Raw genomic sequence first — 55,999 nt, 5'->3', positions numbered from 1 at the left:
GGACGTCCGGAGTGGACATCACGTCGGAAGACCCGTTCGACATCTCCCGGCCGGTCGGCCGGATCCGGTGCACGGGCGTGCGGCCCGAAGCGGTTTTCGAGTCGCTGCCCGTGGACGCCTACGCGGCCACGCTCGGCGCCGCCGAGGCCGCCGGGATCACTCGATGGTGTCTCCGGACCGCCGTCGAATACGCGAAAGTGCGGGAGCAGTTCGGTCGTCCCATCGGGTCGTTCCAGGCCATCAAGCATCTCTGCGCGGAAATGCTCTGCCGGGCCGAAGCCACCGACGCGCTCGCCTGGGACGCGGCGAGGGCCGTCGACGACCCGGCGCAGCATCCTCTCGCGGCCGCGACGGCGGCGGCCTACGCGCTCGACGCGGCCGTGGCCAACGCGAAGGACTGCATCCAGGTCCTCGGCGGCATCGGCTTCACCTGGGAGCATGACGCGCATTTCTACCTGCGCCGCGCGGTCGCGCTGCGGCAGTGGCTCGGCGGCTCCGCGCGCTGGCGCCGTCGCGCGGCCGGTCTCGCTGTGCGCGGCGACCGCCGGACGCTGGACGTCGACGTCGGGGAGGACACCGGACTCCGTGACCTGGTCGGGGAAATCGCCGCCCTGCCCGAGCCCGCCCGGCGGATCGCGCTGGCCGACAACGGATTGCTGGCGCCGCATTGGCCTTCGCCGTACGGGCGGGGCGCGACGGCCGCCGAGCAACTGCGGATCGACGCCGCCCTCGACGGCGCGGGTGTCCGCCGCCCAGATCTCGTCATCGGCGCCTGGGCCGTGCCGACCTTGCTGGAGCACGGCTCCCCGGCGCAGCGGGAACGGTTCGCCGCGCCCACGTTGCGCGGCGAGATCACCTGGTGCCAGTTGTTCAGCGAGCCCGAGGCGGGCTCGGATCTCGCGTCGCTCCGCACGACGGCCAGGCGCGTGGACGGCGGCTGGCTGCTGAACGGCCAGAAGGTGTGGACCTCGCTCGCGCGCGAAGCCGATTGGGCGATCTGCCTGGCACGCACCGATCCGGACGCGCCGAAACACCAGGGCATCACGTACTTCCTCGTCGACATGACCGCCGGCGGGATCAGCACGCGCCCGCTGCGCGAGATCACCGGTGACGCCGTCTTCAACGAGGTGTTCCTCGACGACGTCTTCGTCCCGGACGACCAGGTGGTCGGCGAGGTCGGCGGCGGCTGGCGGCTCGCGCGGACGACGCTGGCGAACGAACGGGTCGCCCTCGGCAGCGGGTCCGCGGTGGGGGAGGGCGTGGAGAAACTGCTCGCCACCGCCGGTGAGGAGGCCGACCAGGAAAGACTCGGTGCGCTGATCGCCGAAGGCAGCGCTTGTTCGGTGCTGGACCTGCGGGCGACGCTGCGGCGGCTCGACGGCCAGGACCCGGGTGCCGAGTCGAGTGTGCGCAAACTGCTGGGTGTCCGGCACCGGCAGGCGGTGGCGGAGTTCGCGCTGGAATCGCTCGGTGCGGACGCCCTCGTGGCCGGGGATCCGGCGCAGCATGAGTTCCTGCTGACCCGGTGCCTCAGTATCGCGGGCGGCACGACACAGGTGCTGCTCTCGCTGACGGCCGAACGGCTGCTGGGGCTCCCGCGGTCCTGAAAGTCCCGGTCACGGCCTCGCGGCACGCCATGAAAGGTCCTTTCCTGGCAAAATTTGCCAGGAAAGGACCTTTCATGGCACCGCTGTCCGCCGCCTGTCGGTCCCGTGCTCTAGCGTGCGGGTCGTGGAGTTCGGCACAGCGACCCAGGCCACCTTCGTCCCGTCGGATCCCCCGCGGGACGGACTTCTGGCGCTCTGGGGAGACGACGTGGCGGGTGACACCGCGATCGAACTCGTGCTTCCGGCGGGCAAGGAGAACAAGGTCTTCCGGCGCACGAAGGTCGACGCGGCACTCGTCCCGCTGTCACGCGCGATTCCCCGGCTGCTGACAGCGGAAGGCGAGCTGAGCCCGGCCATCGCCGCGTGGTCGGCCGTCGCCGAGGCGGGGGTGAACCTCATCGCCCGGGGCAGGCTGCTGCCCGCGGCCTCACCCGGAGGGGTGGATTCGTGGCGGGTCGGCCCGCTCGACGTCGCCGACGAGGAGCTGCTGCGCGGGCTCGCCGCCGCGCTGCCGCCGGAGGCGCACGCGTTGCCGTTGTCCGGGGTGAAACGGATCCGGCTGCACTCGCCGGAGTCGTTGATCCGCGCGCTCTGGGACGCGACGGCGGACGTGCTGGTGCGCACGCCCGCCGCGCGGGTCACGGCGGGCGGCCCGGCCTTCGCGGCGGCCGAGCCGACACTGGTGGGGCCCGACGGCGCCGCCTGGCTCGCGGAACTGAGCGCCCGGCAGGCCCAGGGCGCGCATCTTGTCCTGCGCATGGAGGTGCACGAGCCCGAGAACCCCGAAGAAGAGCCCACGTTCGCCGCCGTCCTCGCCGTGCGGAGCGCGGCCGACCCGAGTCTGATCGTCGAGGCGGCGACGCTGTGGGACGCGCCCGAAGCGGTACTGGAACGGATGGGCGAACAGGTCGAGACGCAGTTGCTGCTGGGGCTCCGGCGCGGCGCCCGGGCGTGGGCGCCGCTGGGCCGGATGCTGCGGTCGGCCGCGCCCGCCGAACTGGCGCTTGAGTACGACGAGGTCGTCGACCTGCTGACCCACGGTGACGCGGCGCTGGGCGGCGCCGGCATCGAGGTGCAATGGCCGAAGGACCTCTTCGCGGGCGAACTGAAGGCGAAGGCGAGCGCGACTCAGGCGCCCGGCAGTGTCACCGGGCCCGAATTCACGCTCAAGAGCCTGCTGCAGTTCCGCTGGCGGCTGAGCGTCGGGGACGAGGAACTCACCGACGCGGAGGTCACCGCGCTCGCCGAGGCGAAACGGCCGCTGGTGCGGCTGCGCGGCAAGTGGATCAAGGTCGACGCGCGCCTGCTCGCGAAGGTGCGGGCTCAACGCGCGAAGAAGCTGTCCGGGGCGGAGGCCCTGGCCGCGGCGCTCACCGGCGAACTGGAGCTGGACGGTGAGAAGGTCGAGTTCACCGCCCCGTCGGCGCTGACCGGGCTGCTCCAGCGGATCCGCGACTCGGCCGCGGAACCGATCGAGCAGCCCGCGGACCTGCGCGCCACCCTGCGGTCGTACCAGAAGGCGGGCCTGGCGTGGCTGGCCACGATGACCGGACTCGGTCTCGGTGCCTGCCTCGCCGACGACATGGGGCTCGGCAAGACGATCCAGCTCATCTCCCTGCACCTGCACCGGCGGCCGCTCAAGGAGGGGCCCACCCTCGTCCTGTGCCCGACGTCGTTGCTGGGCAACTGGGAGCGGGAGTTCGCCCGGTTCGCCCCGGAGATCCCGGTGCGCCGGTTCCACGGCGGGGGACGGCATCTCGACGAGGTCGCGCCGGACGAGGTCGTGCTCGCCACGTACGGCGTCCTCCGCCGGGACCGCGAGACACTGTCCGAAGTGGACTGGGGGATGATCGCCGCCGACGAGGCACAGCACGTCAAGAACCCGCTTTCGGTGACGGCCAAGGAACTGCGGAAGATCCCGGCCGCCGCGAAGGTCGCGCTGACCGGGACGCCGATGGAGAACCGGCTCACCGAACTGTGGTCCATCATCGATTGGACGACCCCGGGGCTGCTCGGTTCGCTCGACGGGTTCCGCCGCAAGGTGGCCCGGCCGATCGAGCGAAACCGCGACACCGCCGCGACCGAACGGCTGGCCGCGACCGTCCGGCCGTTCCTGTTGCGCCGCAAGAAGACCGACCCGGACATCGCCCCCGAACTGCCGCGCAAGACCGAGACCGACCGGTTCGTCCCGCTCACCGCCGAGCAGACGACGTTGTACGAGGCGGTGGTCCGGGAGAACCTCGCGATGATCCGCGAACTGGACGGGGTGGCGCGGCGCGGCCAGGTGCTCAAGCTGCTCACCGAGCTCAAGCAGATCTGCAACCATCCGGCGCAGTACCTCAAGGAACCCGGGGTGCTGCACGGCCGCTCCGGGAAGCTCGCCGCCTTCGAGGAACTGCTCGACGTCATCTTGGACGAGGGCGACAGCGTGCTCGTGTTCAGCCAGTACGTCCAGCTGTGCCGCCTGCTGGAGAAACGTCTCGCCGAACGCGGGCTGCCCACGATGCTGCTGTCCGGATCGAGTACGCCCAAGGTCCGCGAGGAGATGGTCGCCCGGTTCCAGGCGGGCGAGGTCCCGGTGTTCCTGCTGTCGCTCAAGGCGGGTGGCGTCGGGCTCAACCTGACCAAGGCCACCCACGTGATCCACTACGACCGCTGGTGGAACCCGGCGGTCGAGGACCAGGCCACCGACCGCGCGTACCGGATCGGGCAGGACAGGCCGGTCCAGGTGCACCGGCTGATCGCCGAAGGCACGCTCGAGGAACGCATCGCCACCGTCCTGGAGACCAAACGCGGACTGGCCGACGCGGTCATCGGCGCGGGCGAGAACTGGATCACCGAATTGTCCGACGACGAACTCGCCGACCTCGTCCGGCTCGGGGAGACCTGATGACCGGCGTGACCAGGCGGAAGCGGCGGACCTTCGGCAACACGTGGTGGGGCAAGGCGTGGGTCGAAGCGCTGGAAGAGCGCGCCAAACTCGACCCGAATCGGCTGCCGCGCGGGCGCACGTACGCGCGCAAGGGCACGGTCGGCGACCTGGCCGTTGGCACGGGCGAGGTGACGGCCCGGGTGCAGGGCAGCCGCGCCTTGCCCTACCGGGTGACGATCCACATGCGGGCGTTCACCGGGGAACAGTGGGAGAAGCTGCTCGGCATGGTCGGTGCGCGGCTCGGGCATGTCGCCGCCCTCCTCGACGGCGAACTCCCCGGCGAACTGGCCGAGGACGCGCGGGCCGCCGGCGCGGATCTGCTGCCCGGCCCCGGCGATCTCCGTCCGAAGTGTTCCTGCCCCGACAGCGCGAACCCGTGCAAGCACGTGGCGGCGGTGTACTACCTGGTCGCGGACGAGGTCGACGCCGATCCGTTCGTGTTGTTCCTGCTCCGTGGCCGTCCGCGGGAGGCCGTGCTCGCGGAACTGCGGTCCCGCCGGGCGCCCGCGAGCGCGCAGGGCAAGCGGGTGCGGGCCCCCGCCCCGCCCGGCGTGGACCCGAAACGCGCCTACACCCGGCGGATCGCCGCACTGCCGCCGCGACCCGCCGTCCCGGGGACGGTCGGACCGCCCGCCGTCCTCGACCTCGATCCGCCGCATCGCACGGGCTGGAGCGGCGACACCTTCGCCGAACTCGCCGCCGACGCCGCCGCGAGGGCGTGGGAACTGCTGGTCATGGGGCCCGGAGAGGACACCGAGCTGTCGTTCGAGGAAGACCTCGCCCGCCGCGCCGCCGGGCGTCCGGACACGATCGCCGAACTCGCCGAGGCCGCTCAGGTCCCGGTGCGTGAGCTATCCGCCTGGGTGCAGGCCTGGGGTGAGGCGGGCAGGGGCGGGATGGCGGTGGTCCGGGAGGCCTGGCGTCCGGGGCAGGCGCCGCTCGTGCGGGCCAGGGCGGATCTGGCCGAATCGGGGCTGCCGGGGGAGCCGAAGACCTGGCGGAACCGGATCACCCAAGGTGACCTGCAACTGCGCTACGGCCGCGACGAACGCTGGTACCGCTTCGTGCGCGACGGCGAGGGCTGGCGGGTCGACGGCCCGTCGTCCGCCCGTCCGGCCGACGTGATCTACCCACCTTGACCCTGACCCTGGCCTCGTGAGTGGTGATGACGGTTCTAACCGTCATCACCACTCACGAGGCGGTGGACCGCCGCCAGGTGCGGTAGCTCCACTCCAGGAACCGTTCGACCCCGCGGACCACGTGGGCGCTGCGGATCGAGGGGAAGACGTCGAAGGCGTGCTGCGCGCCGGAGAGTTCCGCGTAGGCGACCTCGCGTTTGGACGTCTCCCGCAGGCGCCGGACGAATTCACGGGCCTCGCCCACCGGCACCAGCGAGTCATGGACGCCGTGGATGACGAAGAACGGCGGCGCGTCTTCGGTGATCCGGTCCAGCGGCGAGGCCGCGATGTAGTCGTCGAGGAAGTTCACCGGATCTCTGTCCGCCTCGAAGACGTGCCGGGCGATCAGTGTCTTCAGCCGGGCCTGGCTGGAGCGCCGTCCGCTGGTCGCGGCGAAGTCGTACACGCCGTAGTGCGGCACGCACGCCTGGATGCTCGTGTCGGCCTCGGTGAAGCCGGGCTGCATCGCCGGGTCGTTCGCGGTCAGCGCCAGCAGCGCCGCGAGATGCCCGCCCGCCGAACCGCCGGTCACGGCGACGAACGACGGGTCTCCGCCGTAGGACTCGGCGTTGTCCCTGATCCATGCCAGCGCGCGTTTGGCCGCGACGATATGCGCGGGCCAGCGGGCGGCGGGGGAGAGCGGGTAGTTGATCGCGACGCAGATCCAGCCGCGTTTGGCCATGTGCAGCATCAGCGGCAGGCCCTGCTGGTCCTTGTTGCCGATCACCCACGCGCCACCGTGCACCTGCAGCAGGATCGGCGCGCCGGTGACCGGCTCGCGCGGGGAGTAGACGTCGAGCAGGAACCGCTTCCCGCCCGGCGCGTACGCGATGTTCCGTTTCCGCCGCACCTCGGGGTCGCGCATGCGGAACGGCAGGGCGAGCTGGCCCCACGGTGTCGCGAGGTCGGTCGGGCTCGGCGGATGCGCCAGCTCGCCGGTGTAGGCATCGCCGATGCCTTCGGTGAGCGCGGTCTCGATCTCGCCGCGGGCACGCTGGGATTGAGCGATCAGTGTGCCGAGCCCGGCCGCCGACGCGGCCGCGAGCGCGAGACCGGCCTTGCTCGACCCGCCCCGGTGCCGCGCGACGTGCGCCGCCGCGTCGGCCGCGGTGAGCGCGAGCAGATGCGGCGCGAGCTCCCCGGTGAGCCAGCCCGCGAAGAACGCCGGGACCGCCGTCCGGGCGTTGCGCGGCGGCTTGAGCGCGTTCGCGGTGAGCGCGAGCTGGAGTGCCTGGCGGAGGACGAAACTCGGCTGCATGGGAGCCGATCCTACCGCCGGGTGACGGCCTAGAACCGGTTGCAGAGTTCGCCTAGGGTGATTCTCATGCAGAGATTGAGCGGTCTGGACGCGAGTTTCCTCTATCTGGAGACACCGGCCCAGGCCCTGCACGTGTGCGGACTGCTCATCCTGGACGGATCGACCATGCCGGGCGGCTACGATTTCGCGCGCTTCAAGGAGAAGCTGGCCGAACGGGTGGAGCTGATCCCGGCATTCCGGCGCAAGCTGCACAATCCACTCTGGAATCTGACCCATCCCGTCTGGGTCGAGGACGAGGATTTCGACCTCGAAGCCCATGTTCACCGGATCGGCGTACCCGCGCCGGGGGACCGGCGGGAACTGGCCGAACTCTGCGCCCACATCGCGGGACAACGGCTGGACCGCGCGAAGCCGCTGTGGCAGTTGCACGTCATCGAAGGCCTGGCCGACGGCGGGATCGCCGTCCTGCTCAAGATGCACCACGCCAGTGTGGACGGCGTCGGCGGCGCGAGCCTGATCACCGCGCTCGCCGGTCTCGAACCGGACGCCCCGCCGCCGGAGATCGCGCGGGAGGAACGCCGCAACGCGGACGTACCGGGCAGGCGGGCGTTGCTCGGCGCCGGGCTGAGGTCGTTCGTGAAGAGTCCACTGGAGCTGGCGAAACTCCTGCCGGATCTGCTCGGGCTCGCGCCGAGATGGATCGGGAAGGCGTTGCAGGGCAAGGGAATGCCGGTGCCGTTCACGGCGCCGCGCACCTCGCTGAACGGGACGATCACCGCGCACCGCAGCGTCGCCTACGCCTCACTCGACCTCGACGAGGTCAAGCAGGTGAAGAACGCGTTCGGGGTCACCGTCAACGACGTCGTCCTCGCCGTCGTTTCCGGTGCCCTGCGGCGGTTCCTGCGGGACCGGGACGAACTGCCGGACGACCCGCTGGTGGCGACCGTGCCGGTGTCGGTGCACGGACGGACCGGACGCGAGCACGGCAGCAACAAGGTGTCGGCGTTCTTCGCGTCGCTACCCACCCATCTGGAGGATCCCGCCGCGCGGGTGTTCATGCTCGCGGAGTCGAACCGGCTGTCGAAGGACCATCACTACGACATCGACGCCGACATGCTCGGAGACTGGGCGCAGTTCTCGGCGGCGACCATGTTCGGGCTCGCGGTGCGCGCGTACTCGGCGCTGCGGCTCGCCGAACGGCATCCGGTGGTGCACAACCTGGTGGTGTCCAATGTGCCCGGACCGCCGATGCCGCTGTACCTGCTGGGCTGCCGGATCACCGGGCTCTACCCGCTCGGGCCGGTGTTCCACGGCGCCGGGCTCAACGTGACCGTGCTGTCCAACGCGGGACGCGTCGACGTCGGCCTGCTCGGTGCCCGCGAACTCACCGGCGATCTGTGGCCGCTCGCCGACCATTTCCAGGACGCGCTTCAGGAACTGGTCAAGGCCGCACCCTAGCGCCGCACGGCCACCGCGAACCGGGCGTCAGGAGTCTTCGGCTTCGACCATGGCCACGACCTCGGCGAGGTCCGGGCCCGCTTCGGCGATGAAGCGCTCGACCAGTGCGAGGGGCAGTGGCTCATCGGTGTCGGCCCGGAACAAGGCCGTGCCGCTGGTGCCGTCCAGGTAGGCGTTCAGGACGACGCCCTTGCCCGGCGTCGGCGCGACGTCCTCCAGTTCCCAGCCGAAACCGTAGCGGGATGAGTCGCTCCATCGGTTGATCAGGTAATGGCGGCCGTCGTACTCCCAGCTCATGACGGCATCATGCCCGGCCGGGACCGCCCGCCGCGACCGTGTTTCCCGTGGGGGTTGCCGTCCGGGCGCCTTCCGGATAAGACTAGAACAGGTTTCAGTATTGTGCCCGTCCGGCCCGGTGAGGAGCCAGAGTGGACTTCCAGTTCGACGAGACGCAGACCGAGGTCACCGCGCTGACCGCGCGCGTGCTCGGCAAGGAGCGCGCCCCCGCCGAGACCTGGCGCGCGCTCGCCGACGCCGGCCTGCTCGCCTTGGCACTGCCCGCCGAACTCGGCGGTGACGGCCTCGGCGTCGCCGAAGTCGCTTTGGTCCTGACCGAACTCGGCCGCGTCGCCTCTCCGGTCCCGGCGCTGGCTTCGCTCGCCTTCGGTGTCCTGCCGGTCGGCGCGCTGGGCGGACCGGATCAGCGCGCGGCCCTGCTGCCGCCGGTCGCCGCGGGCGACTCCGTGCTCACGGCCGCGTTGCACGAACCTTCCGCGCCGTTCACCACCCGGCCCGCGACCGTGGCGGAGTCGGCCGGGGACTGGCGGCTGAGCGGGATCAAGGTCGGCGTGCCGTTCGCGGCGGAGGCGGCGCGGATCCTCACGCCCGCGTCGCTGCCGGGCGGCACCGGCGTCTTTCTGGTCGATCCCCACGCGGACGGCGTGACGCTGACCCCCACCAGGACTTCTTCGGGTACCCCGGACTACACGATGACGCTGGACTCCGTGACCCTCACGGACGCCGATCTTCTCAACGGACACGGCCCCGGCGAAGCGATCGCGACCCTGCACCGGTTCGCGCTCGCAGGAACGGTGGCGTTCGGTGACGGGCTGCTCGCCGGCGCGCTCGCGCTGACCACCAGGCATGTCGGCGAACGCGAACAGTTCGGGCGCCCGCTCGCGGCGTTCCAGGCGGTGGCACAACAGATCGCGGACGTCTACGTGGCGTCGAGAACCGTTCAGCTCGCCGCACGCTCGGCGGTGTGGCGGCTCGCCGCGGGGCTGGACGCCCAGGCGGAACTCGACATCGCGGCGTACTGGCTGGCGGAGGAGGCCCCCGAGGCGCTCGCCGTCTGCCATCACCTGCACGGCGGGATCGGGGTGGACGAAACCTATCCACTGCACCGGTTCTCGTCGGCGATCAAGGATCTCGGACGGACCCTCGGCGGCGCCTCGCATCGGCTGGCCGAGCTGGGCGAACTGGTGGCGGGGTGAACCGATGCTGATCGAACTGACCGCGGCGCAACGACAACTGCGCACCGAGCTGCGAAAGTACTTCGCCGGTTTGGTGAGCGCCGACGAACGGCGGGCGATGCTGCGCGAGCGGCATGGCCCGGTGTACCGCGAGATCGTGCGGCGGATGGGCCGCGACGGCTGGCTCGGCGTCGGCTGGCCGGAACAGTACGGTGGCCGCGGTTTCGGCGAGATCGAGCAGCACCTCTTCGTCGACGAGGCCGCCCGGGCCGACGTCCAGCTGCCGTCGGTGACGTTGCAGACCGTCGGGCCCACCCTGCAGGCGTTCGGTACCGAAGAGCAGAAGTCCTTGTTCCTGCCCAAGATCCTGGCGGGCGAGGTGCATTTCGCGATCGGGTACACCGAACCGGACGCGGGAACCGACCTCGCCGCGCTGAGGACCACGGCGGTCCGCGAGGGTGACGAGTACGTCGTCAACGGCCAGAAGATCTTCACCACCGGCGGCCACGACGCCGACTACATCTGGCTCGCCGTACGGACCGCGCCGGACGCGCCCAAGCACAAGGGGATCTCGATCCTCATCGCGAGCACGCGCGATCCCGGCTATTCGTGGACGCCGATCATCACCTGCGACGGCGCGCACCATGTCAACGCCACCTACTACTCGGACGTCCGGGTGCCGGCGAACATGCTGGTGGGCAAGGAGAACGAGGGGTGGCGGCTGATCACCACCCAGCTGAACCACGAACGCGTCATGCTGGGCCCCGCCGGGCGCATCGGCGGCGTCGGCGACCGCGTCCGCGACTGGGCGGCGTCCAGGAAGGCGCCGGACGGGACGCCGTTGACGCAGCTGCCCGACGTCCGCGGTGTACTCGCCGAAACCCTGGCGACCGCGCGGGTCAACGAACTGCTGAACTGGCAGGTCGCCGCCTCCTCGGCCACCGGGCCGGTGGCCGTCGCCGACGCCTCGGCCACCAAGATCTTCGGTTCCGAACGGATCCAGCGGCTGGCCAGGAGACTGGAGGAGATCGTGGCCCGGCACGGCGATCAGGCCGATCCCGAAACCGCGGACCTGGCGCTGTGGCTGGACGTGGTCGCCAAACGCAATCTGGTGCTGACCTTCGGCGGTGGCGTCAACGAGATCCAGCGTGAGCTGATCGCCACCGCGGGCCTCGGGCTGCCGAGGGTGCCGCGATGAGCATCCAGGAGGCGGCGGAACGTATCGCCGCGAAAGGGGAATCGGCGCCGAGGGCCGCCCGTGACGCGGTCAACCAGGCCATGGTGAACAACTGGGTCGAGGCCATCGGCGACCGTAATCCGGTGTACGTCGACGAAGAGTTCGCCGCCAAGAGTGTCCACAAGGGACTCGTCGCTCCGCCCGCGATGGCGCAGGTGTGGACGATGGGCGGGCTCCACGGGACGAGGGCCTCGGACGATCCGCTCGGCGCGATGATGGAGGTGCTCGACGAAGCGGGGTTCACCTCGGTCGTCGCGACCAACTCCGAGCAGACCTACCATCGCTATCTGCGGCACGGCGAACGCGTCTCGGCGACCGCGAAACTCGAAAGCGTCGTCGGGCCGAAACGCACCGCGCTGGGCGAAGGCTGGTTCGTGACGACGAAGACCACCTGGTATGTGGGGGACGAGGCCGTCGCGGACATGGTGTTCCGGGTGCTGAAGTTCCGCCCGCCCGGCGCCGAACCCGCCAAGGCGGCCGCTCCGGTGCTGCGGCCGGTGATCAGCAAGGACACCGAGTTCTTCTGGGCCGGGCTGCGCGAAGGGGAACTGCGGATCCAGCGGTGGGGCGAAACCCTGCGGCATCCGCCCGGTCCGATGCCACCGGACGGCGACCTCGACGCCAAACCGGACCACGTCGTCGCCTGTGGCCGGGGGACGGTCTACAGCTATGTCGTGCACCACCATCCGCCGGTTCCCGGCAAGGAGCTGCCGTTCGTGGTCGCGCTCGTCGAACTCGAAGAGGGTGTCCGGGTGATGGGCGAACTGCTCGACGCCGATCCCGAAACTGTCCACATCGGACTCCCGGTGGAGGCCGCCTTCGTGAAGGTCGACGAGGAACTGACCTTGCCCGCTTGGAGGATGGCGCGATGAAGGACTGTGTGGTCGGCACCGAGTTGCCGCCCTTGACGATCGAGGCCACCCCGACCTTCGTGGTGAGCACCGCGCTCGCGACACGGGATTTCCAGGACGTCCACCACGATCGGGACGCCGCCGTCCAGCGGGGCTCGAAGGACATCTTCCTCAACATCCTCACCGACACCGGGCTGGTGCAGCGGTTCGTGACCGACTGGGCGGGCCCGGAGGCGTTCGTGCGGTCGATCAAGATCCGGCTCGGCGTGCCCTGCTACGCCTACGACACCCTGACCTTCACCGGACGGGTCACGGACCGCGACGGCGACGACGTGGTGGTCTCGGTGTCCGGTGTGGACAGTCTCGGCGAGCATGTGACCGGGACCGTGGAACTCACGCTGGGAGGCGAGTGATGACGCTGTCCGGACGGGCCGCGATCGCCGGTATCGGCGCGACGGAGTTTTCCAAGGACTCGGGGCGTAGCGAGCTGCGGCTGGCGGCGGAAGCGGTTTCGGCCGCGTTGAAGGACGCGGGTCTCTCACCGTCCGATGTGGACGGACTGGTCTCGTTCACCATGGACGGCAACAGCGAGATCGCCGTGGCGCGGGAACTCGGGATCCCCGAGCTGAAGTTCTTCAGCCGGATCCACTACGGCGGCGGAGCGGCGGCCGCGACCGTGCAGCAGGCCGCGATGGCCGTGGCCACCGGGGTCGCGGACGTCGTCGTCGCGTACCGGGCCTTCAACGAACGGTCCGGGATGCGGTTCGGCCAGGTGTCTTCAGCCGCGGCGGGCCAGGTGAACTCCTCCGGCGTCGACAACGCGTTCCACTACCCCATGGGGATCGCGACACCCGCGGCGACCGTCGCCATGCTCGCCCGGCGCTACATGCACGAGTACGGCGCGACCAGCGAGGACTTCGGCAGGGTGGCCGTCGTCGACCGCGCCCGTGCGGCGACGAACCCGAAGGCGTGGTTCTACGGCAAGCCGATCACCCTCGAAGACCACCAGGCCTCCCGCTGGGTCGCGGAGCCGTTGCATCTGCTCGACTGCTGTCAGGAGAGCGACGGCGGCGTCGCGCTGGTGATCACCAGCGCCGAGCGGGCGCGCGACCTCAGGCATCGGCCCGCCGTGATCGCCGCCGCCGCGCAGGGCAGTGGTCCGGACCAGTACGTGATGACCAGCTACTACCGCGACGACCTCCCGGCGCTGCCCGAGATGGGTGTCGTGGGGCGGCAGCTCTGGGCGCAGTCCGGCCTGGGCCCCGGCGATATGGACCTGGCGGTGCTGTACGACCACTTCACCCCTTATGTCCTGATGCAGCTGGAAGAACTCGGCTTCTGCGGCAAGGGGGAGGCCAAGGACTTCATCGGCGGCGGCACCCTGGAACTCGACGGGAAACTGCCGCTCAACCCGCACGGCGGACAACTCGGGGAGGCCTACATCCACGGGATGAACGGCATGGCCGAAGGGGTCCGCCAAATCCGGGGAGACGCCGTCAACCAGGTCGAGGGGGCCGAACGCGTGCTCGTGACCGCGGGCACCGGCGTTCCCACGAGCGGCCTAGTCCTCACCGCGGGGTGAGATCACCTCATTGCCCGATGGTGTACTAGAGCAGCACCTGCCACGGTGAAGGGGATACCGGTCGGTGCGGAGGTGCCATGTCGGGTCCAGTCTTCGTAGCGTGGACGCTGACCGCGGTGTTCGCCGCGCTCGCCCTGCCCTGTGTGCTGAGACTCGTCCGTTTGGATTACCGCGGCCAGGGCGCGGCGGTGCGCAACGGAGATCTGGCCGAACTGCTGCTCGTCGTGGCCATGGTCGCGATGCTGTCCCCGGTGGGCGGCCCGATCCCCGCGGCGGGCTGGCAGGCGGTATTGGTGCTGACCGCGGGCTGGTTCGCCGTCGCGTGGTGGAAGGGACGGCGGTCCGGGCACGCCGCCTGCGGGCATCACGCCGTCTCCGCCGCGGCGATGCTGTTCATGGTGACGTTCATGCCGCACAGCGAGGTCTCCCACGGGCCCTGGCTGGTGATGTCCGGCGCCGGCGCCGCCCCCGCACTGTGGTTGTCCGTGGTTTTCGGTGCCGTGGCGGCGTATTTCGCGGTGGACGCGGTGCGGGCCGGGGTCCTGGCGGCGCGGGGCGAACCGGGTGCCGGTGAGGTGTCGCGCCGGGTGTGCCGGTCCGTCATGGGACTGGGGATGGGCTACATGCTCCTGGCCGCCGCCCTCTAACCCGCGTTTAGCGGGCTAACTGCGCTCAGGTGCCGACGCGCCGGACGACCCCGTCCCCGGCGTCCCCCGGATCCGGCAGGGCGGCGGCCGGGTTGTCCGAGGCCCAGGCGGCGGCGTCGGCGATGTCCTTGGTGAGCGCGACGATCAGCGCCTCCGACGAGGGGTACGCCTCCTGCTCCCGCAGGTGGTGGCCCAGCCAGACGGTCAGCGTCTCGCCGTAGAGGTCCCCGGCGAAGTCCAGCAGGTGTGCCTCGACGAGCCGGTAGCCGTCCGCGCCGTAGTACGTCGGCCTCCTGCCGACCGAGACCGCGGCCGCGATCCGGGTGCCGTCGGCGCGTTCGGCCCAGCCCGCCCACACTCCGTCGCCGATCTGGCCGTCCTGGTCGCGCAGCGCGATGTTGGCGGTCGGGAAGCCCAGTTCCCGCCCCCGCTGATCGCCCTTCTCCACCTGGCCACGGACCACGAAGAACTCCGCCGTCATACCGCTCCCGTCCCTGCCGTCACGAAAGCCATGAATACCACGAGCCGCGGCCGGGGTCGACCGCCGGTCGCGCCGTGGGAACAGTCCACTGTGTACTCGGTCACGTCGTGACGAGGCGGTACCCGAGATCCAGCTCGGTCCGGCCCAGCAGGCCGACATGCTGCCGGTGCCAGTGCCCGTCGGCGAGGTCGGCGCGCAACCGGCCGACCGCTTCGGCGACGACGTTCTGATCCAGCAGCGCGACACCGGACATCCCGGAGCGCACGCGCTCGGACAGGTACGCCTCGGGCCTGCGCCAATACGCGCCGAGGAATCCGTCGACGCAGTCCGAGGGCACCGGGAGCGGAGCCACCGACGGCGTCCCGCCCAGCGCGGTCAGTTCGTCGACGACGCGGTCGAGGCAGGCCAGCCGGGTCTCGTGCTCGGCGATCTCCGGCAGGTACTCGCGCACCAGCCAGAACCGCGCGAACACCGCCGGATCCCAGGTCACGATCACCTGACGCCGGGACACGCGCCGCAGCTCGGCCAGCCCGGCGGTCACGTCCGTCCAGTGGTGCACGGTGAGCACCGCGAGACCGGCGTCGAAGGCGTCGTCGTGAAACGGGAGGCTCTCCGCACAGGCCTGGACGGCCGGGGCCGCGGTGACCGGACGCTGCCCGATCATCCGCCGCGACGGCTCGACGGCGATCACGCCGCGATCCCCGGGCTCGTAGGAACCGGCGCCGGCGCCGACGTTGACCACCGATCGCGCGTCACCGAGCGCGGCGGTCACGGCGGCCGCGATCCGGGGATCCGGACGTCTCGATCGCGCGTAATCCCGGCCGAGTTCGGCATACGGGTCGGAGATCAAGGGGCGCACCCGGCCGAGTTTAGCCAGAACCCTTACCGGCATGGACGAGGATTCAGTCTGTCGTGGTCAATAAAGTGTCCGAAAGGACCGGTGCCTCGTCCCGGCCGGGCGCGGTGGTCGTGATCAGCAGCCCGGCGGGCTCGCGCCAGACGCGGGTCCGCAGCCGTTCGCCGGGGAAGACGACACCGGCGAACTTGGCCGAGAACGACGCGACGCGCGAGGTGTCGCCGTCGAGGAATTCGTCGGTGACGGCCTTCGCGATGACACCGTAGGTGCACAGGCCGTGCAGGATCGGCGCGTCGAACCCGGCCGCCGCGGCGAACGCGGGATCGGCGTGCAGGGGATTGCGGTCGCCGCAGAGCCGGTAAAGCAGGGCCTGTTGCGGCAGCGTCGGCGTGTCGATGACCGCGTCCGGTTCCCGCGACGGGAGTTCGACGCGATCGGACGGGCCGCGTTCACCGCCGAAACCTCCTTCGCCCCGGGCGAAGATACTCGACCGCAGCGTCCACAGTGGAGAGCCGTCGGAATCCGTGGCGACCGTCTCGTTCACGATCACCGCCGCCTTGCCCTTGTCGAACACGTCGACGATCCGGGTCCGCGCCACGGCCTTGCCGGATACCGGGATCGGCCGGTGCGCGATCACCTCCTGCTTGCCGTGCAACACCTTTCCGAGATCGACCTCGACGCCGGGGAACGAGACGGCGGGAGGTTCGAACACGCGCAGGTTCGCCGCCACGGTCGCGAACGTCGGCAGGACCTGGAGCCCGTCCTCGTAGGTGTAGCGCAGTTCCCGCGGGCTCACCGGATCCGCGCCCGCGCCGAGCGCCAGGTGGTACAGCTGGACGTCCGACGCGGTCCAGGCGAAACCCACCTCACCGAGGTCGGCACCGATCGCGACTGCGGGGTCGATGGGCAAAGCGACTCCTACTCGTAGGTGACGGTGACCTCGTCGGTCAGCGGCAGGGACTGGCACGCCAGCACGATGCCTTCGGCGATGTCGTCGCCGTCGAGGACCTCGTTGTTGAGCATCTTCACCTCGCCGGAGGTGATCCGGCAGGCGCAGGCGCTGCACTGGCCCTCGCGGCAGGAGTACGGCGCGTCAAAACCCTTTTCCAACAACAGGTCCAGCAGCTTGGTCCGGCGTGGCCAGGCCAGTTTCCTGGTCTCGCCGTCCAGCGAGACCTCGAGGCCCGCCGGGCTTTCGGCCTCTTCGACGGCGACAGGTTCGGTCACCTCGAACGGATTCCCGCCGAGGGACAGGAACCGCTCCAGGTGGATCCGCTTGCGTGGCAGGCCGAGTTCCTTGAGGACCGTGCGCGCGGCCTCCATGAACGGGGCCGGGCCACAGATGAACGCCTCGTGCGCGGTGTACGGCCGCACCAGGGCGCGCAGCTGGGCCTCGGTCGGCAGGCCCTGCAGGCTTTCCAGCCAGTGCAGCACGATCAGCCGGTCTTCGTGTTCCGCGGCGAGGTCCGCGAGTTCCCGCGCGAAGATCACCGAGCCCTCGTCGCGGTTCGCGTAGAGGAGCACCACCTTGCCGGTTCCGTGTGCCAGGGCCGATTTCAGGATCGACATCACCGGCGTGATCCCGCTGCCGCCCGCGAGCAACAGGAAGTCCTCGTCGAGCGACGCGGGACTGAACACCCCGGACGGCGGCAGGACCTGGACCTCCTGGCCCGCGCGGAGGTTGTCGCAGAGCCAGTTCGACCCGTAGCCGCCGGTGGTGCGCTTGACGGTGACCTGGACGCGGTTCTCGTGCGGCGCGCTGGAGAGCGAATAGCAGCGGGCCACCGACCCGGTCCGCTCGCTCGGCACGCGGACGGTGAGGAACTGCCCTGGGGTGTAGGCGAAAACCGCGGCGTGCTCGGCCGGGATGTCGAAGACGATCGAGCGCGCGTCGGCGGTTTCGGTGATGACCTCGGCCACGGTCACGGTGACGGGACCGCTCATTCGGGCACCTCCAGCAAGCCGTCCTTCAGCGCGGCGTCGATGCTGTCGCTGAGGTTGGCACAGGTGTCGAGCAACGCCGTCTGGGCCCCGGACGCCTTCCGCTCCGCGAACACCGGGCAGCTCGCGGCCGCGTCGGTGGTCCACTGGATACTGGTGTGCTGCACGCTGTTCTTCTTGACCAGCACACAGGTCCCGCACGTCCGGCAGGCCAGCGGGCGCAGCCCGGCGGTGAGGAATTCGACGGTCTCGGGCTTCACACCCCGGCCTCTTCCGCCTGCTGCCGCGCCAGGTTCTCGGCCACCTCCGCCGCCCAGACCTCGTTCGCGCGGCTGGTGTCCACTTCGAACTCGAACCGCCGCGTCATGTCCTCGGTGACGTCGGCGGCGTCCACGTAGAACTGGTCGTACCAGCGGCGGAGCTGGTAGACCGGCCCGTCCTCCTCGCACAGCAACGGGTTGTCGATCCGCGTCTTGTTGCGCCAGATCTCCACGTCCTGCAGGAAGCCGACGCCGATGCCCTTGGCGAACTTCCCGGCGATCTTGTCCGCGTGCTCGTCCGAGATCCCGGGGAGCTTCTTCACGATCACGCCCCATTGCAGCACGAACGAGTTCTCGGTGACCGGGTAGTGGCAGTTGATCAGCACGTTCTCGATCTCGAAACCCTGGTAGGTGTTGAGCAGGGTGTTGATCATGTACGACGGCCCGAAATAGGACGCCTCGGACCGCAGCAGGTTCTCCTCGCCGCCGTAGTTCGACGCCATTCCCTTGTCCGGACGGCCCTTCGTGTTCAGGTACTGCGTGGCGATATGCCCCTCGAACACGTTCTTGAAATAGGTCGGGAAGGCGTAGTGGATGTAGAAGAAATGCGCCATGTCGACCATGTTGTCGATGATCTCGCGGCAGTTGGAGCCCTCGATCAGGACCGAGTCCCAGGTCCAGTTGCTCCACTCGCCGTTGAACACGCCCTCGATCCGGGGGATGACGACGTCCTCGGGCGGCGGGTTGCCCTCCGGGTCGTTCCAGACGAACAGCTGCTTGTTCTCCTCCAGCACCAGCCACGACTTCGTCCGCGCCCGCAGCGGAACCCTTTTGGCGTAAGGGATCGAGGCGCATTTGCCGTTGCCGCTCCAGCGCCAGTCGTGGAACGGGCAGGCGATCTCGTCGCCCTTGACCTCGCCCTGGGTGAGGTCGCCGCCCATATGGCGGCAGTACCCGTCGAGCACGTTCAGCTTGCCGGACGAGTCGGCGAAGACCACCAGTTTCGTCCCGAACGCCGTGATGGCGTGCGGTTTCCCGTCCCGGAACGACTCGGCGAGGCCGAGACAGTGCCAGCCGCGCGCGAACCGCGAAGGGGGCGCGCCCGCGTCGATCTGCCGTACGGATTCCGTCGTCATCGGCTGCCTCCCGTTTGACCGTGATCTTGCAGCGCGAGATGCTCGGCCGCAAGGTAGCCGAACACCATCGCCGGGCCGATCGTCGCGCCGGGGCCGGCGTAGGTGCGGCCCATCACCGCCGCGCTCGTGTTCCCCGCCGCGTAAAGTCCGTCGATCACCGAACCGTCTTCGCGCAGGACCCGCGCGTGCCGGTCGATCCTCAACCCGCCCTTGGTGCCCAGGTCGCCGGGCACGATCTTCACCGCGTAGTACGGCGCGACGTCGAGCGGGCCGAGGCTCGGGTTGGGTTTGTTCCGCGGGTCGCCGTAGTAGTGGTCGTACGCGCTCCGCCCGCGATGGAAGTCCTCGTCCACGCCGCTCTTCGCGAAGCCGTTGAACCGCCGCACGGTGGCCTCCAGCGCGTCGGCCGGGACCTCCATCCGCTCGGCGAGGTTCGCGATCGTGCTCGCCTTGACCGCGATGCCCGCTTTGAACCAGCGGCCGGGCAGCGGCTGGCGCGGGCCGAGGCCGGTGAACATGTACCGGTTGCGGTTGCGCTGGTCGAACACCAGCCAGGTCGGGATGTTCTCGCCGGGTCCGTCGCCTTCGCCGTACATCGCGTGTACGGCTTCGACGTACGGCGCCGATTCGTTGACGAACCGCTCGCCGTGCGCGTTGACCATCAGGCAGCCCGGCCGCGACCGTTCGGCGAGCGCGAACCACGGGCCGCCGGTCAGCGGGATGGACGGGCCCCACCAGGCGTCGTCCATCAGGTCGGTGGCCGCGCCGAGTTTGAGCCCGGCCCCGATGGCGTCACCGGTGTTGGCTTCGGCGCCGACGGTCCACTCGGTGCCGATGGGCGCGCGCTGGTACTTGACCCGCATCTCCTCGTTGCGCTCGAACCCGCCCGCGCCGAGGACGACGCCGAGCCGGGAGCGGATCAGGGTCTCTTCACCCTGCCGGAGGACCACGACGCCGATCACGCGGTCGTCTTCGACCTGGAGGTCCACGAGCGGGGTGTTCAACCAGACGGGGACATCCGCCCGCCGCAGCCCCTCGCGCAGCCCGGCCGCAAGCGCTTGCCCCATGGAAAGGAGCCGCTGACGGCGGATCCTGCCGACCAGCCAGCGGCCGCCGAGGCCGAGGACGCGGAGGATCCCGCACGGATGCCGGGCGAGCAGGCTCAGCCACCGGTAGTCCGCCTGGGTGATCGGGACGCCCAGCGGGGGAGCGCTGTAGGGAGGCTCCAGCTTCGCCAGCTCCGGCCCGAGCAGGTTGCCGTCGAGGGCCGCCGGTTCGACCGAGCGCCCACCGGCGCGCCCACCGGGTGCTTCGGGGTGGTAGTCGGAGTAACCGCGGACCCAGCGGAAGCGCAACGGCGTCTTCTCGCAGACGAAGGACAGGACCTCGGGGCCTCGGTCGAGGAAGGCCGACCGGAGTTCGGCCGGGACGACGTCCCCGACGATCGACTGGAGGTACTCGTGCGCCCGCTCCGGGGGTTCGTCGATCCCGGCCGCGCGCAGGGCGTGGTTGCCGGGGATCCAGACGCCGCCCCCCGAGCGGGCCGTCGAGCCGCCGAAGTGGGCGGCCTTCTCCACGACCAGGACCTTGAGTCCCCGATGGGCTGCGGACAGTGCGGCGGTCATCCCGGCGGCACCACTGCCCGCCACGATCACGTCGTAGTCCATACGCCCCTCACCTGGAACACGTTGTAGGAAGCAGGGAGCAGCATTCGCGCTGCTCCAGTCACCATAGACGAGAACGTGTTCTAGTTCTAGGGTGGGGTCATGGACTCCCTCGTCGCGGATGTGGTGATCGTGGGTTTCGGTGCGGCGGGCGCCTGCGCGGCGATCGAAGCGGCCGACGCCGGTGCCCGGGTGCTCGTGCTGGACCGGTTCTCCGGCGGTGGCGCGAGCGCCGTGAGCGGCGGTGTCGTCTACGCGGGCGGCGGGACCGCGCAGCAACGGGACGCGGGTGTCGACGATTCCGTCGACGCGATGTACGACTACTTGCGGCTCGAGACCGGCGACGTCGTCTCCGAGGAGACCCTGCGGCGGTTCTGCGCGGGCAGTACGGAGATGATCACCTGGCTGGAGGGCAACGGCGTCCCCTTCGAGGGCAGTCTGTGCCCGTATAAGACGTCCTATCCGAGCGACGCGCACTATCTCTATTACTCGGGCAGCGAGGCGGCGGGCGGTTTCCGTGACGCGGCCAAGCCGGCGCCGCGCGGACATCGCGTCAAGGGGCCCGGCACCTCCGGGAAACTGCTGATGAAACGCCTGATGGAGGCTGTCCGCGGCCGGGGGATCCAGGTGCTGCCGCAGACCGCGGCGCGGAACCTGATCGTCGACGAGAACGGGACCGTGACCGGTGTCGTCGTGTCCTCCTTGCGCGACGCCCCCGCCCGGGTGCGGGCCACGCACCGGAGACTGGCCGCGTATGCCGCGAAACCGGGGATCTACGTACCGTCGCTGCGGAAATCACTGCATCAGCGGGTGGAGCGGATCGAACGCCGCTATGGCCGTGAGCTGCGGATTTCCGCCACGCGAGGGGTCGTCCTCGCGGCGGGCGGGTTCATCGCGAACCGTGAGATGGTGCGCGAGCACGCGCCCGCCTATCGCGGCGGGCTGGCGCTCGGGACGTCGGCCGACGACGGGTCCGGGATCCGGCTCGGTGTCGAGGCGGGCGGGGTTACCGCGGAACTCGGGCGGATCTCCGCCTGGCGGTTCATCACGCCGCCGTCGGCCTTTCTCGGCGGACTGCTCGTCGACGAGACCGGCGGGCGGATCATCGACGAATCCCGGTACGGCGCGGCCGTCGGCGAACGCATGATCACCGAACACGGTGGGCGCGGCTGGCTGCTGGTCGACGACGCCATCGTGCGGGAGGTCCGGCGTGACGCGCGCGGGCAAAGCCAGTGGTTCCAAGGACTTCAGGTGCGCTACCTGCTGCGGCAACGCGTGGTCGCCGATTCGCTCGACGAGGTCGCGCGTAAGGCCGGTATCGATCCCGCCGGGCTGGCGGCCAGTGTCGAAGCCGCTCGTTCCGGGGCCGATCCGACGGGTAAACCCGCGGAGTTCGCGCGGCCGCTGGACCAGTCGCCGTACTCGCTGATCGATGTCTCGATCCGGCCCAACATCGGCTATCCGTGCCCGATGCTGACGCTGGGTGGCTTGGTCGTCGACGAGGAGACCGGCGCCGTCCGGGCGGCCTCCGGCGTCCCCATTCGCGGGCTGTACGCGGCGGGCCGGACCGCGGTGGGAATCTGTTCTAGGTCCTATGTGAGCGGTCTGTCGTTGGCCGATTGCGTGTTTTCCGGCCGCCGTGCCGGAGCGCACAGTGCCCTCGACCGGGGATCGGTCGACAAAAACGAGAACGTGTTCTAGTCTTGGATCCGGTTCACGGTCGATGGCGAGAGAGGGAACGCATATGAGCGAGCACGCCGCGCAGGACGTGATCGCGGGGATCCGGGAGCTCCTGCCGGTCCTGCGAGAGCGGGCGCAGGAGGCGGAGGACGCCCGGCGCATTCCCGAGGAGTCCGTCAAATCCCTGCAGGAGACCGGGTTCTTCAAACTCCTGCAGCCGAAGACGTTCGGTGGTCTCGAAGCCGACCCGGTGAGCTTCTACACGTGCGTCAAACTCGTCGCGAGCGCCTGCGGGTCCACCGGCTGGGTCGCCTCCATCCTCGGCGTCCACCCGTGGCACCTCGGGCTGTTCGAAGCGCAGGCACAGCAGGACGTCTGGGGCGACGACCCGGACGTCCGGATCTCCTCGTCGTACGCGCCGATGGGCAAGGCGGACGTCGTCGACGGCGGCTACCGGCTCAGCGGGCGCTGGAGTTTCTCCTCCGGTTGTGATCACGCGACCTGGGTGCTGCTCGGCGGCCCGGTGTTCAAGGACGGCAAGCCGGTCGACTTCTGCACCTACCTGGTCCCGATCTCCGACTACACGATCGAGGATGTCTGGGACACCGTGGGCCTGCGCGGCACCGGGTCGAACGACATCATCGTGAACGACGTCTTCGTCCCGAAGCACCGTGCGCTCAGCTTCATCGCGACGTCGAAGTGCAAGACGCCGGGACAGGAGATCAACCCCGGGCCGCTGTACAAACTTCCCTACGGTTCGGTGCATCCGAGCACGATCACCGCGCCGATCATCGGGATGGCGCAGGGCGCCTACGACGCGCACGTCGAGTACCAGGGCAAGCGCGTCCGCGCGGCCTACGCGGGCGAGCAGTCCAAAGAGGACCCCTTTGCGAAGGTGCGTATCGCCGAAGCGGCGAGTGAGATCGACGCGGCCTGGCTTCAGCTGACGCACAACATCGACGAGCTGTACCAGCTGGCGTGCAAGGGGGAGAAGCTGCCGTTCCCCACGCGGCTGCGGGTGCGCCGCGACCAGGTCCGCGGAACGGAACGCGCGATCTTCGCGATCGACAGGCTCTTCGAGAACTCCGGTGGCCGGGCCTTGCAGGCCGGAACCCCGATCCAGCGGTTCTGGCGCGACGCCCACGCCGGCCGGGTGCACGCGGCGAACGACGCCGAGCGCGCCTACGTCATGTTCGGAACCGGCGCCTTCGGGCTGCCCGTCGAGAATGCGATGGTCTGATGGCCGAAGGAAAGTACGTCACCGTCCAAGGTGGACTGAAGCTGCACTACCACGAGGCGGGCGTGGAGCATCCGGAGACGGTGATCCTCCTGCACGGTGGTGGTCCCGGCGCGTCGGCGTGGAGCAACTTCGGGCGGAACCTGCCGGTGTTCGCCAAGAACTACCGGACACTGGCGATCGACCAGCCCGGATTCGGCCGCTCGGACAAGCCGACGGAACATCCGCAGTACTTCCGCCACAGCGCGGACGCCGTCGTCGGGCTGATGGACGAACTCGGCGTCGAACGGGCCCATTTCGTGGGGAACTCGCTCGGCGGCGGGACGGCCGTGCGGCTCGCGCTGAACTATCCGAAGCGTGCGGGACGTCTGGTGCTGATGGGACCCGGCGGGCTGAGCGTGAACGTGTTCGCACCCGATCCCACCGAGGGCATCAAGAACCTGGGCCGGTTCAGCGCCCCGCCGGGCCCGAGCCGCGAGAAACTGGAAGCCTTCCTGCGGATCATGGTGCACGACCAGTCGCTGATCACCGACGAACTCGTCGACGAGCGGTTCGCCGCCGCGAGCGCGCCCGAGTCGCTGGCCGCGATGAAGGCGATGGGGAAGTCCTTCGCCCAGCCCGACACCTACGAGGAGGGCATGCTGTGGCGTGAGGCGCATCGCCTGCGCCAGCGGGTGCTGCTCATCTGGGGCCGGGAGGACCGGGTCAACCCGCTCGACGGGGCCCTGCTCGCGCTGAAGACGATCCCGCGCGCCCAGCTGCACGTGTTCGGTGGTTGCGGGCACTGGGCGCAGCTGGAGAAGTTCGACGAATTCAACCGGCTGGCACTCGACTTCCTGGGAGCCTCCTGATGGGTATCCGTTCGCTCGCCTACCTTCGCATCGAAGCCACCGACATGGCCGCGTGGCGCGAATACGGGCTGAAGGTCCTCGGCATGGTGGAGGGTTCCGGCACGAATCCGGACGCGCTCTACCTGCGCATGGACGATTTCCCGGCCCGGCTGGTGATCTTCCCCGGCGAACGGGACAGGCTCGCGCAGGCGGGCTGGGAGGTCGCCAACGCCGGCGAACTCGACGAGATCCGCGCCTCGCTCGACGCGCATTCGGTGCCGTACAAGGAAGGAACGCCGGACCAGCTCGCCGATCGACGGGTCGACGGTCTGGTGTCCTTTGAGGACCCTTCAGGAAATACGCTCGAAGTCTTCCACGGTGTCGCGTTGCAGCATCGGCGCGTGGTGAGCCCATACGGTCACAGGTTCGTCACCGGCGAGCAAGGGCTCGGGCACGTCGTACTGTCCACAAACGACGATGAAGCGTCACTGCGGTTCTACCGGGATGTCCTCGGCTTCCGCCTGCGGGACTCCATGAAACTGCCGCCGCAGATGGTCGGCAGGCCCGCCGACGGCGCGCCCGCGTGGCTGCGGTTCTTCGGCTGCAACCCGCGTCACCACAGTCTCGCGTTCCTCCCGATGCCGACACCGAGCGGCATCGTGCACCTGATGGTCGAAGTGGAGAACACCGACGACGTCGGACTCTGCCTCGACCGGGCCATCCGCCGGAAGGTGCCGATGTCGGCCACCCTCGGGCGGCACGTCAACGATCTGATGCTCTCGTTCTACATGAAGACCCCCGGCGGATTCGACGTCGAATACGGCTGTGAGGGCAGGCAAGTGGACGACGAGAGCTGGATCGCCCGAGAGAGTACGGCGGTTTCCCTGTGGGGACACGACTTTTCAGTCGGCGCCCGTCCGCCGGGTCAGTCGTGACCCCGGTGACGGACCTCGGCGCGGACATCGATCCGGCGCGGTTCCGCACGGTGCTCGGGCATTTCTGCACGGGCGTCGCGGTGGTGACCGGGCACGACGGCACGGCTCCGGTGGGGTTCGCCTGCCAGTCGTTCGCGGCGCTTTCCCTGGACCCGCCGCTGGTACTGTTCTGTCCCGCCAAGACTTCCCGGACCTGGGCTGTGCTCGCCGAGTCCGGCCGGTTCGCCGTCAACGTGCTCGCCGAAGACCAGCAGGAGGTCAGCGCGGTGTTCGGCGCGCGGGGCGAGGACAAGTTCGCTGCGATCGACTGGACCCCCGCCCCGTCCGGATCTCCGTTGCTCACCGGAGCCCTGACCTGGATCGACTGCGCGCTCGAAGCCGTGCACGAAGCGGGTGACCACTACGTCGTCGTCGGACGGGTCACCGCGCTCGGGGACCCGTCCGACGATCGTCCGCTGCTGTTTCACCGCGGCCGGTACACGGTGACCGAACCGGTGACCGACGCGCTCGCGGCGCTCATGCCCTGGCCGCGTCCCGACGATTGGCTCTGATCGGCTCGCCCGCTTCGTGCAGGCTGCGCAACGCGAGCCGGTAGGACTCGGTGAGCCCCGTCTCGTGGTACGGCACGCCGATCTCGGCGCAGTACTCCTGGACGATCGGCCGGGCGCGGCGCAGATGCGGCGACGGCATACTCGGGAAAAGATGGTGCTCGATCTGGTAGTTGAGCCCGCCGAGCGCGACGTCGACGATCCGGCCGCCGCGGACGTTGCGTGAGGTGAGAACCTGCTTGCGGAGGAAGTCGAGTTCGGTGTCACCGGACAGGATCGGCATCCCCTTGTGGTTCGGCGCGAAGATCGATCCCATGTAGACACCCCACAGTGCTTTGTGGACAATGAAGAAGACCAGCGCCTTGCCGGGTGAGAGCACGACGAGCAGCGCGCTGAAGTAGAGCGCGAAATGCGCCAGCAGCAACGCCGCTTCGAGTCCGCGTGCCCGCAGGCCCGGCTTCGAGACCGCGCGCAGCCCGGAGAAGTGCAGGTTCAGGCCTTCGAGCGTGAGCAACGGGAAGAACAGGAACGCCTGGTAGCGGCCGATGAACCGGGGGATCCCCTTGCTGGCCCTCGCCTGGCCCTTCGACCACACCAGGATGTCCGGATCGACGTCGGGATCGAGGTCCTCGTGGTTCGGGTTGGCGTGGTGGCGGGTGTGCTTGTCCATCCACCAGCCGTAACTCATGCCGATTCCGAGGTTCCCCGCGATCCGGCCGGCGATCTCGCTCGGGCGGCGGGTCCGGAACACCTGACGGTGCGCGAGATCGTGCGACAGCAGGGCGATCTGGCCGAACATCACCGCCAGGAACACGGCGATCCCCAGCTGCCACCAGGAATCGCCGATCGCGAAGAAAGCGATCCAGCCGGAGACGAAGAGGGTGGCGACCAGGGCGATGCGGAAGACATAGTAGCCCGGTCGGCGGTCGAGGAGGCCCGCCTCGCTGATGCGGCGGGACAGGCGGGCGAAATCACTGCCCGTGCGGAGGTTTGCGGTCACCGTTGTGAGTCTGGTTCGGATCGGGGGCGGGGTGAATGCGGTGAGCAGGTGGGTGGGGGCGGGGGCTGGCCCTACCCTGGGGGCTCGGGTGTTCGGTTCCGGGGGAGGGGATCGGTTCCGAGGCGGCCGACTCGGTTGGGTTGACGAGAAGCACGAGGTGGGCGGCACGGGGTTGGGACCGGTTCCCGTCCGCCTCTCGCCGAGATCAACGCGCGGCAGGAGTTCGTGGCGTCCGAAAGCGACGGTGACGAGTTCGAACAGGCATGGGGCGGGCCCGCGGCGGGAAATGAACGTCCGGCCTCGGAGCCAGGAAAGCTTGTCGTCGCCGGTTGGCACTGGGGGCTTGAACCGGCCGAAGCGTCCACTAAAGCGTTGTTGGACAAGGTTCACTCACTAGTTGGAACCACGCGATCTTCGCGCCGCTCGAACTCATGTTCGACTATGATCTTGGTCATGACCCAAACTCTTGTTCACAGCCGGAAAGCCGCTCGCCTTCTCGATCGCGCTTACGACGAGGAAGTCGTGCTTCGACGGGCGCAGGGGCGGCAAGTGCGTTCCATAGCCGGGTTCGCCGCCGTGGGTGGTTCCCGAAGATCGGTGACCGAGGAGGTGGCACTCGCCTTCTCGGTCACCCGCAACCAGGCGCATCTGCTGGTCGAAACCTCCTGTGCCCTGGTGGCCCGGTTGCCGAACACGTTGGCGGCACTGGAGAAGGGGGACATCGACCTGTTCAAGGCGTCGAAGGTCAGCCAGCTGACCCGCGACGTCTCCGATGAGGTCGCAGCCCAGGTGGACGCGTTCATGACCAAACGTCTCGCCGAACGCGATCCCGGGGCGATCCGGAAATCGGTGGAGTACGCGGTGCAGAAGTTCGACCCCACCGGTTATGAGGAACGTGCCGCGAAGAAACGCGCGCTGCGCCATATCTCGCTGGAGCACGAAGACGAGACGATGTCGAAGCTGTCGGGTTTTCTGCCCACCGAGATGGCAAGTTCGATCTACGCGTCCCTGAGCCGCGCCGCCCGCGCCCGCCGCGCCGAAGACAAGTCCCGCACCCTCGACCAGCACCGCGCCGACATCTTCGCCGAACGTCTCCTCGCCGAAGGCGGCCAAGGCAAACCTCGCGCGCACATCCACGTCTACGTCGATCTGCTGACGCTGACAGGTGCGCGCGAGGATCCCGCAATCCTGGCGGGTTACGGGCCCATTCCGGACTGGCTCGTGCGAGAGATCGCCTCCGACCCAGAATCGACGTGGTCGCGATTGATCACCGACCCCGCCACCGGGCAGATCCTGGAAGCCGGTGCCGACCAGTACCGGTCCCCTGCGTCACTGGCCAGGTTGATCAAGGCGCGGGACCGGGAATGCACCCATCCCGGCTGCCACCGCCCCGCCGAGTTCTCCGAGATCGACCACATCACCACCTGGGCGCGGAACGGCAAGACCGATGAGCACAACTGCCACACCTCCTGCAAGATCCACAACCTCCTCAAAGAGGAACCCGGCTGGTCCGCGGTACCCAACGGCAACGGTGGCATGACCATCACCACTCCCACCGGCCGCACCTACACCGCGACACCCGAACCACTCCATGACCCGCGACCGGAACCGGAGGACGACGCTCCGGCCTCCTGATCGGCGTGGATGTGCCGCGGCTGCCCGGACGTTCGCCGGGTAGTGGTACTGGTGCGCCCTGGAGCGGGTTGGGCCCGCTCCCGCTCCAGGGATCTCTGGCGAAGACCGGCCCTCCACGTGCTTTATGCCCTAGTGGCTGCGGCCCGTGCGGCATCGAACGGGGCCTGTCGAGCACGATCCGCAAACCCCGAGACCGTCGGCCGGAATCGGAGGACGACACGTCACCGTTCCGATCGGTACGGACGTACCTCGCTGCTCGGACGCGCCCAGGCAGGTGGCACCGCCGCGCCCCTGGAGTGAGCACGGCTCGAACCACTCCCGCACCCCGGGAATCTCCGGCGACCCCGGCCCTGCGCGCCCCTACGACTCTGTCCCCACGGCCCTCTACGACCCCGGCCCCACAACGCCCGGCCCTGCAACGCCCGGCCCTACGACCCCTGCACCTACGACCCAGCGGCAGCCGCCCGCGCTGCATCGAACGGAGCCCGATCGAACACGATCCGCAACTCCACGATCTTCCCCTCCCGCACCGTCAGCAGCTCCGCCCCCGGAGCGCTGGCCACCGGAAGGGTCGCCGTGTCGTACATCAGCAACGCGGTCGCGTCGTCCCCGAACGCCGAAAGCAAAGACGACCCGGTCAGGATCCGGGTGAACGGCTCCATGAACTCGCGAAACGCCTCCGCTCCATCGAGGCGCCCGCCGGGGGAGTGGCAGACGATGTCGTCGGCGACGTAGGTCATCGCCTTCTCGAAGTCCTTGCCCGTCCACGCGCGGTGGTAGGAGAGCGCGACATCCAAGGCGGGACTGGTCATGATGGTTCCTTTCGTCGGTCTTCACCCCGTCAGACCCCACCTCCGCCCGAAACGGAACGGTGCGCCGCGAAAAACGGTACGCCGCGAAAACGGTGCGCCGCGAAAAAGGTCGTGGCAGGATCGGCCCGTGAGCACGAGGATCACGGACGAGCAGGCGTTTCGCGAGCTCACCGACACCTACCGGCACGAGCTGCACCTGCACTGTTACCGGATCCTCGGCTCTCTCACCGACGCCGAGGACGCCGTCCAGGAGACGCTCCTGGCCGCATGGCGGGGTCTCGACGGCTTCGAGGGACGCTCGTCGCTCCGAACCTGGCTGTACCGCATCGCCACCAACCGCTGCCTCAACGTCCTGAGGGACGCGGGCCGCCGTCGCCCACCTGAACCGGTGCCGCCCTTCACCCCACCGGAGCCGAGCCGCCGCGGCGAGGTGACCTGGTTGCAGCCGTACCCGGACGAACTCCTCGAGCGCGTCGCCGACAGTGAGCCCGGCCCCGAAGCGCGCTACAGCACCAGAGAGGCCGTCGAACTCGCCTTCATCACCGGCCTGCAGCTTCTCCCGCCGAGACAAGCCGCCGCGCTCGTCCTGCGCGACGTCCTGTGCTTCCCCGCCGGCGAGGTCGCGAGCATGCTCGGCACCACCGAGACGGCGGTCAAAGGCATCCTCCAGCGCGCCCGCGCCTCCCTCGACAAGCATCGCGACGGCGCCGGGCACCGGCCGTCACCCCGGGAACGCGAGCTGACCAGGCGGTTCGCCGACGCATTCACCGAGGGGGACCTCGACGGCGTCCTCCGCCTGCTCACCGACGACGCCTGGCTCGCCATGCCGCCCGCGCCGCACGAGTACCACGGTCCCGACGCGATCGCCGGTTTCCTCCGCGTCACCATGGCCGTCCCGGTCCCGGAGGGCTTCGGAATGACGCTCACCCGGGCGAACAACCAGCCCGCCTTCCAGTGTCACCATGGCGAAAGCCCGGCCGGGCTGATGGTCCTCACTTTCGACGGGGACCGGATCCGCGCCATCACCCGATTCCTGGAGGCGCAGACTCTCGTGAGTGGTAATGAGGGTTAGAACCCTCTTTGCCACTCACGAGACCGCCGGTCGTACCCGCCCGAGGTGCTCGCCAGGCGCGCCGAACAGCTGTGCCGCGCCGTGTGCCCGCTTGAAATAGCGGTGCGCCGGATGCTCCCAGGTGATCGCGATCCCGCCGTGCAGCTGGATCATCTCGCCCGCCACCGTCGCCAGCGCTTCCGAGCAATACACCTTCGCCACCGCCGCCAGCCTGCTCGACTCCGGCGCCGCGTAGGCCGCCGAACGCGCGGTCTCCACCAGGACGTGGAGGTCCGCCATCCGATGCTTCAGCGCCTGGAACCCGCCGATCGGCCTGCCGAACTGATGGCGCTGCTTGCTGTACTCCACCGTCAGCTCCAACGCCCGCGCCGCCGCTCCGGCCTGCTCGGCGGCGAGGACGGCGCACGCGACGTCCCGCAGCGCGGCGAGATCGACCGGGCCGAGCAGCCGGGCGGGGGCGTGGTCGAAGGTCACGCGGGCCAGCCGCCGGGTCTCGTCCATCGCCGGGGTCCGCACGGCACGGAAGTCCGAGACTTCGTACAGCGAATCGCCGGCCACGACCAGCAGGATCTCGGCTTCGTCGCCATTGAGCACATAATGCGCCTCACCGTCCACAGTGGATCCGGAGGCCCCGCAGGCTGGAGCACCCCACCGGCCGTCGGCGTCGGCCCAGGCCACCGCGCCGACGGCTCCTTCGGCGAGCAGGGGGAGCAGGCGTGCGCAGGTCTCGTCGTCCCCGGTGGCCAGCACCGCGTGCACGGCGAGCACGGCCGAACCAAGGAACGGGACGTCGGCGAGGACCCGGCCCACTTCCTCGGCCACCACTTGCAGCTCCGCCGTCCCGGCCCCGAGCCCGCCGAAGCGTTCGGGAACGGCCAGCGCTGCCACGCCGATCTGTTCGCACAGTTCCGGCCAGGGATCCGCTTCCCGTTCCAGCAGCTTCCGGACGCTGTCCCGCAGCGCCTCCTGCTCGGCGGTGAACGTCATGACAGCACCCGCTCCCGATGGAATCGTGGCGTGCCCCAGGCGCCGGTCAGCGCGCGGACCCGGGTCAGCCGCAGACCGAGCGCGTGCTCGGCGGTGTACCCGATCGCGCCGTGCACCTGCAGCCCGGTGCGGGCGGCGAGGTGCGCCGCGTCGCCGCAGGCCACCTTGGCGGCGGAGACGTCGCGGTGGTCCAGGGTGACGGCCGCGCCGAACAGCAGCGGCTCGGCCAGCGTGAGCGCGGTCGCCACATCGGCGAGCAGATGCTTGACCGCCTGATACCCGCCGATCTCCTGCCCGTACTGCTTGCGTTGCGCGGCATACGCGACGGACGTGTCGAGCAGCCACCGCCCCGCGCCGAGGAGGTGCGCGGCCGTGGCCAGGCAGCCCAGTTCGAACGCGCGATCCGCGTCGAGCGCCGTGCCGAGGTCGTCGCCCGCGACTGGCGGGAACAAGCGCCGCGATCCGTCTACAGAGGACAAAAGTGCGCCGGGAGTGAAGGTGCGCAGCCTGCCGTTCTCGACCGCGATACGCGCGTCGGCGACGTCGGAATCCAAGGCGTAGGGCACATGCAGCGCGAAGGCCACCGACGCCAGGGTCTCCCCGGACGCGACCGAGGTCAGCAGTTCGTCGTCCAGCAAGGACGGCAGCACGGCCACGGTATCGGTCCACGGACCGGGAACGCAGTGGTACCCCAGCCGTTCGAAGCCCACGGCCAGATCGACCGGGGTGGCGCCGAGCCCGTCGTACCGTTCCGGGACGGCCAGCGCGGTCACGCCGAGTTCCGCCAGTCGTCGCCAGATCTTGAGCCCCGGCCCCGGATCACCGGCCGCCCAGGACCGGTTGGCCGTGTCGGTGTCCAAACCGGACAGGAGATCGTGCAGGCTGCGGGAAAACTGTTCCTGCTCACCGGAGAGCGCGAATCTCATCGGGCCCCCTTCGGCAGGCCGAGCAGCCGTTCGGCGACGATGGACCGCTGGATCTGGTCGGTCCCGCCGTAGATCGGGCCTGCCAGGGAGAACAGCCAGCCCTCGCTCCACCGGCCGCGGAGTTCGGCGTCGGGGCCGAGGATGTCGAGCGCGGTTTCGTGCAGGGCGACGTCGAGATGCGACCAGAAGAGCTTGTTGACACTCGATTCCGGCCCGAGTGCGGCGCCTTCGGAGAGCCGGGTGACCGTGCCGAACGTGTACAGGTGATAGGCCCGCGCGCCGATCCAGGCGTCGGCGACCCGGTCGGCGGTGTGCGCGGGACGTCCATTCTCGTGCCACAGCGAGACCAGCCGATCGGCCGCGGCGAGGAACCGGCCGGGACTGCGCAGGGACAGGCCGCGTTCGTTGTTCGCCGTCGTCATGGCGACCCGCCAGCCCTCGCCCGGAGCGCCGATCACGTCTTCGTCGGGCACGAAGACGTCGTCGAGGAAGATCTCCGCGAACCCCGGTTCGCCGTCCAGCTGGGGGATCGGCCGGACGGTGACACCCTCGGCCCGCAGATCCACCATCAGATAGGTGAGACCCTTGTGCCGCACCGAATCGGGATCACTGCGGAACAGGCCGAAGGCCCGGTCGGCGAACGTCGCCCGTGAACTCCACGTCTTCTGCCCGCTGACTCGCCAGCCGCCGTCGCAGCGGGTCGCGGTGCTCCGGAGCGCGGCGATGTCGCTGCCCGCCTCGGGTTCCGACCACGCCTGAGCCCAGACCTCCGCCGAGCGCGCCATTTTCGGCAGGATCCGTCGTCGCTGCTCTTCCGTGCCGTGGGAGAAGAGGGTGGGCGCCAGCATGAAGATACCGTTCTGGTTGACCCGCAGCGGCGCGCCCGCCGCGTAGTACTCCTCCTCGAACAGCACCCATTCGAGGAGACTCGCGTCCCGTCCGCCGAGTTCGCGCGGCCACGAGACCACCGACCACCGGGCATCGGCCAGTTTCGCCTCCCAGTCCCGGTGCTGTGCGAATCCCTCGGCCGTGTCGAACGACTTCAGCGGCTCGGCGGGAACGTGGGCGGTGAGCCAGGCGCGGGCTTCGTCGCGGAAGGCGAGCGTGCGCTCGTCGAGATCGAGATCCATCACGAGGTCCTGTTCGCGTCCCGCATCGAGCGCGCGTCCTGCCCACCCAAGGAGTCACCCCCGGACACCTCGGCGTTGTGCGCGTGCGCGAAGTGGTGCAGCCCGAACACGGAGTCCATTCCGGACCGGAGCCCCATCAGGTCTTCGGCCTGGTTGACCGCCTTCTTGGCGAGCGCGAGCCCCATCCGCGGCATCACGGCGATCTTCTCCGCCAGCGCCATCGTCTCGGTTTCGAGATCGGCACGCGGCACGACGCGGTTCAGCATGCCCCATTCCTTGGCCTGCTGTGCCGTGAAGCGCTCACCGGTGAACAGCACCTCCTTGGCCGCACGCGGACCGAGGACCCAGGGGTGCGCGAAGTACTCGACTCCGGGAATCCCCATGCGCACCACGGGATCGGCGAAGAAGGCGTCGTCGGAGGCGACGATCATGTCGCAGACCCACGCCAGCATCAGCGCGCCCGCGATGCACGCGCCCTGCACACTCGCGATGGTCGGCTTCGGGATCTCCCGCCACCGGCGGCACATGCCGAGATAGACCTCCGACTCCCGGGCGAACCGCTGGTCACCGCCCTCGGCGCCGACGTGGTCCCACCACAGGACCGCCTTGCGGTCGAAGGAGACGTCCACGTCGCGCTCCGGCGTCCCGATGTCGTGCCCGGCGGAGAAATGCTTGCCCGCCCCGGCCAGCACGATCACCTTGACCTCGGGATCGTCGACGGCGCGGGCGAACGCCGCGTCGAGCGCGTAGGTCATCGCCGAGTTCTGCGCGTTCCGGTACTCCGGCCGGTTCATCGTGACGACGGCCACCGGCCCGCGCCGCTCGTACTCGACGGTCATCCGTTCTCCTCCCGCAACACGCGTTTCAGTACTTTCCCCGAGGGATTCCGCGGGATCTCCGCCACGAAGTCGACAAAGCGAGGACGTTTGTAGTTGGCCAATTCGCCCTCGCAGTACGAAAGGACGTCCTCTGTGGACAGTTCGGCACCGGGACGCGGCCGGACGAACGCCTTGCCGACCTCGCCGAGCCGTTCGTCGGGAACCCCGACGACGGCCACCTCGGCGGCCCCGTCCAGTCGGCTGATCACCTGCTCGACCTCGGCCGGGTAGACGTTGAAACCGCCGCAGACGTACATGTCCTTGATCCGGTCCACGATCTTCAGGTAGCCGTCTTCGTTCAGCACGCCGACGTCACCGGTGTGCAACCAGCCCTCCGGATCGACGGCCTTGGCGGTGGCCTCCGGATCGTCGAGATACCCGAGCATCACGTTCGGCCCGCGCAGCAGGACCTCGTCGTGTTCGCCGAGCTTCACCTCGAACCCCGCCGTCGCACGGCCGGAGTAGTTCGACACGATTTCCGCGTCGTCCTCGGGGCGGGACATGGTCGCGACGACGGCTTCCGTCAGCCCGTAGGCGGTGAGCACGGCGTCGAAACCCAGTTCCGCCCGCATCCGCTCGACGAGCGGGACCGGCACCGGGGCGGCGCCGGTGACGGCGAGGCGGAGACTGGACAGATCATGGTCCGCGCGTTCGGGCGCGTCCAGCAGCACCTGGTAGATCGTGGGCGCGCCGGGCAGCACGGTGACGCGTTCGGTTTCGATGAGCCGCAGGGTTTCCCGGACGTCGAAGGTGCGCTGCGGCAGGATGGCCGCGCCCCGCGAGACCGCGGCGAGGATGCCCGCCTTGTACCCGAAGCTGTGGAAGAACGGGTTGATCACGAGATACCGGTCTTCTCCGGTCAGGCCACCGCACTCGGCCCATGCCTCGGCGACGCCCATCGCCTGGCGGTGAGTGCTCATCGCGCCCTTGCTGCGGCCGGTGGTCCCGGAGGTGAAGAGGATGTCGCTGACGTCGTCCGCCTTGGCGGGACTGGTGAAAGTGTCGTCGTATCCGGCCAGCGCGTCCCATTCCGTGACGCCGTCGACCGGGTCCTCGGTGCCTTCGACCGGGATGCGCAGCACGGTGCCGGGGCGGGCGGCGCCGAGGTCCGCCAGCCGGTCCGTGCCGAGGAACGTGCCGGTGATCGCCAGCGCGGACACCCGCGCGCGTTCGAGGATGTCGACGGTCTCGCGGGCCGTGAAGCGGGTGTTGACCGGGATCAGTGTCGCACCGGCGTACAGCGCGCCGAGCCCCGCGACGACCCAGTGCCAGGTGTTGGGGGAGCAGAGCGCGATCCGTTCGTGGCCCTCGAAGAACCGCGCCGCCTGCCGCACCCGGCGCGCGAGTTCGCCATAGGTGAGCCGGACTTCGCCGTCCACCAGCGCTTCCCGCCCGGCGAAACGCTCCGCGGCCGTGTCGAGCGCCGCCGGGATGGTTCCTTCGGCCATTGAAGTCTCCCTAGCAAGTGCTTGGTAGGGTAGCCTACGCAGCAGGCCCTGGTTTGGCTAGAGGAGGCAGGCGTGGCTCAGGACGGTTTCCGTGACCGCGTGCGCACCTGGCTGGCGGAGAACCTGCCGCCGGAACTGCGTGGCCTGGGCGGTCCCGGCCGGGAGCACGAGGCCTTCGACGAACGCGTGGAATGGGAGCGGCGGCTCGCGAAGGCGGGTTGGACCTGCGTCGGCTGGCCGGTCGAGCACGGTGGGCAAGGTGCGACCCTCGAACAGCAGGTCGTCTTCCACGAGGAGTACGCGCGAGCGGACGCGCCGGCGAGAGTGAGTCATCTGGCCCAGGAACTCCTCGGCCCCACCCTGATCGCGTTCGGCACGCCGGAACAGCGGAGGCGTTTCCTGCCCCCGATCGTGGCCGTCGAGGAACTGTGGTGCCAGGGCTATTCCGAACCCGGCGCCGGCTCCGACCTCGCCGCCGTGTCGACCACGGCGACCCTCGAAGGCGGCGAGTGGGTGGTGCGCGGCCAGAAGGTGTGGACGTCGCTCGCGCATGTGGCGGACTGGTGTTTCGTCCTCGCCCGCACCGAATCCGGCTCGAAACGCCACAAAGGACTGTCCTATTTGCTCGTCCCGATGCGGCAGCCCGGGGTCGAGGTCCGTCCGATCCGGCAGCTCACCGGGACGTCGGAGTTCAACGAGGTCTTCTTCGACGGCGCCCGCACCGCCGAGGATCTCGTCGTCGGGGAACCGGGCGACGGCTGGCGCGTGGCGATGGGCACGCTCGCCTTCGAACGCGGCGTCGCGACGCTCGGGCAGCAGGTCGGCTTCCGCCGGGAACTCGAAGAACTCACCAGGATCGCCCCCGACGACCCGGTGATCGCCGAACGGATCGACCGCGCCTGGGTCGGCCTGGAGGTCATGCGGGCGCACGCGATCCGCACCCTCGGCGACTCGTCGCCCGGCGTCGCCGAAGTGTCCAAACTGGTCTGGGCGAACTGGCACCGGGATCTGGGGGAACTCGCGATGCTCGTCCGCGGTGCCCGGGGCATGCTCGCCGAAGACGGCCTCGACGCCTGGCAGCGCCTCTTCCTCTTCACCCGTGCCGACACGATCTACGGCGGCTCCAACGAAATCCAGCGCAACGTCATCGCCGAGCGCGTGCTCGGCCTGCCAAGGGAGGTGCGACCGTGATCCCGGTGCCGAAGTACCCCGAGGGGGCGAACCTCCTGCGGGACAAGGTGGTCGTGGTGACGGCGGCGGCCGGGACCGGGATCGGTTCCGCGGTGGCGAAACGCGCGCTGGAGGAAGGCGCCCGGGTCGTGATCAGCGACTGGCACGAACGGCGGCTCGCGGAAAAGGCCGCCGAACTCGGCGACGTCCACGCGATCGCGTGTGATGTCACGCAGGAGGAGCAGATCCAGGCGCTCTTCGACGGCGCCGCCGAGCGCTACGGCCGGATCGACGTCCTGATCAACAACGCCGGGCTCGGCGGCACCAAGTCCATAGTGGACATGACCGACGACGAGTGGGCCCGGGTCATCGACGTGACCCTCAACGGCACCTTCCGCGCGACGCGGGCCGCCGTGAACCGGTTCATCGCCCAGGGCGGCGGCGGGGTGATCGTCAACAACGCTTCGGTGATCGGCTGGCGCGCGCAGGCCGGGCAGGCGCACTACGCGGCGGCGAAAGCGGGCGTCATGGCCCTCACCCGGTGCGCGGCCGTCGACGTCGCCGGACACGGCATCCGCGTCAACGCCGTCGCGCCGAGCCTCGCGATGCATCCGTTCCTCGCCAAGGTGACCAGCGAGGAACTGCTCACCGAACTCACCGCGCGCGAGGTGTCGGGGAGGGCGGCGGAACCCTGGGAAGTGGCGAATGTGATGGTGTTCCTCGCCAGTGAGTACTCGTCGTACCTCACCGGCGAGGTCGTGTCCGTGAGTTCCCAGCATGCGTGAGACCTGTTGGCGGAGCAGAGGGTTAACCTGGTGAAAATGACCGTACGCGTGAACTCGCCCCGGCCGGAGGCCCCGCGATCGCGGTGGCAGGGCGCCTTTCGTCCGGACGTGACGTGACTTACCGGCCGGCGCCCTGCCGACGTCGATCGCGGCCGCGAGTTCACCACCAGACAATGAGGTAGTAATGAAAGCCAGTCCAGGGTCCCGCCGCGCCGAACTGCTCGCCCTGGCGGCGAAGCTGTTCGCCGAGCGCGGTTATGTCTCGACCACCGTGCGGGACATCGCGGACGCGGCCGGAATCCTTTCGGGCAGCCTCTACCACCATTTCGACTCGAAGGAGTCGATGGCCGACGAGATCCTCACCGGTTTCCTCGACGAACTCTTCGGCGCCTACGCCGAGATCGTCGCGGAAGGGAAAGGCCCGAGGGAAACCCTCGAGGCCGTCGTCGTGGCCTCGTTCGAATCCATTCACCGGCGGCCCGCCGAGGTGGCGATCTACCAATCCGAGGCGAAGCACCTGATGCAGTTGCCGCGGTTCGGCTACCTCAACGACCGCAACACCGAATTCCGCAAACTGTGGAACGGGATCCTCACCGACGGGATCGCGGTCGGCGTGTTCCGCGAGGACCTCGACGTCGAACTCACCTACCGGTTCATCCGCGACACCGTCTGGGTGGCGGTGCGCTGGTACAACCCCGGCGGCACGCTGAGCGCGGACGACGTCGCGCAGCAGTACCTCGGGATCCTGCTGGACGGCATCGCGACGAAGACAAGGAGACGCCGTGGCTGAGGCATATGTGCTGGACGCGGTCCGGACCCCGGTCGGCAAACGCGGGGGATCGCTCAGTGCCGTCCATCCCGCCGATCTCGGCGCCCACGTCATCCAGGCCGTCGTCGAGCGGGCGGGGGTCGAGGCCGACCTGGTCGACGACGTCATCCTCGGCTGTTGCGACACACTCGGGCCGCAGTCCGGGAACATCGCGCGGACGGCATGGCTCGCGACGGGTTTCGGGCACCACGTGCCGGGCGTGACGATCGACCGGCAGTGCGGTTCGAGCCAGCAGGCCGTGCATTTCGCCGCACAGGCGGTGCTGTCGGGGACGATGGATCTCGTCCTCGCGGGCGGCGTGCAGAACATGAGCGCCATCCCGATCAGCGCGGCGATGCTGGCCGGGCGCGAGTACGGCTTCGAAGACCCGTTCTCCGGCTCGAAGGGCTGGCAGGAGCGCTACGGCAGCGTCGAGGTCTCGCAGTTCCGCAGTGCCGACATGATCGCGGAGCACTGGGATCTGACCCGCGAGGCGATGGAGGAGTACGCCTTCCGCAGTCATCAGCGGGCGATCGCGGCCATCGACGAAGGCCGGTTCGCCGCCGAGATCACGCCGTTCGCCGGTGCCGGCCTGGACGAGGGGCCCAGGCGCGACACCAGTCCGGAGCGGATGGCCGGGCTGAAACCGCTGAGCGAGGGCTCGCGCATCACCGCGGCCGTGGCCAGCCAGATCTCGGACGGTGCCAGCGCGACGCTCATCGCGTCGGAGAAGTTCGTCGAGGAACACGGCCTCGCGCCGCGCGCGCGGATCCACCATCTTTCGGTGCGGGCGGCCGATCCGGTGTGGATGCTGACCGGGCCCATCCCGGCGACCGCGCACGCCCTGCGGAAGACCGGGCTGAGCATCGACGACATCGACCTGTTCGAGGTCAACGAAGCGTTCGCGAGCGTCGTCCTGGCGTGGATCGAGGAGACGGGTGCCGATCCGGAGCGCGTCAACGTCAACGGTGGCGGGATCGCCCTCGGGCATCCCATCGGGGCGACCGGGACGAAACTGTTCGCGACCCTGCTGCACGAACTCGAACGACGCGGCGGGCGATACGGGCTGCAGACGATGTGCGAAGGCGGCGGCACGGCGAACGTGACGATCATCGAGCGGCTCTGAGCTCCAGCCCGCCCCATACGGCGAGCGCCAGGGCGCTGAAACCCGCGCCCAGCAGGCAAACACCGGTCCAGCCAGCGACGGCGTAGACGGCCGTCGAACCGATGGCTCCCACGCCGCTGCCGACCGAGTAGAAGATCATGTACCCGCCGATCAGTCTGCTGCCCGCGTCCGGGCGGAGCGGGTAGATCAGGGTCTGGCTCGTGACGTGCACGGCCTGGACGGCGAGGTCGAGCAGGATGGCACCCGCGACCAGGGCCCACAGTGACGCGCGCGTGAAACCCAGCGGTAGCCAGGAAAGCAGGAGCAGGCCCAGCGCCATCCCGGTCGTCCACCGCGCCCGGCCGCGGTCCGCGAGCCGTCCGGCGGGCGCCGCCGCCAGCGCGCCCGCCGCCCCGGCCAGCCCGAACGCGCCGATGGCGGTGTGCGAGAGGCCGTCCTCGCTGAGCGGCAAGGCGACCGAACTCCACAGGGTGCCGAACGCGGCGAAGATCAGCAGGGCGAGCGTCCCGCGTACCCGGAAGACCCGTTCCTCGGCGAAGAGGGACAGGGTGGAACGCAGCAACCGCCCGTAGTTCATGCCCCCTCCGGCGGAAGGCGACGCGGGCAGCACGCGGTACAGCACGACCGCGATCAGCACCGTCACCCCCGCGGAGGCGAGGTACACCGCGCGCCAGCCGGCGATGTCGGCCAGCGTGCCCGACACCGTGCGCGCGAGCAGGATCCCGAGGACGACACCGGTGGTCACGAGGCCGACCACGCGCCCGCGTCCGGCGGGGGAGGCCAGCGACGCGGCGAACGCGACGAGGAGCTGCGTGACCACCGCGAGCACACCGATCGCCGCCATCCCGGCGAGCAGTACCCCGCCGTTCGCGGCGGTCGCGGCGACCAGTTCGGCGAGGGCCAGCAGCGTCAGCAGCCCGGTGACGAGCCGCCGCCGGTCGAGCAGGTCACCGAGCGGGACCAGGAAAAACAGGCCCAGGCCGTAGCCGAGCTGCGTGAGCGTGACGATGGCGCCCACGGTCGAGGCGGCGATCCCGAGATCGGTGCCCATGGTGACCAGTAACGGCTGGGCGAAGTAGATCGTGGCGACGGCCGTACCGGCGGCCACGGCGAACAGCAGGACGACTCCGCGGCGCACAGACCCTCCATGGTGGTTTCAACTTGCTACCACTCGGACGGTAGAGCATGCCGGTTGTAAGATGCAACCATGGTGAAACGGACGACGTTCGACGACGCTTCGTGCCCGGTGGCGCGTTCGGTCGACACGATCGGCGACTGGTGGTCGCTCCTGATCGTGCGCGACGCCCTCGACGGCGTCCGCCGCTTCGGCGAGTTCCAGCGCAGCCTGGGCGTCGCGAAGAACATCCTGTCCGCCAGGCTGCGCGCGCTGGTGGGACACGGCGTACTCGACGTGGTCCCGGCTTCGGACGGGAGCACGTACAGCGAATACGTCCTGACGGCCAAGGGGCGCGACCTGTTCCCGGTGATCGTCGCGTTGCGACAGTGGGGCGAGGCGCATTTCTTCACCACGGGGGAGCCGCGGTCGGAGCTGGTGGACCGTGACGGCCGTCGTCCGCTGCGAGCGCTCGAAGTCCACGCCTCGGACGGACGCGTCGTCGGCCCGGAGGACACGGTGGTCCTGAAAGCAAAAGACTCGTGAGTGGTAATGACGGTTAGAACCGTCTGTCCTGTTTCAAGACATCGTGAACAGTTTTCTCTCATGGCATCACCGCTCACGAGACCAGAGGGGCCCTTCCGGGTGAGTCAAGCCCGGAAGGGCCCCGTCTGCCGCGGGAAACCCGGAGAACGGGGGGCCGGCGGTGCCCGAATCACCGTCGGTCCCGCTACTCCCGGCGTCCCCAAGGGTGGCGGTGGGCGCGGAGGCCCAGCGACCCACCGCCACCTAGTGGGACCGCGGCCGCCGCGCGCGGCCCCGGTCCTCGTCGCGAACCCGGGTCACCCGGCGGGAACGCGAGCCCAGGGCATCTCCTCCTGTGCGGGTACGGCCGCGGTCGGGGTGTCGGACAGGAAGTCCCGCTCGAACGGGGCCAGGATGTCCTCCCCGATCGGCGTCCCGTCCCCGCCCGAAGCGACGGCGGCGGCGAACGACGGCTCGGCGGGAACAGGAGCGGGCGCGGGGAACACCGGCTCGGGCACCGGCAGCCGCCGGTCGAGTTCGGCGGTCCAGTGGATCATCGCCTTCGGCCGGTCCCAGCCCGCCGCGCCGATGAGCCTGCCGTCGCGGACGAAACCGGTGACCCCGTCGGAAAGTTCGATCGTGTCCTTGCCGAGCGACGGCATCCCCACGGTCTGCAGTCGCGCGTCGTACAGCGACGACCAGGCACGGGGGAGCGGGGTGTACGGCCGTGCGTTGGCCCGGCCGAGCATCAGGCTCTCCGCGGCCGCGCGCCCGGATTCGACACCGTTCATCCAGTGCTCGACCCGGCGCGGCGTCTCGTCGATCCGCAGGTTCGGCCACTTCGCGACGTCCCCGGCGACCACGACGTCCTCCGCCCCGACGGCGTACAGGGTCGACTCGCACAGGACACCGTCGTCGATGGTCAGCCCCGAGCCGCGCATCCAGTCGACGGCCGGCACGCTGCCGATCGAGAGCACCACGCAGCTGGCCACCAGGAACTGGTTGTTGGTCAGGTGCAGCCCGACCGTCTCCTTGGTGCTGATCCAGTTCCGCACCTCGGTGTTCATCGCCAGCTTGGCCCGATGGTGCTGGTGTTCCTTCGTCAGCGCCGCCGAGATCCGCTCCCCGAAGCGGTGCAACGGCGCCTTCGCGTGGCCGATCAGGGTGACATCGCGGCCCATGTACCGCATCGACGCGGCGAACTCGTTCCCGATCAGCCCGCTGCCGATCACCACGACGGATTTGTTGCTGTTCCCCAAGGCACGCCGGACGGCGAGTGAATCCTCCACCGTCCGCAGGACCCGTACCCGGGGGTCGTGCCGCGGCGAGCCGGGAAGATGCCGGGGGTAGACACCGGTGGCGACGATCAGGCCGTCGTACCACAGGGATTCCCCGCCCGGCAGATGCACCGTGCGTTCCTTGGTGTCGAGCCAGGTCGCGCGCGTGCCGAGTCGCCAGTGGACGTCCAGGTCGAGATAGGGCTCCAGGCTCGCGGCCACCGGCTTCACCCCGCCGGTGATGAGTTCCTTCGACACCATCGGCCGGTGATACGGCTTCCGGGGCTCGTCGCCGACCAGGACGATCTCACCGTCGAAACCGAGTTCTCGCAGGCGTTCCGCGGACCGGAGCCCGGCGACGCCTGCTCCGACGATGACGATCCGATCTCCGTCACTCATCGTCGTACGCCCCTTCTCCCTTGACTCTGATGGCTTGTTTCGGGCAGAGCCGGGCGGCGGAGATGGCCTGGTCCAGACCATCGCGGTCGACCATCCGGCGGATGCGGAGTTTGCCGTCCGGCCCGATCTTGAAGGTGGCGGGCGCCTCCATCTCGCAGAAGCCGAAGATCTCGCACCGCTCGTTGTCGACGCTGACGCGGGTGCCGCGCCGTACGCTTCCGAAGATCATTTTTCGTTTCTCCAAGTCGTTTCGCGGCTCGTCAGACCAGTTCCTCGACCAGGCCCAGCCGTTCGAGGTACCGGGTGGGCGTGAACCGCAGCGCGGTCAGCAGCACCGCGGGGACCAGCAGCGTGATCCCGCCGAACCACAGCAGGCCGAGATGGCCGTTGGCCATGGCGCCGAAGAACGAATGCAGCGCCGTGATCGCGACCGCCGGGTAGGCGAGCCGGTGGATCCACAGAAAGCGCCGATAGGAGCTGAACCGGCTGATCCCGCCGGTCAGGGCGATGGCGATCATGACCTCGAGGCCGACGACGCCGAGTTCGTGCCGCGCCAGCGTGCCCGGCAGGAGCGGGATCGTGACCTGCGCCAGGGTGAAACCGTCGGGCAGGAACAGGAACGACATCGCGTGCACGACACCGAACGACAGCGTCAGGATGCCGAGCACCATATGGGAATTGCGCAGTGCCTTGCGCCCGGTCAGCGATTTGATCCAGCCGGTCGCGGTGAACACGCCCCAGCACAGGGTGAGGCACATGAAGCCGTACGAGATCCGGGCGGAGGTCTGCGCCATGCCCTTGATGCCGGGGTCGGTGTCGGTTTTCTGGGTCAGGACGATCACCACCTCGGACCACTGGTCAAACATTGATCTCTCCTGGGGCACTGGGAACCAGTTCTGGTTCGGCTGCGGCCGCGCGTTTGCGGGTCCGGGTGTTCTTGCTGCGCAGGGTCCGGATGGCGAAGAACAACCCGCCGCCGAGCACCACCGCGAGCAGCAGGCCGAGGGCGAAGTCGCCGAAACCGACGTCCATCGCTGCGTTGGCCGTGTTCGACTGCGGGACCGGGGCTTCCGGCAGCAGCGAATGGTCGACGACGCCGGTGCTCTCCAGCAGGGTCATATGCCGCAGCACCGCCTGGTTGGCCGTGGTGGCGTAGTCGCGCATGACGTCGTTGCGGGTGCCGGCCCTGACCTGCGCGATGATGGGGAAGAGCACACCATGCGCGTACCGGAGGCGGTTGGCGAAGATCCGGTCGAATTCGCTGTCGTCGCGGGCCGCCTTCATCTCGCCGAGCCAGGCCGACTGCTGATCCGAAGGTTCGCGCGGCAGGGCGACGCCGAACCGGTCGGCGATGGCGTGCGTCGCGGTGTCGAGCCTGCCGTGGTCGATCATCAGTTTCCGGCCGACTTCGCGGGTCCGCTGGCTCTTCCCGCGTTCCTGCGCCCACATCCCGGCGGGCATTTCCCACAACCCGGCCAGTTTGACGTTGACGATCAGGTTCTTGTCCGCGGCGGAAAGTTCCTGGGCGTGCGCGTCGTCGACCGGGCCGAGCAGCGTCACCGCGGCCATCGTCAGCAGGACGAGCAGCAGGCGGGAGAACCGGGAGAGGACCGGACCGGTGGTTTCACCGGGGAGGTCAGATGCCGAGGTCATCGGCCTGCCAGGTGTCCGCGGTGAGCAGCACTTTCGTGCCGTCGGGCTTGACCGGGAACCACGCGTCGTCGACGCCCTGCCCGCCGGTGTCGCCGGGCATCGCGTCCTTCGCGTTGCGGTAGAGCGGCCAGCCGGCGAGCGTGACCTGCTCGGTGCCGTCGTCCCTGGTCACGGTGCCGACCAGGGCGCGATCGATCCCGGTCACCACGAGGTTCCCGTCGGCCTTGGCGGGAATCCAGGTCCGTGCGCAGGTTTCGGTGCAATTCGACTTCGGCGGATTGACCGTGTCCTTGTCGTAGCGGTAAAGCGTGAAGCCATTGGTGTCGGTGACCATCGGTCCGAGATCGAACAGATTCGCCGCCGTCACGCCGGGGGCCGGTTCGGCCGAGGGATCGGGCATTCCGGGGATTTCCGCCGCGCCGGCGGCGGGGGCCGCGCCCGGAGAGCCGTTCGGTCCCGCGGTACCGGTGGTGCAGGCCGCGGTCAACGCGATCGCGGCTAACGTGAGGGTCAGAGGTATGACCGAGCGTGACACGGGGTTCACGGAAATCCTCCTGTCGGGGCCAGAGGAGAACGCCATCGCCGCGGGGTGATGGTGTGCAGGCGCGTTTAACTCCACTGTGGACAGTCGTGGTCCACGGTGGATTCGGCGGTGCGGGGGACAGCGCCGGGTCGGGGGTCTTCGGTAGGGGATACGGTCACGAGTCGGGAACGGTTCAAAAAACTTTCCCGCGTGCGAGAACCGGGGCGGATCGGTTTTGGTACTGGACTTATCGCCCCTGGGCACACAAAGATGTGCCGCGTGGGACGCCACTCTCGGATACTGCAGCCAATAGTCGATCATGAACCCGCTTCGAACGGGCATGACGACCTCATCAGGGCGTTGTACCAGGAGTTCGGATCGAGCCTGATGGCGTTCGTGCTGAAGCTGACCGGCCACGATCGCCAGTGGGCCGAGGACGTGGTCCAGGAGACGCTCATCAAGGCGTGGCGCAACGCCGGCAAGCTCGACCGGCAGCCCGAAATGCTGCGCGCGTGGCTTTTCACCGTGGCCAGGCGCATTGTCATCGACGGCTGGCGGAGCCGGAGTGCCCGCCCTCAAGAGGTGGAGGAACTGGAGTCGGATTCGATCGGCGTGCCGGACGAGTCGGAGAAGACGCTCGCGGCCATGATCGTTTATGAGGCCCTGCGCAATCTTTCTCCGGAACAACGAGAAGCCGTTCAGCAGACCTACCTGCGTGACCGCACCGTGAACGAGGTCGCGGCGACGCTGGGGGTCCCGCCGGGTACGGTGAAATCGCGGATCCACCATGCCGTGCGCGCGTTGCGCAGGGCGCTGCAGGAGCGGGGGTGAGCGAGGTGTCCGGAGTGCCGCACACGGATATCGCCGCCTACGTGCTGGGCGTCCTCGGCGAGGAGGATCACGCCAGGTTCGAGGCGCATCTGCTGGAGTGCCCCGAGTGCCAGGTCGAGCTGGTGGAGATGTACCACCTGCCCGACATCCTGGACATGGTCAAGAAGAGCTGGCCGGACCCGCCCGTGAAGGGGCCGGGGCCGCGAGTGCTGCGGATGCTGCTCGCCGACGCGGCCAAGGCGGGCCGCCGTCGCAAGGTCATCCGGCTCGCGACGGCCGCCGCCGTGCTCGTGCTCGTCGTCGGCGGGCCGCTCACCGTGCTTTCGCTCACCGACCGTGAACCCGGCATCACGCAGGCCGCGCCCACCGTCGTCACCTCGGTGCCGTCCTCGTCGCCGCCGAGGTCGACCGGCCCGGACGGCGGCGCCGCCCCGTTCGGCTGGTCCGAGGCGGGCAACGCGGTCGCCGCCGAGGTCACGGTCCAGGAGAAGGAGTGGGGCAGCGCGGTCGAACTCGAACTGCGCGGTCTCACCGGGCCGATGACCTGCCAGCTCTTCGCCTACTCCCACGGCGGAGAGGCCTATGTGGTCAACAACTGGAGTGTGCCGTCCAAGGGATACGGCGTCCCCGGTTCCCCGGACCCCCTCGTCGTCACCGGCTCGACGGCGTTGCAGAAGGCCGACATCGAGCGCTTCGAGGTGCACAAGCAGGACGGCACCGTCCTGGCCATCGTGCGCCGATAGTTTATAACGGAAAGATAACGGCGCGGTCGCGTTTTGAACCGGCCTCCTCGTGGAACCGTATCTCTCAGTAGCCGGATCTCCCTCGGCGGGCGAACAGAAGGTTCGCCGCGAATTCGGTAATCGACGTATTCGACAAATGCGTGGCTCATGACTGGGCGCGAGTGTTTTCCGTGCCCGGAAACGAATGAGGTGAGCAAGTCAATGGCACGAAATCAAGGGCGCCATCGTATCGCCCGCAGGACCAAGATCGCGACCGCGGTGCTGGGCCTGTCGATCGCGGTCGGCGGACTGGTGGTCTCCACCACGACCGGCGACCCCGGCAGCGCCTCCGCGGACGAGGTGGACAAGTCGCAGTTCGTGGACATCACCAAGGTGCGGCCGAACGTCGACAAGCCGGAGCCGGGACGGAACGCGTCAACGGGCTCGTTCACCGTCGACTGCGGCAAGAACGAGAACGGGCATTTCAATCCCGACAACTTCATCGCGCAGCCGGGTATCCGCAACGGTGCCCAGCATCTGCACGACTACGTGGGAAACCTTTCCACGAACGCGGATTCGAACAACAACAGCCTGCTGGGCGCCGGTACCACCTGTGCGAACGGTGACGAGTCGGCGTACTTCTGGCCGGTGGTGCGGATCGACACCGAAGAGGAGGGTGAGCAGAACCAGGACGGCCAGAACCAGCAGAATCAGAATCAGCAGAATCAGCAGCAGGGTGGTCGCGATCAGCAGCGGCAGGGCGACCGCGACTCCGGTGGCGGCGGGCAGCAGCCTCAGGGTGACCGTGACCAGAACCGTGACGGTGACCGGAATCGGCAGCAGGACCGGAACAATCAGCAGGACCAGCAGGACCAGCAGGACCAGCAGAACAACGATCAGCAGAACAACAACCAGAACCAGAACCAGGACGACAACGAGCAGGGCCAGGCCCAGCTGGAAGAGCCGAACGCGGACAACGAACTTGCCGGCAACGACGGTGAGATCCAGCGTCCCGCCGTCGTCGACATCACCTTCAAGGGCAACGCCCAGGAGAAGGTGAAGGAGATGCCGAAGTTCCTCCGGATCCTTTACGGTGACGCGAAGGTCACCGCGAACGGCCCCGCCAACGCGCGGGAAAGCTGGACCTGCACCGGTTTCGAGGACAGGGTCATCAAGCAGTACCCGATCTGTCCCGAGGGCAGTGACGTCAAGCGGGTGCACACCTTCCCGAGCTGTCTCGACGGCAACAACATCGACAGCGAGAACCACCGTGACCACATCAAGTATCCGAACGAGAACGGCGAATGCGCGAACGGCCTGACCGCCGTTCCCGAGCTGACGATCTCGCTGACCTACAAGATCCCCAGGGAGATCCAGGTCGCCGGACAGTACAAAGTGGACTCGTTCCCCGAAGAGGATCACAACCCCTTCTCCGATCACGACGATTTCGCGAACGTGATGTCGGATCAGATCATGGATCGTCTGGTCGATTGCGTCAACGAGGGTCGCAAGTGCCGCGAATAGCGCGCTGAAGATTCTTTCCGAACATCTGAGGAGACTTCCCTCGGCGTGCCGGACACTGTCCATAGTGTACCTGTTTGCGCGGTGATGCTGTTGCACGCCAAGGGAAAGTCTCCTCGTTTTCGTGTGAAGTGATCGGGGTCACGCGAGTTTTCTTCACTGAAACAGGTGACAATCGCGGCCGATCGGGTTTATCGTTCAACTCGGAACAACGCACGAAGTTCACAACTCCAGGAGAGATTCCCCGAAATGATCGGGTCGTAGTCGTCCCCGGTTCACTCCGACGGCCGGGGCGGTTCAACGGAAGCGAGAACCGGCGAACAGGAGGAAGATACTCCGGCCCGGCGGGTCCCCCCTACACCTCACCCACCCGCCGGGCCGGCCCTACTCGGAAACGATCGACACAACTGAAAAACGCTCCGCAAGCGTTCACCCGCCCTGCCGGCGGCCTCCCGAGGAGGCCCGCCGGCAGGGTTTTTCGGTAGGTTGACGGCATGGGTGATCAGAAAGACCGCATGCTGCGCGGTGAGTTGTACCGCGACAACGACCCTGAACTGGTCGCGGACCGCAGGCGTGCGCAGGCACTTGTCGACCGGTTCAACGGTACGGGCGCCGAGGAGACCGGTGAGCGGGACACGATTCTTCGTGAGCTGCTGGGAAAACTCGGTGAGGGTTCCTGGATCATGCCGCGGTTCCAGTGCGACTACGGCTATCTGATCGAGATCGGCGCCAACAGCTTCCTCAACTACGACGCCATCCTGCTCGACTGCGCCCCGATCAAGATCGGCTCGGACTGCTCGATCGGCCCGCGCTGTCAGCTGCTGACCGCGCTGCATCCCATGGAGGACCACGAACTGCGGCGAGCCCGCTGGGAATCGGCCGCCCCGATCACCATCGGGGACAACGTCTGGTTCGGCGGCGGCGTCATCGTCTGCGCCGGGGTCACCATCGGGGACGACACCGTGGTGGGCGCGGGCAGCGTCGTCACCCGCGATCTGCCGTCGAAGGTGTTCGCCGCGGGCAACCCGGCGCGGGTCATCCGGGAATTGTGAGACTCACCCGTGCCTGGGCCTCGTGAGTGGTAATGACGGTTCTAACCGTCATTACCACTCACGAGGCCCAGGCACGGGCGTGGTCAGGCTTCGAGGAGGTCCCGCAGCGCCTCGGTGAACTGCGCCGGATTCCGCTGCGGCGCCAGATGGGCCCCGGGCATCTCGGTGAAGGGCAGCCCCAGTTCCAGCGCGAGGATCTTCGCGGGCTGGTAGTGGTAATGCCCTCGGCTGCCGACGCCGGCGACCGGGAAGATCTCGGTACTGGCCTTCCGCAGCGCCCGCAGGTCGGGAAGGTAGTCGAGGATCTCGGCCAGCTCGCGGCCGAACAGCCGCTTCCAGTCCTCCTCGTTCGGCAGCCGGATCGCGCGCAGTTCGGGCAGCGCGGCGCCGGCGATCCCGTCGGTGAACCGTTTGAACGCCCCCATCAGGTCGCCCGCCTGCGCGAGCCGGACCTGGGCGTTGGCCTCGTCGAGCCAGCCGAGCGCGTCCGGGAGCAGCTGGACGGCGGGGGGTTCGTGGGCGACCAGCACGCTCACCGCGCCGGGATGCCGCGCGACGAGGTCGAGACCGATGAGCGCGCCCGCGCTGGTCCCGAACACGTTGGCGGGCCCGCCCCCGACATGCTGGAGGACGGCGTAGGCGTCGTCGGCCTGCTTCGGCACACTCACCGGGCCGGTGCTGGTGTCGGAGCTGCGGAAGTGACCGCGCCGGTCGTAGGTGACGACCGTGTAGTCGTCGGCGAGCAGCTTCGTCATCGCCCGGAAGGTGTCCGCCGAGCCCAGCCCACCGGCGATCAGGAGCAGAAGCGGCCCTTCGCCGGTGCTGCGGACGTACAGCTCACCGTCCTCGACCGGACAACGACTCTCCGAGATCATGGTCGAAGTCAAGCACAGCGTGCTCGCCCCTCACCCGGAGGCCAGCCGCCGCAGGATGCCGGTGGCGTCGGCCACCATGGTCTCGATCAGCTCGCCGACCCCGGGCAGGTCGCCGAGCAGGCCGACGACCTGCCCGGACGCCAGCACCCCGGCGCTCCGGTCGCCCTCGACCAGTCCCGCGCGCAGCAGCATCGGCGTGTTGGCGGCCATCAGCACCTGCGACCACGTCCGGTCACCGCCGCGTTTCATCCGCAGTCCTTCGGTGGCCAGCGAGCGCCACGAGAGCCCGCTCAGCTTCCGGAACTTCGCGGCGTTGCGGACGGCTCTGGCCAGGCCGCTCACCGGACCGGCGGACTCGAGCGCGTCGACCAGTTCCGTCCGGAGGACGCGGTGCGGCATCCCGTCCACCTTGCGGGTGACGACGGTGCCGTTGAGGTCGCGGGCGAGGTACGCCTGCTTGATCTCGTCGGGGACGGTGCTTTCCCTCGTCAGGAGGAACCGGGTGCCCATGGCGACCCCGGCGGCCCCGTACGCGAGCGCGGCGGCCAGGCCCCGGCCGTCGAAGAACCCGCCCGCGGCGACCACCGGGATGTCGACGGCGTCCAGTACCGAGGGCAGCAGCAGGGTCGTCGCCACCCCGCCGGTGTGCCCGCCACCTTCGCCGCCCTGGACGATGACGGCGTCCGCGCCCCAGCCCGCGACCTTCTCCGCGTGCCGTGCCGCGCCGACCGACGGGACGACGAGGACGCCGTTGTCCTTCAGCCGCGTGATCATGTCCTTCTTCGGCGCCAGCGCGAAGGACGCGACCCGGACTTCCTCGGTGATGAGCAGTTCGACCCGGCGCGCGGCGTCTTCGGCGTCCGCGCGGAGGTTGACGCCGAACGGCCGGGACGTGCGGCTCTTGACCTCCTTGATCGCCGCCGCCAGTTCGTCGTAGGTCATCGTCGCGGAGGCGAGGATGCCCAGACCGCCCGCTTCCGCCGTCGCGGAGACCAGCCGCGGTCCGGCGACCCAGCCCATCCCGGTCTGCACGATCGGATGCCGGATCCCGGCCAGTTCGGTCAGCGCGGTCTTCACGACGGCACTTCCTTGTCCCGCGACGACTTCGGATCCAGGCTGGTCCGGATCAGCAGCAGTTCGGTTTCGGTCGGCAGCCGGGATTCCACGACGTCGTCGGTGACCAGCGGGAACGAGGTCGCCGCGACGACCTCGTCCACGGAAACACCCGGGTGCACGGAAAGCAGCCGCGGCGCGTGGTCCTCGCCGCCGAAGTCCAGGACACCGAGGTTGGTGACGACGCGGTGGACGTCGTGATGCCGCAACCCGGCCTCGCGCGCCCTGGCGTGACCGACGCCGGACACGACGTCGACCTGGTCGACGAAGACACGCTTGCTGTGCCGCGGCACCCAGTAGCTGGTGCGGTGGTTGGCGGTGTTGCCCGGTCCGCCGCGGACGCCGAGGAGCTGTTTCTTCGGCCGCGCGTGCTCGCCGATCGCCGAGATGTTCTGGTTGCCTTCGCGGTCGATCTGGTTGGCGCCCATCACCACATGGCGTTTTCCGCTCGGCACCACGGTGTCGAGGACCTTGCGGAACGGCTGCCACCCTTCGACGACGGCTTCGGGCGTCATCAGGTACGCCTCACCGTCGGACAGCAGGAGGTCCGGTTCGAAGGTCAGTCTCGCGAGCCGGGCGCCCAGCGACGGGATGAAACCCATGGGGCTCACCACGATCTCACCGTCACCGCGGAACAACTCGGCGCAGGCCACGACGGCGACCTCGGCGCGGGTGATGTCACTCATGCGGACTCCCCGAATTCTGCGACGGCCTTCTGATAGCGCGCTTCGTCTCCGGACAGGAACCTGTCGACGAATCCCGGCCAGGCGTCGAGATCCTTGGCCGCCTCGGCGTAGTGGCGCTGGAATCGTTCGTCCCGTCCGTAGTCCGGGACGGCGGTGGTGAAATGCGCGCCGTTCGGCGTCTCGGCGACCCCGGTGACGAGCATCCGGCTCAGCAGCAGGCTCTGTACCGGCCCCGCTTCGGTGAGTTCGGCGGTCTCCACGATCTTTTCTGTTGACACGTAACACTTTTCGGCGGCCAGCGCGAACAGTTCGTCGAAATAGGGATCCGGGCCGAGGTACTGCGCGTTGCCCCGGGCGTCGGCGCGGTTGAGGTGGACCAAGGCCGCGTCGAGCTTGAGCGCGGGTACGGCCAGCAGTTCCTCGCCGTCGTCGTACGGAGAGCGGACCGTGCGCAACGACGGGTTCAGGTCCATGACGGCGGAGCCGAGTCCCGCCCGCGTCGGCAGGAACGGAAGTCGTTGTGCCGCGGCGGAAAGACCGGTCCCGAAGACGCCCTCGTCGTACTCGGTGACAGTGATCGTCCCGGATTCCCTGGCGCGGGAGAACCACGGGTCGTACGGGACCGTGTCCAGCGTGACGAAGCCGAAGACCAGGTGCCTGATCTTGCCCGCCGACGCCAGCAGCCCCACGTCCGGACCGCCGTAGGAGACCACGGTGAGGTCCTTGACCGGCGAACGCAGGATCGCGCGCACCAGCGCCATGGGCTTGCGCCGGGAACCCCAGCCGCCGATCCCGATCGTCATCCCGTCGGTGAGTTCGGCGGCGATCTCGTCCGGCGTCATCCGCTTGTCGGTCATCACTTCCCCTTGCCGTCCAAGAACTCCTGGCGTGCCCCGTCGGAGACGCCCGCCAGGTTGAGTTCGAAGGTGAATCCCTGCTCGAAGCGATAGCTGCGGTGCACGGGCTGGACGTCGATGCCGTTGATGGCCTGTTTCGCCGCGCGGATCACACGCGTGTCCTTCGCCGCGATCTGCCGCGCCACGCCGAGCGCGGTCTCGTCGAGTTCTTCCTTCGGCACCACCGCGTAGACCGAACCGTGGTGGTGCAACTGGGCCGCGGTGATCGTCGACGCCGTGTAGTACAGGGCCCGCATCAGATGCTGGGGGACCAGCCGCGCGAGATGGGTCGCCGCGCCCAGCGCGCCACGATCGACTTCGGGAAGCCCGAAGGTCGCGTCGTCACTGGCGACCACGATGTCCGCGTTGCCGACGAGGCCGACCCCGCCGCCGAGACAGAAGCCCCGCACCGCGGCGATCACCGGCACGGCGCAGTCGTAGACGGCGGAGAACGCCGCCGCGCAGCCCTCGTTCGCGCCGATCAGCGCGCCGTACCCCGGATCTCGCTGGATCTCCTTGATGTCGACGCCGGCGTTGAACCCGCGGCCTTCCGCGCGCAGCACCACGACATGCGTCGAGGGATCGCGCCCGGCGTCGGTGACGGCGGAGGCGAGGGCGAACCATCCCTTCACGCTCAGCGCGTTCACCGGGGGCGCGTCGACCGTGACCACGGCGATACCGGGCTCCGGTGAGTGGGTGGAAACGGTCATCGTGCACCCTCCGCAGCTACCAAACCTAGCACTTGCTTGGTACGTTAGCAGGACGCCCGGCCCGGGTACAGCGATCGTGAAGGAGGCCCGGCATGGCACTCGAACTCCGGCTCGACGGCGCCGTGGTGCTGGTGACCGGTGGGGTACGCGGCGTCGGCGCCGGTGTCACCAGGACTTTTCTGCGTGCCGGCGCCGAAGTCGTCACCTGTGCCCGCACCGAACCCGAGCGGCCGGTCCGCGACGGCGGCCGGGCGTCGACGTTCATCTCCTGCGACGTCCGCGACGCGGGCGAGGTCGACGCGCTCTTCGAGGAGATCCTCCGCCGTCACGGCAGGCTCGACGTCGTCGTCAACAACGCGGGCGGCGCCCCGTACGCCGAGGTGGCGAACGCGTCGCCGCGGTTCCACGAAAAGGTGATCGGGCTGAACCTGGTGGCACCGCTGACCGTCGCTCGGGCGGCGAACGCGATCATGCAGCGGCAGGAATCCGGCGGCGCCATCGTGAACATCAGCAGCGTCAGCGGGACGAGACCGTCGCCGGGGACGGCTTCCTACGGTGCGGCGAAAGCGGGCCTGGACAACCTCACCGCGACACTGGCTGTGGAGTGGGCGCCAAAGGTGCGGGTCAACGCGCTCGACGTCGGCATGGTCCGGACGGAGCACACGCATCTGCATTACGGCGACGAGGCCGGGATCGCGGCGGTGGGCGCGACCGTCCCGTTAGGACGGTTGGCGGAACCGGACGAGATCGGTTCCTGCGCGGTGTTCCTGGCCTCGCCGCTGGCCTCCTATGTCAGCGGCGCCTGCCTGGCCGTGCACGGCGGGGGAGAGGCACCCGCCTTCTTGGCCGCTTCGAATTCCCAAACCGAACGAAAGGAGCCGGTGTGAGCGGGATCGCCGACGGCCGGATCGTGGTGGTGACCGGCGCCGGTCGTGGCATCGGGCGGGCGCACGCGCTCGCGTTCGCCGCCGAGGGCGCGCGAGTGGTGGTGAACGACCTCGGCGCCGGGGTCGACGGCAGCGGCGGTTCGGCCGGACCCGCGCAGGACGTCGTCGACGAGATCGAGGCGCTCGGCGGGAAGGCGGTCGCGAACACCGAGGACGTCGCTTCGTGGGAGGGCGCCGAGGCGCTGGTGCGAACCGCCGTCGAAGCGTTCGGCGGGCTCGACGTCCTGGTCAACAACGCCGGTTTCCTGCGCGACCGGATGCTGGTCAACCTCGGCGAGGACGAATGGGACGCGGTCATCCGTGTCCACCTCAAAGGCCATTTCGCGCCGACGCGGCACGCCACCGCGTACTGGCGCGCGGAGGCGAAGGCAGGCCGGACGCGGGTGGCGCGGGTGATCAACACCAGTTCCGGCGCCGGGTTGCTCGGCAGTGTCGGGCAGGGGAACTACGCGGCCGCGAAGTCGGGGATCCTGGGACTCACCCTCGTCGCCGCCACGGAATTCGCGCGTTACGGCGTCACCGTGAACGCGATCGCCCCGGCCGCCAGGACCAGGATGACCGAGGAGGCCTTCGCCGAAGACATGGCCGCGCCGGTGGACGGATTCGACGCCATGGCCCCGGAAAACGTGTCGCCGCTGGTGGTCTGGCTCGGCAGCGAGGAGTCGTCCGGGGTGACCGGCCGGGTGTTCGAGGTCGACGGCGGCCGCGTCTCGATCGCGCAGGGCTGGCGGCATGGGACGGTGCGGGACAAGGGATCCCGGTGGTCACCGGCCGAACTCGGCCCGGTGGTGGCCGAACTGCTGGCCGATGCCCCCGTCCCCGAACCCGTCTACGGCGCCTAGCCCACGTGCCTCGTGAGTGGTAATGACGGTTCTAACCGTCATTACCACTCACGAGGCTTGACCGGCTCCGGGCAAAGTCGTCTGGCCGCCGGTCAGGTGAGTCGCGAGCGGGACGGGGAAGATTGCGGCCGTGGGACGGCCGGAATCTTCCCCGCTCGGTTGCCGGTCCACAGGTCGTGATCGGCACGGGCTTGAGACCGGGTGCCCCGTCCGACGATGTGGGAAATCAGGACACTCACCGTCCCGATTCCTACATCGTCGAACCCGGTAGCCCGCCGACTTCGCCGAGACCCTGACTTTCAGGGCAGGGAAGGAGGCCTTCACGGACCGGGGCTTGGATAAGCCGCCGCCCGCATAGGCACCTAAGACACGGTTGGCTACCGCTCACGAGCCTTCCGCGTCCCGGGTGAGGTCCCGGACCTCGGGGAGCGGCTCGAAACCCGCCGACTTGTAGGTCGCGACGGCGGCGACGTTGGAACTCGGCGTGGCCACGGCCGCACTCGACGAACCGAGTTCCCGGAGCGCGCCCGCCGCGGCGACACTGATCGCCTTGCCGTACCCGTGCCCGCGATGGTCCCGGTGCACGCCCATCGGCTCGAGTATCCCGGGCTTGCCCCGCCCGGCGGACCACACCGCGACCGCCGCGGCGGCGTCGCCCCGGTCGTCGTACGCGACCAGGCAGCGGGCGTCGGCGTACGCCGATCCGGACGCCATCGCGGTCCACCGTTCCAGCGAGAACGTCGATC

Annotated in this window: 56 protein-coding genes (2 of these 56 cut by a window edge); 28 read left to right on the top strand and 28 right to left on the bottom strand. The window is 69.2% G+C overall.

Annotated elements, in window-relative coordinates:
• The 3 genes from L324_RS03470 to L324_RS03460 form a co-directional block, all read left to right on the top strand.
• A protein-coding gene (locus L324_RS03470) for an acyl-CoA dehydrogenase family protein (protein ID WP_037304028.1) crosses the window boundary here: on the top strand, window positions 1-1,607 show its 3' portion. It extends 469 nt beyond the left edge of the window; the window shows 1,607 of its 2,076 coding nt (coding positions 470-2,076); its start codon lies off the left edge, out of view; its stop codon occupies window positions 1,605-1,607.
• A 115-nt stretch (window positions 1,608-1,722) separates the two neighbouring features.
• On the top strand, window positions 1,723-4,497 hold the full coding sequence (locus L324_RS03465; RefSeq protein WP_081736171.1) for an SCO1167/SCO6262 family helicase: 2,775 nt from the start codon (window positions 1,723-1,725) through the stop codon (window positions 4,495-4,497).
• Complete coding sequence (locus L324_RS03460) at window positions 4,497-5,678, top strand: SWIM zinc finger family protein (protein WP_037304027.1); 1,182 nt, start codon at window positions 4,497-4,499, stop codon at window positions 5,676-5,678. Before L324_RS03465 ends, L324_RS03460 begins: the two co-directional genes overlap by 1 nt.
• A 52-nt stretch (window positions 5,679-5,730) precedes the next feature.
• Here L324_RS03460 and L324_RS03455 read toward each other — a convergent pair whose 3' ends face one another.
• Window positions 5,731-6,975 (bottom strand): alpha/beta hydrolase, encoded by a 1,245-nt coding sequence (locus L324_RS03455; RefSeq protein ID WP_037304026.1) that lies wholly within the window; start codon window positions 6,973-6,975, stop codon window positions 5,731-5,733.
• A 66-nt stretch (window positions 6,976-7,041) separates the two neighbouring features.
• Between L324_RS03455 and L324_RS03450 the strand changes: the two genes are divergently transcribed.
• Window positions 7,042-8,433: a WS/DGAT/MGAT family O-acyltransferase gene (locus L324_RS03450; protein ID WP_037304024.1), complete on the top strand. Its 1,392-nt coding sequence runs from the start codon at window positions 7,042-7,044 to the stop codon at window positions 8,431-8,433.
• A 27-nt stretch (window positions 8,434-8,460) separates the two neighbouring features.
• Here the strand turns inward: L324_RS03450 and L324_RS03445 are convergent, their stop codons facing one another.
• Window positions 8,461-8,730: a hypothetical protein gene (locus L324_RS03445; protein ID WP_037304022.1), complete on the bottom strand. Its 270-nt coding sequence runs from the start codon at window positions 8,728-8,730 to the stop codon at window positions 8,461-8,463.
• 131 nt (window positions 8,731-8,861) lie between these two features.
• Here L324_RS03445 and L324_RS03440 point away from each other — a divergent pair, with 131 nt between their 5' ends.
• The 6 genes from L324_RS03440 (at window position 8,862) to L324_RS03415 (ending at window position 14,222) form a co-directional block, all read left to right on the top strand.
• Complete coding sequence (locus tag L324_RS03440; protein WP_037304021.1) at window positions 8,862-9,926, top strand: acyl-CoA dehydrogenase family protein; 1,065 nt, start codon at window positions 8,862-8,864, stop codon at window positions 9,924-9,926.
• A gap of 4 nt (window positions 9,927-9,930) precedes the next feature.
• The gene (locus L324_RS03435) at window positions 9,931-11,103 is read left to right on the top strand and encodes an acyl-CoA dehydrogenase family protein (protein WP_037304019.1); all 1,173 of its coding nucleotides are present in this window, start codon (window positions 9,931-9,933) and stop codon (window positions 11,101-11,103) included.
• Window positions 11,100-12,014, top strand: coding sequence for a bifunctional MaoC family dehydratase N-terminal/OB-fold nucleic acid binding domain-containing protein (locus L324_RS03430; protein ID WP_037304017.1), 915 nt, complete (start codon window positions 11,100-11,102; stop codon window positions 12,012-12,014). The genes L324_RS03435 and L324_RS03430 overlap by 4 nt, the downstream gene beginning before the upstream one ends.
• Window positions 12,011-12,406, top strand: a complete 396-nt coding sequence (locus L324_RS03425; protein ID WP_037304015.1) for a MaoC family dehydratase — start codon at window positions 12,011-12,013, stop codon at window positions 12,404-12,406. The genes L324_RS03430 and L324_RS03425 overlap by 4 nt, the downstream gene beginning before the upstream one ends.
• Entirely contained in the window at window positions 12,406-13,575 is a 1,170-nt protein-coding gene (locus tag L324_RS03420) for a lipid-transfer protein (RefSeq protein ID WP_037304013.1), read from the top strand. Before L324_RS03425 ends, L324_RS03420 begins: the two co-directional genes overlap by 1 nt.
• 77 nt (window positions 13,576-13,652) lie before the next feature.
• A complete protein-coding gene (locus L324_RS03415) occupies window positions 13,653-14,222 on the top strand; it encodes a DUF5134 domain-containing protein (protein ID WP_037304010.1) in 570 nt (189 codons plus the stop codon).
• A 25-nt stretch (window positions 14,223-14,247) separates the two neighbouring features.
• Here the strand turns inward: L324_RS03415 and L324_RS03410 are convergent, their stop codons facing one another.
• From L324_RS03410 to kstD, 7 genes are all read right to left on the bottom strand, one after another.
• The gene (locus L324_RS03410) at window positions 14,248-14,703 is read right to left on the bottom strand and encodes a riboflavin kinase (RefSeq protein ID WP_037304009.1); all 456 of its coding nucleotides are present in this window, start codon (window positions 14,701-14,703) and stop codon (window positions 14,248-14,250) included.
• Between the two features lie 100 nt (window positions 14,704-14,803).
• Window positions 14,804-15,553 (bottom strand): class I SAM-dependent methyltransferase, encoded by a 750-nt coding sequence (locus L324_RS03405; RefSeq protein WP_037304008.1) that lies wholly within the window; start codon window positions 15,551-15,553, stop codon window positions 14,804-14,806.
• Window positions 15,554-15,605: 52 nt separating this feature from the next.
• The gene (chsH3, locus tag L324_RS03400; protein WP_037304007.1) at window positions 15,606-16,469 is read right to left on the bottom strand and encodes an enoyl-CoA hydratase ChsH3; all 864 of its coding nucleotides are present in this window, start codon (window positions 16,467-16,469) and stop codon (window positions 15,606-15,608) included.
• Between the two features lie 8 nt (window positions 16,470-16,477).
• Window positions 16,478-17,503 (bottom strand): ferredoxin--NADP reductase, encoded by a 1,026-nt coding sequence (locus L324_RS03395; RefSeq protein WP_037304006.1) that lies wholly within the window; start codon window positions 17,501-17,503, stop codon window positions 16,478-16,480.
• A complete protein-coding gene (locus tag L324_RS03390; protein ID WP_037304005.1) occupies window positions 17,500-17,760 on the bottom strand; it encodes a hypothetical protein in 261 nt (86 codons plus the stop codon). Before L324_RS03390 ends, L324_RS03395 begins: the two co-directional genes overlap by 4 nt.
• Window positions 17,757-18,896 (bottom strand): 3-ketosteroid-9-alpha-monooxygenase, oxygenase component, encoded by a 1,140-nt coding sequence (locus tag L324_RS03385; RefSeq protein ID WP_037304004.1) that lies wholly within the window; start codon window positions 18,894-18,896, stop codon window positions 17,757-17,759. Before L324_RS03385 ends, L324_RS03390 begins: the two co-directional genes overlap by 4 nt.
• Complete coding sequence (kstD, locus tag L324_RS03380) at window positions 18,893-20,563, bottom strand: 3-oxosteroid 1-dehydrogenase (RefSeq protein WP_037304002.1); 1,671 nt, start codon at window positions 20,561-20,563, stop codon at window positions 18,893-18,895. The genes L324_RS03385 and kstD overlap by 4 nt, the downstream gene beginning before the upstream one ends.
• 99 nt (window positions 20,564-20,662) lie before the next feature.
• Between kstD and L324_RS03375 the strand changes: the two genes are divergently transcribed.
• Genes L324_RS03375 through hsaB form a run of 5 tightly spaced genes read left to right on the top strand, consistent with a single transcriptional unit; the run spans window position 20,663 to window position 25,793 of the window.
• Window positions 20,663-22,261, top strand: a complete 1,599-nt coding sequence (locus L324_RS03375) for an FAD-binding protein (protein WP_037304001.1) — start codon at window positions 20,663-20,665, stop codon at window positions 22,259-22,261.
• Window positions 22,262-22,304: 43 nt separating this feature from the next.
• Entirely contained in the window at window positions 22,305-23,480 is a 1,176-nt protein-coding gene (gene hsaA, locus L324_RS03370; RefSeq protein WP_037304000.1) for a 3-hydroxy-9,10-secoandrosta-1,3,5(10)-triene-9,17-dione monooxygenase oxygenase subunit, read from the top strand.
• Window positions 23,480-24,328, top strand: coding sequence for a 4,5:9,10-diseco-3-hydroxy-5,9,17-trioxoandrosta-1(10),2-diene-4-oate hydrolase (hsaD, locus tag L324_RS03365; protein WP_037303999.1), 849 nt, complete (start codon window positions 23,480-23,482; stop codon window positions 24,326-24,328). Before hsaA ends, hsaD begins: the two co-directional genes overlap by 1 nt.
• The gene (gene hsaC / locus L324_RS03360) at window positions 24,328-25,242 is read left to right on the top strand and encodes an iron-dependent extradiol dioxygenase HsaC (protein WP_037303998.1); all 915 of its coding nucleotides are present in this window, start codon (window positions 24,328-24,330) and stop codon (window positions 25,240-25,242) included. Before hsaD ends, hsaC begins: the two co-directional genes overlap by 1 nt.
• Window positions 25,239-25,793 (top strand): 3-hydroxy-9,10-secoandrosta-1,3,5(10)-triene-9,17-dione monooxygenase reductase subunit, encoded by a 555-nt coding sequence (hsaB, locus tag L324_RS03355; protein WP_037303997.1) that lies wholly within the window; start codon window positions 25,239-25,241, stop codon window positions 25,791-25,793. Before hsaC ends, hsaB begins: the two co-directional genes overlap by 4 nt.
• On the opposite strand, the gene L324_RS03350 is transcribed toward hsaB, so the two are convergent.
• Window positions 25,759-26,790, bottom strand: a complete 1,032-nt coding sequence (locus L324_RS03350; RefSeq protein ID WP_037303996.1) for a fatty acid desaturase family protein — start codon at window positions 26,788-26,790, stop codon at window positions 25,759-25,761. The two genes, hsaB and L324_RS03350, sit on opposite strands and share 35 nt — an antisense overlap.
• A 549-nt stretch (window positions 26,791-27,339) precedes the next feature.
• Here L324_RS03350 and L324_RS03345 point away from each other — a divergent pair.
• Complete coding sequence (locus L324_RS03345) at window positions 27,340-28,425, top strand: HNH endonuclease signature motif containing protein (RefSeq protein WP_235783397.1); 1,086 nt, start codon at window positions 27,340-27,342, stop codon at window positions 28,423-28,425.
• A 443-nt stretch (window positions 28,426-28,868) separates the two neighbouring features.
• Here the strand turns inward: L324_RS03345 and L324_RS03340 are convergent, their stop codons facing one another.
• Window positions 28,869-29,237, bottom strand: coding sequence for a nuclear transport factor 2 family protein (locus tag L324_RS03340; RefSeq protein ID WP_037303994.1), 369 nt, complete (start codon window positions 29,235-29,237; stop codon window positions 28,869-28,871).
• A 127-nt stretch (window positions 29,238-29,364) separates the two neighbouring features.
• On the opposite strand from L324_RS03340, the gene L324_RS03335 reads away from it, so the two are divergent.
• Window positions 29,365-30,309, top strand: coding sequence for an RNA polymerase subunit sigma-70 (locus L324_RS03335; protein WP_037303993.1), 945 nt, complete (start codon window positions 29,365-29,367; stop codon window positions 30,307-30,309).
• A gap of 15 nt (window positions 30,310-30,324) precedes the next feature.
• Here the strand turns inward: L324_RS03335 and L324_RS03330 are convergent, their stop codons facing one another.
• The 5 genes from L324_RS03330 to L324_RS03310 are packed head-to-tail and all read right to left on the bottom strand — an operon-like array spanning window position 30,325 to window position 35,678.
• Window positions 30,325-31,296: an acyl-CoA dehydrogenase family protein gene (locus L324_RS03330; protein ID WP_037303992.1), complete on the bottom strand. Its 972-nt coding sequence runs from the start codon at window positions 31,294-31,296 to the stop codon at window positions 30,325-30,327.
• Window positions 31,293-32,222 carry an acyl-CoA dehydrogenase family protein gene (locus L324_RS03325; protein ID WP_037303990.1) on the bottom strand — a complete coding sequence of 310 codons (930 nt, stop codon included), beginning with the start codon at window positions 32,220-32,222 and terminating at the stop codon, window positions 31,293-31,295. The genes L324_RS03330 and L324_RS03325 overlap by 4 nt, the downstream gene beginning before the upstream one ends.
• On the bottom strand, window positions 32,219-33,352 hold the full coding sequence (locus tag L324_RS03320) for an acyl-CoA dehydrogenase family protein (protein WP_037303988.1): 1,134 nt from the start codon (window positions 33,350-33,352) through the stop codon (window positions 32,219-32,221). The genes L324_RS03325 and L324_RS03320 overlap by 4 nt, the downstream gene beginning before the upstream one ends.
• On the bottom strand, window positions 33,352-34,191 hold the full coding sequence (locus tag L324_RS03315) for an enoyl-CoA hydratase (protein WP_037303986.1): 840 nt from the start codon (window positions 34,189-34,191) through the stop codon (window positions 33,352-33,354). The genes L324_RS03320 and L324_RS03315 overlap by 1 nt, the downstream gene beginning before the upstream one ends.
• Window positions 34,188-35,678, bottom strand: a complete 1,491-nt coding sequence (locus tag L324_RS03310; protein ID WP_037303983.1) for a FadD3 family acyl-CoA ligase — start codon at window positions 35,676-35,678, stop codon at window positions 34,188-34,190. Before L324_RS03310 ends, L324_RS03315 begins: the two co-directional genes overlap by 4 nt.
• A 72-nt stretch (window positions 35,679-35,750) precedes the next feature.
• On the opposite strand from L324_RS03310, the gene L324_RS03305 reads away from it, so the two are divergent.
• The 4 genes from L324_RS03305 (at window position 35,751) to L324_RS03290 (ending at window position 39,567) form a co-directional block, all read left to right on the top strand.
• Window positions 35,751-36,869: an acyl-CoA dehydrogenase family protein gene (locus L324_RS03305; protein WP_037303981.1), complete on the top strand. Its 1,119-nt coding sequence runs from the start codon at window positions 35,751-35,753 to the stop codon at window positions 36,867-36,869.
• Window positions 36,866-37,633, top strand: coding sequence for an SDR family oxidoreductase (locus tag L324_RS03300; RefSeq protein ID WP_037303978.1), 768 nt, complete (start codon window positions 36,866-36,868; stop codon window positions 37,631-37,633). Before L324_RS03305 ends, L324_RS03300 begins: the two co-directional genes overlap by 4 nt.
• Before the next feature lie 184 nt (window positions 37,634-37,817).
• Window positions 37,818-38,423 carry a TetR/AcrR family transcriptional regulator gene (locus L324_RS03295; protein ID WP_037303976.1) on the top strand — a complete coding sequence of 202 codons (606 nt, stop codon included), beginning with the start codon at window positions 37,818-37,820 and terminating at the stop codon, window positions 38,421-38,423.
• The gene (locus tag L324_RS03290) at window positions 38,416-39,567 is read left to right on the top strand and encodes an acetyl-CoA C-acetyltransferase (protein ID WP_037303974.1); all 1,152 of its coding nucleotides are present in this window, start codon (window positions 38,416-38,418) and stop codon (window positions 39,565-39,567) included. Before L324_RS03295 ends, L324_RS03290 begins: the two co-directional genes overlap by 8 nt.
• Here the strand turns inward: L324_RS03290 and L324_RS03285 are convergent.
• The gene (locus L324_RS03285; RefSeq protein ID WP_037303972.1) at window positions 39,551-40,705 is read right to left on the bottom strand and encodes an MFS transporter; all 1,155 of its coding nucleotides are present in this window, start codon (window positions 40,703-40,705) and stop codon (window positions 39,551-39,553) included. The two genes, L324_RS03290 and L324_RS03285, sit on opposite strands and share 17 nt — an antisense overlap.
• A gap of 69 nt (window positions 40,706-40,774) precedes the next feature.
• Between L324_RS03285 and L324_RS03280 the strand changes: the two genes are divergently transcribed.
• Window positions 40,775-41,227: a winged helix-turn-helix transcriptional regulator gene (locus L324_RS03280; protein WP_037303970.1), complete on the top strand. Its 453-nt coding sequence runs from the start codon at window positions 40,775-40,777 to the stop codon at window positions 41,225-41,227.
• A 296-nt stretch (window positions 41,228-41,523) separates the two neighbouring features.
• On the opposite strand, the gene L324_RS03275 is transcribed toward L324_RS03280, so the two are convergent.
• Genes L324_RS03275 through L324_RS03255 form a run of 5 tightly spaced genes read right to left on the bottom strand, consistent with a single transcriptional unit; the run spans window position 41,524 to window position 45,079 of the window.
• A complete protein-coding gene (locus L324_RS03275; RefSeq protein ID WP_037303969.1) occupies window positions 41,524-42,882 on the bottom strand; it encodes an NAD(P)/FAD-dependent oxidoreductase in 1,359 nt (452 codons plus the stop codon).
• Window positions 42,875-43,111, bottom strand: coding sequence for a ferredoxin (locus L324_RS03270; RefSeq protein ID WP_005164337.1), 237 nt, complete (start codon window positions 43,109-43,111; stop codon window positions 42,875-42,877). Before L324_RS03270 ends, L324_RS03275 begins: the two co-directional genes overlap by 8 nt.
• 31 nt (window positions 43,112-43,142) lie before the next feature.
• Complete coding sequence (locus L324_RS03265) at window positions 43,143-43,748, bottom strand: ferric reductase-like transmembrane domain-containing protein (RefSeq protein WP_037303968.1); 606 nt, start codon at window positions 43,746-43,748, stop codon at window positions 43,143-43,145.
• Window positions 43,741-44,535, bottom strand: a complete 795-nt coding sequence (locus L324_RS03260; protein WP_037303967.1) for a DUF4142 domain-containing protein — start codon at window positions 44,533-44,535, stop codon at window positions 43,741-43,743. Before L324_RS03260 ends, L324_RS03265 begins: the two co-directional genes overlap by 8 nt.
• A complete protein-coding gene (locus tag L324_RS03255; RefSeq protein ID WP_037303966.1) occupies window positions 44,519-45,079 on the bottom strand; it encodes a hypothetical protein in 561 nt (186 codons plus the stop codon). Before L324_RS03255 ends, L324_RS03260 begins: the two co-directional genes overlap by 17 nt.
• 258 nt (window positions 45,080-45,337) lie before the next feature.
• Between L324_RS03255 and L324_RS03250 the strand changes: the two genes are divergently transcribed.
• From L324_RS03250 to L324_RS03235, 4 genes are all read left to right on the top strand, one after another.
• A complete protein-coding gene (locus tag L324_RS03250; protein ID WP_034317190.1) occupies window positions 45,338-45,889 on the top strand; it encodes a sigma-70 family RNA polymerase sigma factor in 552 nt (183 codons plus the stop codon).
• A complete protein-coding gene (locus tag L324_RS03245) occupies window positions 45,886-46,632 on the top strand; it encodes an anti-sigma factor family protein (protein WP_037303965.1) in 747 nt (248 codons plus the stop codon). The genes L324_RS03250 and L324_RS03245 overlap by 4 nt, the downstream gene beginning before the upstream one ends.
• A 201-nt stretch (window positions 46,633-46,833) precedes the next feature.
• Window positions 46,834-48,135, top strand: a complete 1,302-nt coding sequence (locus tag L324_RS03240) for a DUF1996 domain-containing protein (RefSeq protein ID WP_037303963.1) — start codon at window positions 46,834-46,836, stop codon at window positions 48,133-48,135.
• 491 nt (window positions 48,136-48,626) lie between these two features.
• A complete protein-coding gene (locus L324_RS03235) occupies window positions 48,627-49,184 on the top strand; it encodes a sugar O-acetyltransferase (protein WP_037303962.1) in 558 nt (185 codons plus the stop codon).
• Window positions 49,185-49,267: 83 nt separating this feature from the next.
• On the opposite strand, the gene L324_RS03230 is transcribed toward L324_RS03235, so the two are convergent.
• From L324_RS03230 to L324_RS03210, 5 genes are read right to left on the bottom strand one after another with little or no spacing between them, the layout of a single operon-like run.
• A complete protein-coding gene (locus L324_RS03230) occupies window positions 49,268-50,059 on the bottom strand; it encodes an alpha/beta fold hydrolase (protein WP_037303961.1) in 792 nt (263 codons plus the stop codon).
• Between the two features lie 30 nt (window positions 50,060-50,089).
• Window positions 50,090-51,136 (bottom strand): NAD(P)H-dependent flavin oxidoreductase, encoded by a 1,047-nt coding sequence (locus tag L324_RS03225; RefSeq protein ID WP_037303959.1) that lies wholly within the window; start codon window positions 51,134-51,136, stop codon window positions 50,090-50,092.
• The gene (locus tag L324_RS03220; RefSeq protein ID WP_037303958.1) at window positions 51,133-51,858 is read right to left on the bottom strand and encodes a CoA-transferase subunit beta; all 726 of its coding nucleotides are present in this window, start codon (window positions 51,856-51,858) and stop codon (window positions 51,133-51,135) included. The genes L324_RS03225 and L324_RS03220 overlap by 4 nt, the downstream gene beginning before the upstream one ends.
• A complete protein-coding gene (locus L324_RS03215; RefSeq protein WP_037303957.1) occupies window positions 51,855-52,715 on the bottom strand; it encodes a CoA transferase subunit A in 861 nt (286 codons plus the stop codon). The genes L324_RS03220 and L324_RS03215 overlap by 4 nt, the downstream gene beginning before the upstream one ends.
• Window positions 52,715-53,464: an enoyl-CoA hydratase family protein gene (locus L324_RS03210; protein WP_037303955.1), complete on the bottom strand. Its 750-nt coding sequence runs from the start codon at window positions 53,462-53,464 to the stop codon at window positions 52,715-52,717. The genes L324_RS03215 and L324_RS03210 overlap by 1 nt, the downstream gene beginning before the upstream one ends.
• A gap of 92 nt (window positions 53,465-53,556) precedes the next feature.
• Here L324_RS03210 and L324_RS03205 point away from each other — a divergent pair, with 92 nt between their 5' ends.
• Together L324_RS03205 and L324_RS03200 are read left to right on the top strand one after the other, a co-directional pair.
• Window positions 53,557-54,351, top strand: a complete 795-nt coding sequence (locus L324_RS03205) for an SDR family oxidoreductase (RefSeq protein WP_037303953.1) — start codon at window positions 53,557-53,559, stop codon at window positions 54,349-54,351.
• Window positions 54,348-55,253 carry an SDR family oxidoreductase gene (locus L324_RS03200; RefSeq protein ID WP_037303951.1) on the top strand — a complete coding sequence of 302 codons (906 nt, stop codon included), beginning with the start codon at window positions 54,348-54,350 and terminating at the stop codon, window positions 55,251-55,253. The genes L324_RS03205 and L324_RS03200 overlap by 4 nt, the downstream gene beginning before the upstream one ends.
• A 384-nt stretch (window positions 55,254-55,637) precedes the next feature.
• Here L324_RS03200 and L324_RS03195 read toward each other — a convergent pair whose 3' ends face one another.
• A protein-coding gene (locus L324_RS03195; protein WP_037304443.1) for a GNAT family N-acetyltransferase crosses the window boundary here: on the bottom strand, window positions 55,638-55,999 show its final stretch. It continues 514 nt past the right edge of the window; the window shows 362 of its 876 coding nt (coding positions 515-876); its start codon lies beyond the right edge, outside the window; it ends in the stop codon at window positions 55,638-55,640.

Origin of the sequence: Amycolatopsis orientalis DSM 40040 = KCTC 9412 (genome assembly GCF_000478275.1) — a bacterium.
In the GTDB taxonomy this organism is placed as follows: Bacteria; Actinomycetota; Actinomycetes; order Mycobacteriales; family Pseudonocardiaceae; genus Amycolatopsis; species Amycolatopsis orientalis.
The sequence above is the reverse complement of the archived record's forward strand: the minus strand, read 5'-3'. Positions and strand labels throughout refer to the sequence as shown.

Coding starts and splice junctions, on each gene's coding strand:
- L324_RS03460 (WP_037304027.1), top strand. CDS start 4,497: ATGACCGGCGTGACCAGGCGGAAGCGGCGGACCTTCGGCAACACGTGG.
- L324_RS03455 (WP_037304026.1), bottom strand. CDS start 6,975: ATGCAGCCGAGTTTCGTCCTCCGCCAGGCACTCCAGCTCGCGCTCACC.
- L324_RS03450 (WP_037304024.1), top strand. CDS start 7,042: ATGCAGAGATTGAGCGGTCTGGACGCGAGTTTCCTCTATCTGGAGACA.
- L324_RS03445 (WP_037304022.1), bottom strand. CDS start 8,730: ATGAGCTGGGAGTACGACGGCCGCCATTACCTGATCAACCGATGGAGC.
- L324_RS03435 (WP_037304019.1), top strand. CDS start 9,931: ATGCTGATCGAACTGACCGCGGCGCAACGACAACTGCGCACCGAGCTG.
- L324_RS03430 (WP_037304017.1), top strand. CDS start 11,100: ATGAGCATCCAGGAGGCGGCGGAACGTATCGCCGCGAAAGGGGAATCG.
- L324_RS03425 (WP_037304015.1), top strand. CDS start 12,011: ATGAAGGACTGTGTGGTCGGCACCGAGTTGCCGCCCTTGACGATCGAG.
- L324_RS03420 (WP_037304013.1), top strand. CDS start 12,406: ATGACGCTGTCCGGACGGGCCGCGATCGCCGGTATCGGCGCGACGGAG.
- L324_RS03415 (WP_037304010.1), top strand. CDS start 13,653: ATGTCGGGTCCAGTCTTCGTAGCGTGGACGCTGACCGCGGTGTTCGCC.
- L324_RS03410 (WP_037304009.1), bottom strand. CDS start 14,703: ATGACGGCGGAGTTCTTCGTGGTCCGTGGCCAGGTGGAGAAGGGCGAT.
- L324_RS03395 (WP_037304006.1), bottom strand. CDS start 17,503: ATGAGCGGTCCCGTCACCGTGACCGTGGCCGAGGTCATCACCGAAACC.
- L324_RS03385 (WP_037304004.1), bottom strand. CDS start 18,896: ATGACGACGGAATCCGTACGGCAGATCGACGCGGGCGCGCCCCCTTCG.
- kstD (WP_037304002.1), bottom strand. CDS start 20,563: ATGGACTACGACGTGATCGTGGCGGGCAGTGGTGCCGCCGGGATGACC.
- L324_RS03375 (WP_037304001.1), top strand. CDS start 20,663: ATGGACTCCCTCGTCGCGGATGTGGTGATCGTGGGTTTCGGTGCGGCG.
- hsaA (WP_037304000.1), top strand. CDS start 22,305: ATGAGCGAGCACGCCGCGCAGGACGTGATCGCGGGGATCCGGGAGCTC.
- hsaD (WP_037303999.1), top strand. CDS start 23,480: ATGGCCGAAGGAAAGTACGTCACCGTCCAAGGTGGACTGAAGCTGCAC.
- hsaC (WP_037303998.1), top strand. CDS start 24,328: ATGGGTATCCGTTCGCTCGCCTACCTTCGCATCGAAGCCACCGACATG.
- L324_RS03340 (WP_037303994.1), bottom strand. CDS start 29,237: ATGACCAGTCCCGCCTTGGATGTCGCGCTCTCCTACCACCGCGCGTGG.
- L324_RS03330 (WP_037303992.1), bottom strand. CDS start 31,296: ATGACGTTCACCGCCGAGCAGGAGGCGCTGCGGGACAGCGTCCGGAAG.
- L324_RS03325 (WP_037303990.1), bottom strand. CDS start 32,222: ATGAGATTCGCGCTCTCCGGTGAGCAGGAACAGTTTTCCCGCAGCCTG.
- L324_RS03320 (WP_037303988.1), bottom strand. CDS start 33,352: ATGGATCTCGATCTCGACGAGCGCACGCTCGCCTTCCGCGACGAAGCC.
- L324_RS03315 (WP_037303986.1), bottom strand. CDS start 34,191: ATGACCGTCGAGTACGAGCGGCGCGGGCCGGTGGCCGTCGTCACGATG.
- L324_RS03310 (WP_037303983.1), bottom strand. CDS start 35,678: ATGGCCGAAGGAACCATCCCGGCGGCGCTCGACACGGCCGCGGAGCGT.
- L324_RS03295 (WP_037303976.1), top strand. CDS start 37,818: ATGAAAGCCAGTCCAGGGTCCCGCCGCGCCGAACTGCTCGCCCTGGCG.
- L324_RS03280 (WP_037303970.1), top strand. CDS start 40,775: ATGGTGAAACGGACGACGTTCGACGACGCTTCGTGCCCGGTGGCGCGT.
- L324_RS03275 (WP_037303969.1), bottom strand. CDS start 42,882: ATGAGTGACGGAGATCGGATCGTCATCGTCGGAGCAGGCGTCGCCGGG.
- L324_RS03270 (WP_005164337.1), bottom strand. CDS start 43,111: ATGATCTTCGGAAGCGTACGGCGCGGCACCCGCGTCAGCGTCGACAAC.
- L324_RS03265 (WP_037303968.1), bottom strand. CDS start 43,748: ATGTTTGACCAGTGGTCCGAGGTGGTGATCGTCCTGACCCAGAAAACC.
- L324_RS03260 (WP_037303967.1), bottom strand. CDS start 44,535: ATGACCTCGGCATCTGACCTCCCCGGTGAAACCACCGGTCCGGTCCTC.
- L324_RS03240 (WP_037303963.1), top strand. CDS start 46,834: ATGGCACGAAATCAAGGGCGCCATCGTATCGCCCGCAGGACCAAGATC.
- L324_RS03235 (WP_037303962.1), top strand. CDS start 48,627: ATGGGTGATCAGAAAGACCGCATGCTGCGCGGTGAGTTGTACCGCGAC.
- L324_RS03230 (WP_037303961.1), bottom strand. CDS start 50,059: ATGATCTCGGAGAGTCGTTGTCCGGTCGAGGACGGTGAGCTGTACGTC.
- L324_RS03220 (WP_037303958.1), bottom strand. CDS start 51,858: ATGAGTGACATCACCCGCGCCGAGGTCGCCGTCGTGGCCTGCGCCGAG.
- L324_RS03215 (WP_037303957.1), bottom strand. CDS start 52,715: ATGACCGACAAGCGGATGACGCCGGACGAGATCGCCGCCGAACTCACC.
- L324_RS03210 (WP_037303955.1), bottom strand. CDS start 53,464: ATGACCGTTTCCACCCACTCACCGGAGCCCGGTATCGCCGTGGTCACG.
- L324_RS03205 (WP_037303953.1), top strand. CDS start 53,557: ATGGCACTCGAACTCCGGCTCGACGGCGCCGTGGTGCTGGTGACCGGT.